The organism is Corynebacterium sp. KPL2680 (genome assembly GCF_040225675.1).
In the GTDB taxonomy this organism is placed as follows: Bacteria; Actinomycetota; Actinomycetes; order Mycobacteriales; family Mycobacteriaceae; genus Corynebacterium; species Corynebacterium rhinophilum.
This window is the reverse complement of sequence record NZ_JBEHFM010000007.1, coordinates 1-57671: the sequence shown is the minus strand read 5'-3', so window position 1 is coordinate 57671 and position 57671 is coordinate 1. Positions and strand designations below refer to the sequence as shown.

The following is a 57671-nucleotide window of genomic DNA, read 5'->3' as shown; positions in this document are numbered from 1 at the left end:
GGCGTGATCATGATCTGGGCGGCATCGCCGTTATCCGTGGTTTGGATGATTTGGGCGTTATCCACGCCCTCGGTGTCGTTGAACTTGTGGAGCAGATCCTGGAAGGCCGGCATGCGGTCTTGTTCGGAGACGTCTTCCACATTGACAAAGGCGATCATCGGGGCATTGCGGCCTGGACCAAAGGCCTCCTCGGACATCTCGTAGGCCTCGCGCTGTGGGGTGCCGGGTTTAGCGGAGCCATCGGTAGGCATGGCCAGGCGCATATTCGCAAATGGGATGGCCAGGATGGCAAGTACGATAACGCCTACGCCTAGGTGCAGCCACGGGTGAGCGCGCACGCGGCGGACCCAGCGCAGGCCCATGGTTGGCTTCTCGTCCTCGGGGTCTGGAACCTTGGGTCCGGGCACGCGCCCGGCGAAGATCTTGGTGCCCAGCAGGCCCAGCACGGCGGGGATGAAGGTATTGGCCACTAGCACGGCGATGACCACGGTGCCCGCGGCGGCGATAGCCATGGTGGATAGGAATGGGATGCCGATAATGGTCAGGGCTGCTAGGGCGATGACCACGGTGGTACCGGCGAAGACGACGGAGCCACCGGCGGTGCCCAGCGCCATGCCCATGGCGTGGGCGCGGGTTCCCTTATCCATCTTCTTCAGTTCCTTGGCCAGTTCCTTTGGCGTCAGGTTATTCAGGCCCGAGGAGGTGATGAGCTCATTGCGGAAGCGGTTGACAATGAACAGGGCGTAGTCGATGCCCACGGCAAGGCCGATCATGGAGGCCAGCGTCGGGGTCATATCGGAGACGGTATCGGTAAAGATGGTGGCCAGCTGCACGCCGAGGATGCCGATGCCCACGCCGATGACGGCGGAAATCAGCGGCATGCCGGCAGCTATGAAGGAGCCGAAGGTCACCAGCAATACGATGGCGGCAACCACCATGCCGATAAGTTCGGCGCTGCCATTCATGCCAGCCTCGGCCATCGCAAAGGCATTGCCCTGGTACTTAACGGAGAGGCCTTCGCCGTCATGCTCGTGCAGGACATCCGTTACCGCAGCCATATCGTCATCGTTGATGTCCATGACATCAGCGGCATCGAAGGCGATGGTGACGGTGCCGGTGGTCTTATCCTCGCTCAGCGGGGAAAGCTGCTGCAGGTTCTTCGCAACCTGCTCTTCGGGCATGCCTTGGGCCCGCATCTGCTCGCCCATTTGCTTTTCCATGCCAGCGGCGGCGAGGACCGGGCTGACCAACTCATCCTCGTTCTTCAGCGCACCGGTGTCCTTGAGATCTTGGAGCAGCTTGTCGATGTCCCCGGCAACGGCAGCATCGCTCAGCTCCTTGCCCGCAGGGGCCTGGATGACCACGGTGCCCTCTGGGGCGCTCATGGCATCGGTATCTTGATCGAAGTGCTCCATCATCTCTTCTTGAGTAGTGGTGGAGTCCATCTCTGGCATGGCGAAGTTGGGGTTCGGGGTTTTGGCAAAGCCGGCGGTGAGGCCGACCATCGCCACCAAGACGATGAGCCAGAAGGCGAGGAAGGGCCATACCGTTCGGTAGGACCAGCTTCCCAGCCGGTAGAGGAATCTGGACATGGTGAGCTCCTTTATGCGTGAGAGGTATGGGCACTGCTTCTAAAACCTTGCATAGTCTATGCAATCTTGCGGAAATGGTGCAAAATAAGGTGCAGGTAGGCATAGTGGCGCAATAATGTGACCTATAACCCAGCCCAGCCCAGAGTGCACAGGGTGGCGCGAAGGATCGGTAGACTATCGCGCATGATTCATGCGGTAAGTTTCGCTCTCTTGGATTCGGTCAATGCCTTGCTCATTGGCATCCTCGTGGCCATCGGCATCATGCTCCCGCGCGGGAAGTACCGCTGGATTGCCGGCCTAGTCATCCTGGGCGATTGGTTGGGAGTTCTTACCGCCGCGGCCGTGGTCATGTTCGTCCTATTGGGCGTGCGCGAACAGATAGCGGCCATTTTGGAGTCACCGATTGCCGGCGGCATCCTCATCATCGTCGGCATCGCCCTAGCCTTTGCCGCCTGGCATTCCCAGGGAAAACCCAATGCCTTGATCGGGCGCATGCTGCAACCGCTGCGCAGGCCTTCTATCACCACCGTGCTTATCGGGTTCGTGATGGGCGTGGTGCAATCGCTGACCTCCGTGCCGTTTTATTTTGGCCTCATGTTCTTAGCCACCGAGGATCTGTCGCTCGCCGCCCAATACGGCGGCCTTCTGTGGTACGCCACCCTGGCGCTTTCCCTGCCGGTGGTGTGCGGCCTTTTCTTCGCCGTGGTGCGCGCCCACCCAGACTCAGCTGCTGGTCGAGTCTTTGCAGCGGCACGCGAAAACAGCACGCGGGTAGCACTCATCAGCGGCTATGTAGTTGCCGCCTTCCTTATCATCATGGGTGTCGTGAACCTGTAGGGATGCGCTAGTCAAAGTAGACATCATCAAGCGCGAGCTCAGAGGCAGATTGCTGTTGTGCAAGGTCCACGTAGCGCGCGGCGTGTGGGATAAACGCCGCGGACTGCTCGGCGGAAAGCTCGCGACGCACGGTGGCCGGGACGCCGGCGGCCAAGGAGCGGGCCGGGATTTCCGCGCCCTCGCGCACCAGCGCGCCGGCGGCGATGAGTGAACCGGGCCCGATGGTGGAGCGAGATAGCAGGGTAGCGGACATGCCCACCAGGCTGCCAGCGCCCACATGGGTGCCGTGGAGCATGGCCATGTGGCCTACCGTGACATCGTCTTCAAGGGTGCACGGTGCCTCCCGTTCCACGTGGATAACGCTATTGTCCTGAATATTGCACCGGCTGCCAATGCGGATGGGGCCAACATCGCCGCGCAGCACGCAGCCATAAAATACGGAAGAATCTGGGCCGATTTCCACATCACCAATGATGGTGGCATTCGGCGCGATCCACGCGCTGCGGTGGATGCGCGGGCGCGCGCCTTGGAAGGGATAAATAGGCATTATTCCACCACCACCGCGAGGCTGGGGGACAGCTCGAACTCGCTGGGGGCATCGGCAAGCGATGCCCCTGCAAGCTCGGCCTGAGAAAGCGCGCTCGCCAGCGTCGGCGTGATGGGGATGATCCAGCCGTGCTTGGGGTCTTTCACCGGCAGCATATCCTTCGTCACGGCGGGGAAATGCGCCGTGGTGGTGGGGGAGATAAGGGTCGCGGACTCGCGCGAACCGGCGAGCTCAGCAAGGGCCCGCGCGCCCTGCTGGCCGGTAATAATGATGATCAGCTGGCCGGCGGTCCTAATATCTAGCCGGTCCACCTGCACGGTCGTCGCGGCGGAATCAGGCCGCGCCAAGTGCGGCGCCCCATTCCCGGTAAGTTTGGCAAGAGCGTCCAATAATCCCATAGCCTTTAAGTCTAGCCGCGCAGCCAGGAAGCGGGGTTGACCGCCGTAACATTACCGCGCGTATTATGGGAGACCATGATTGATGCCAGCAACACCGCCCTTGTTATCGAAGGCGGCGGAATGCGCAATTCCTATACCGCCGCCTGCATAGTCAAACTCATCCAAGAAAACGTCACCTTTGGATGGGTAGGCGGAGTATCTGCCGGCGCCTCCCACACGGTTAATTACCTCTCGCACGATGCCAAGCGCGCGGAGGAATCCTTCACGGATTTTGTCAATAACCCCAGCTTTGGCGGCGTGGGCTCGCTGGTGCGCGGCAATGGCTATTTCAATGCGGAATATATCTATGAGCGCTCCGCGGATAAGGATATGCCCTTTGACTGGGATGCGTACCGCAAGCACCCAGCGGATATGGTCCTCGCCGCCGCGCGGGCCGATACCGGCGAATCCGTGTATTGGACCCGCGATGATGTGAAGGAACCAGAAGATCTGTATGTGCGGGTGCGCGCCTCCTCTACGCTGCCGCTGCTTATGCCCATCCGCATCATCGATGGCTCGCCCTATGTGGACGGCGCCTTGGGCTCGTCCGGTGGAATTACCATCGAGCAAGCGGAAGAGGCCGGCTACGAGAAATTCCTCTTCATCGGCTCCAAGCCGCGCGGATATGTCCGCCCCGAGGTAGCGCGCCCGGCGATTACCCGCCGCATTTTCCGCAAGTACCCCGCTATTGCCGATGCCCTCATTGGCCGCCCACCCATCTATAACGCGGCCAAGGACCGGCTCCTCGAGCTAGAGCGCCAGGGCAAGGCGCAGCTGTTTTTCCCGGAAGATATGCAGGTGGCCTCTACCGAGCGCAATGTGGATAAGTTGCGCGCGAATTACCAGGCCGGCAAGGCGCAAACCCATGCCGAGTGGCCAAAGTGGAAAGAATTCCTACTGGATTAGCTCACCTCTGGGCGGTGGTGTGAGATCGCCCTCCTGATTCTTTGTGGCAGCAGGAGGGATAATCGCGTGCGCTGCACTAATGGCGGTATTCGGTGCAAGGTGCGAAGGTTTTTCAGCTAGCTAAATCGCGCCAAGCTCCTAAGATTGCACAGCGTGTTAGCGATTTTTGATGGCAATATTTGGCTGAGCATTTTCTTCATGATCGTGCTCGGCACGCTTTTTGGCATGATTCCCTTTGGCCCGCTGCGCTTCGGCGCGGCGGGTACCCTTTTTGTCGGCTTAGCCTTCGGGTCCTTTATTGATCTGGATGACAATATCCTTAGTTCCTTGCAGGAGCTGGGTTTGGGCCTCTTTATCTATATGCAGGGGCTCTCTGCCGGCGAGGCCTTCTTCAAGGGCTTTTCTACCCAGCTAAAGCACATGTTGCTCGCCACGGTGGCGGTAATAGCCGCGGCGGCTGCGGCGCTGGGCATAGGCAGCCTCATGGGGCTATCGCCGCTGGCGGTGACCGGCGTATTCTCCGGCGCGACGACGTCCACGGCATCGCTGGCCGTGGCCCAGCAGCAATCCGGCGAGGAGCTGCCCGCCGTGGGCTATTCCTTGGCCTATCCAGTCGGCGTGGCCGTGGCCATCCTCCTCGTGGCATTCATCCTGCGGCATAGTTGGCCCGCGCAGAAGGACCAGGACCACTCGGCGGAAAAGATTTTCCGCTCGCGGACGATTAAGGTCACCCGCGAAATTTCCTATGCCGAGCTGCGCGAGAAATTCGCGGATCATTTCATCATCGCCACCATCCGCCGCGGCCGTGACATCGACGTGCCGGGCGATAACCCAGAATTGCACCGCGGCGATGTCCTGCGCGTGCTGGTGACCAAGGCAAAGGCTAAGGAGCTTACGGGTGCCCTGGGAAAGCGCCAGCCCCAAACCCCGTTTGTGGATAAGCGCCTGGTCAATGAGACCGTGGCCATTTCCAATGAGGATATTGAGGGCCGCAAGGTCAAGGAGTTAAACCTCTTTTCGCGTTACGGCGCGCGGATTGTGCGGGTGCGCCGCGGCGATGAGGAATTCCTTGCCACCAATGAAACCCACCTTGAATCCGGCGATGATCTAGAAATCGTGGTCAAGCATGACCGCCTGGGTGATGTTCGCGATTATTTTGGCGATTCCGTGACCGCATACTCGCAGCTTAATTGGGTAGCACTCGGCGGTGGGCTGACCATCGGCTACCTGATTTCCCTCATCGTGATTCCGCTGCCTGGTGGTGCGTCCTTCGAGCTCGGGTTCGCGCTGGGCCCACTGATCACCGGCCTAGTCCTCGGCGCCCTGCACCGCACCAGCCGCATTCCGTGGCAGATCCCGTCCCCGATTAATACTGCATTTCAGCAGTGGGGGCTTGCCATCTTCTTGGCCTCAGTAGGCCTGTCCTCCGGCGAGGCCTTTGTGTCCACCGCCTTTTCTTGGATGGGGCTGAAATCCATGGTGCTGGCCGCGATCATTGCCGTTATCATCATTGGGATTTTCGCGGTGGCCAGCCGTTTTATGGGGCAATCCGAAACCCGCACCTCCGGCGGAATTTCCGGCCTCTTTGGCCAGCCCGCGGTGGTCAATTACGCCACGGGCGCCAGCTCGGATTCGCGAATACTTACCGGCTATACCTCCACCATCGTGGTGGCGCAGTTCATGAAGATCGTGGTCATCCCGGTCATGCTGCTCTGACGGGGCAGCCGCTCTATTAATCCGCGACCAAGGTCTCCATGGTCAGCTCTGGGTGTTCCTTCTCAATGAAGGCGAGCTTCCACTTATCGCCAAATAGGGCGATGAGCTCGCCGTCTTGGCGGGTGAAGATCTCCACGCCGCGCTGGCGGCCGAGTTCCGGTGCGGATTCGGCATCGGTGCGCCGCGCCACGGAGTAGGGGATGGGCTCGGTGACGGTTTCGACGTTGTACTCGAATTCCATGCGGGCCTGCATGACCTCGAACTGCATGGGGCCGACTGCCGCCATGACCGGGGAAGCATCACCGCGCGCATCGTTGCGCAGGACCTGCACTACGCCTTCGGCCGAGAGCTGTTCCAAGCCCTTGCGGAAGGCCTTGTACTTGCCCAGCGATTTCGCGCGCAAGATGCGGAAGGCCTCCGGGGCGAATTGGGGCATGGGCTTGAACTGCACCTTTTTGCCGGAATAGATGGTGTCACCGGGTGCTAGCGAGCCCGCGTTGACGAGGCCCACGATATCGCCTGGGTAAGCGGTATCCACGGTATCGCGGGTGCGGCCAAAGACCGTCAGCGCATACTTGGTGGAAAAACTGCGGCCGGATTGGGCGTGGTTGACCTGCATTCCGCGCTCGAATTCGCCGGAGACCACGCGCATAAACGCCAAGTTGTCGCGGTGTTTTTGGTCCATGCCCGCCTGCACCTTGAAGACGACGCCGGAGAAGTCATCGGCTACCTCGCGGACCTCATCGATAGCGCTGGTGGCTGCCTCCACGGCCTTGGGATCGGATTCGCGGGAATGCGGCGCCGGGGCGATGGCGCACAAGGTATCCAGGATCTGGTGGACACCGAAGTTCAGCATGGCCGAGGCGAAGATGAGCGGGGAGGTCACGCACTGCTCAAAAAGTTCTTGATCGTGCAGGGCGCCATCGGCAGCAAGCAGCTCGGCTTCCTCTACCGCGGTTTCCCACACGTCCTCTTCCTTTTCTTCTGCGGCGGCAGGATCGTAGTGCTCTTCCGGCGCGATGGTGGAACCACCGGCGGTGCGGATGAAGTGGATGTAGTTATCGGCCTCGCCGTCATCATTGATGTGGGCCAGGCCGCGGAAATCGCCCGCGATGCCCACCGGCCAGTACAGCGGGGTGGGCTGCAACTGGATTTCGTTTACGATCTCATCAACGAGCTCGAGTGGCTCGCGGCCCACGCGGTCCCACTTGTTGATCACCGTGACGATGGGCAGCCCGCGCGCCTTACAAACGCGGAAGAGCTTGAGGGTTTGTGGCTCGAGGCCCTTGGCGGCATCGATAAGCATCACTGCGGCATCTACCGCGGTGAGCACGCGGTAGGTATCCTCCGAAAAGTCCGCGTGACCTGGGGTATCAACCAGGTTGATCATATAAGGCTCGCCCTCGTGCCCCTCCGGGGCGTATTCAAACTGCAGCGCGGACGAGGCGACGGAGATGCCGCGGTTTTTCTCCATGTCCATCCAGTCAGACACGGTGGACTTGCGGTTGCCCTTGCCGTGGACCGCGCCGGCCTCATTAATCACGTGCGCATGCAACGCCAGCGCCTCCGTCAGCGTGGACTTACCGGCATCCGGGTGGGCGATAACGGCGAACGTGCGGCGGCGCGAGGCCTCAAAAGCGACAGAACTCATGCGCCATAGTCTAGTGGTTTCCCGCTACCACTCCACATTGAGGCGGCGGCCCAGATCCTCAAAGACGCGGTGTGCCACGGAGGTATTCTTCGCAATCGGGCGCTGCATGCCCAGCGTGCGTTTATTATTGTAGTATTCCCCGGACTGGAAATGGATGCCCTCGGTGCCGGTGAGGAAGTAGGCCAAGTTCTCGCCGCCGGCCTCTGCGGTGCCAAAGGCCTTGCCGATGACCCCGGAGTACACCTTGCCGGTAAGCCCTTTCGAGGACTTGCCAAACTCGGTGGCTAAAACGCCTGGGTGAAAGGACACCGCGTTGATGCCGTGGGCATCGATAAAGCGGGCGAGCAAGATATCCGCTAGCTTGGCATTGCCGTATGCGCGCTCTGGGCTGAAATGCTCCAGCGTATTGGGATCTGCCGGATCGAAATTTGAGATCAGCATATTGGCCAACGACGCCGTATTGACCACGGTGGCGCTACTATCGCGCAGCTTTTCTTGCAACAGAGATGTCAAAAGGAAAGGTACGACGACATTGACCTGCCACGTGCGCTCGAACCCATCAGCGGTCATGGTAGGGCCATCGAAGATGCCGCCGGCATTATTGCCCAAGGCATCGATGCGCTCTAGTTGTTGCAGGTCATCAGCCAGTTGGCGGACCTCAGCAAGCGATTCGAAATCGGCGAGGAAATACTGCCCGTCCACTTCCTGTGCAACGGCCTTGGTCTTGTCCGGATTGCGGCCGATGATGACGAGGTTATCCTGCGGGCGGGTGCGGTGAATCTGCTGGGCGGCTGCGGCACCAATGCCTGACGATGCCCCGGTGATCACGATGGTCCTAGCAGCGGAGTACGGCGAAGTCATAGGCTAGATTCTAGCTATGGACGCGACATCCGTCCGCGACATTCGTTCGTGATATTTGTCCGCGGCGTCGCGCCGCACAGTTCCGCGTGGGGCTGGACAGGTCTATACTTCCGGCTTGTGAAGCGCCTGCTTTTTCTGCGGCAATGGGGACCAGCGCGGCTAACCGCCACCGGGTTTCTACTGCTCATCCTGATAGGAACGGTTTTGTTATTGCTGCCGTTCGCCGAGGCGGGAGATTCCCGCGCCTCGTTTTTATCCGCCCTCTTTACCGCGACCTCCGCGGTCTCGTTGACCGGGCTGGTCGTGGTTGATACCGGCAGTTTCTGGAGTCCAGCCGGGCAAGTGGTCATCTTGGCCCTTATCCAACTGGGCGGTTTGGGGATTATGTCGCTGGCCTCGCTTTCCGGTTGGCTTTTAACCGGCCGGATTAGCTTTAAGGCGCGCAAGACCGGTGCCTATGAAAGCCGGCCCATCCTCGCCGGTGGCATCCGCCGCACCCTGATTTTTACCTTCGCCTTTACCGCGGTGGTAGAAAGCATTATCGCTGTGGCGGTCACCGCGCGCCTGATGGTGGGCTACGGGCATTCCTTCCCGCGGGCGTTATGGGAGGGCATCTTTCATGCCATTTCGGCGTTCAATAACGCTGGGTTTAGCACCAATAGCGATAACCTCGTGCCGTTTGTGGGCGATGCCTGGATACTAATGCCGCTGGCCGGAGCGGTCATCGGCGGCGGACTGGGTTTTCCAGTCTGGGCGGAATTGATGCGCCACCTGCGGCGCGGGTCGGAGGCGACGCGTCGCATCTCTATTACCGCGCGGATGACGCTGGCGGCAACCGGCGTGCTCATTGTGGCCGGCACGATATTTTTTGCCTTGACGGAGTGGAATGGCGTACTGGCACCGATGGCGTGGGGCGACAAGCTCCTCAACTCGTTCTTTGCCAGCGTATCCCCGCGCACGGCCGGTTTTAATACCTTTGACTACGGCGAGGTCCACCCGGTGACGCTCATGGGCACCGATATCTTGATGTTTATCGGCGGCGGCTCGGCCGGTACCGCCGGCGGCATTAAGGTCACCACGGCGTGCGTGCTATTGGCCGCCATGGCCGCTGAGTTCTTGGGCAAGGAAAAGACCTCCATCTACCACCGCAGCCTTCCCCATAGTGTGACCCGACAGGCGCTAGCATTGAGCTTTGCTGGCGTGCTGGTGGTGACCCTGGGCGTGGCGGCACTGCGCTTTTTCGACCCGCAATTTAGCGGTGATCAGGTCTCCTTTGAGGTCATGTCCGCCTTTGCCACCGTGGGCCTATCCACCGGGATTACCGCCAGCTTGTCCGCACCCTCACAAATCGTGCTGTGTTTCATCATGTACCTGGGCCGCGTTGGTCCAACCACCCTGGTAGCAGCGTTGGCGGCCAAGAACCTCAGTCGCCGCTATAGCTACCCCGAAGAAAGGCCCTTCATTGGCTAGCATTTTTAAGGCGTTGGGCCACTCCCGCGCCACCCTCGACATTGCCCCTGTCGTCGTCATTGGCTTGGGGCGGTTTGGTTGCTCCCTGGCTAGCGAGCTCATGGGCCATGGGGTAGAGGTCCTTGGAATCGACTCCGATGAAAAGATCGTGCGCGAACGAGCGCCGCACTTAACCGAGGCCATTTCGGCCGATACCACCGATCCGGCGGCGCTGCGCCAGCTGGGCATCGACGAGGTGGAGCGGGTCATCGTGGGCATCGGCTCGCACCTGGAGGCGTCCATCCTCACTGTCTCCAACCTGGTGGAGCTGGGGGTCAAAGATATTTGGGCCAAGGCTAATTCGGAGGCCCACGAACGCATCCTGCGCCAGATTGGCGCCCACCACGTCATCCGCCCCGAGCGCGATACCGGCCGTCGCGTAGCCTACCTCTTGGGCGGGCGCTTCCGCGACTTTGCTGAGATCGCCCCGTACTACGGCGTGACCCAGATGGCCGCGCCCTCCTCGGTCACGGGCCGCCCGCTCGATTTGGGCGAGGTTTGGCGCACCCACCACGTGCAGTTGGTGTCGGTCTGCCAGGCGGAGGGTGCTTGGGCCCCGCTTGCCGATGCCACCCAGCTCGCCCCCACCGACTTCATCGTCGCCGCCGGCAGCCCACAGGCGCTGGAGAAATTTTCCCAGTCCTAGCGCGAATGAATGCGGTTTTGCGCTTGTACGAGCCCGTGCGTGGCGATGAGCCGGGCGGCTTCGGCGGCGGACGCAATGGCGGTATCGAAGCCGGGGCCGGCATCGACAGGCGCTAAGACATAATCCGGAATCGACGAACCCTTCGGCGGGCGCGCAATGCCAATGCGCACGCGCACATAATCCCGCGTGCCCAGGTTGTGCGTCAGCGATTTCAGCCCGTTGTGCCCATTTTCATTGCCGCCTTGCTTTAGTCGAATTTTATTGGCAGGCAGATCTAGTTCATCGTGAATGACGATGATGTGGTCCGCCGCAATTCCCAAAGCTTGCGCCAGCGGGGCAATCGGATCACCGGAGAGATTCATAAACGTTGTCGTGCGCACCGCCAGGACGCGGGTATCGCCCCAGCGCAGCGGGGCTACCTCGAGGTCCATCCCGCGCACCGGCTCGAGCACGTCGCCGCCTTGGGCCAGCACATCGTCCACGGCCATGTATCCCACGTTATGGCGCGTGGCGGCGTATTTCGCCCCGGGGTTGCCCAGGCCAATGATGAGCCAGTCTGCTTCTAACTCGGCCGGATCCTGCCCCTGCTGCGCTTGCGGGGGCCCGCCGAAAAACCGGGCAATAAAATCTTTCAAAGCTGCCACGAATGCGCCTTTCTAGCTCGGTACAGTAGTTTCCTATGAGCCAGGTTATTCAATCTTTGCGCCGAACCGTAATACCAGCGCCCATGGCGGGCGGGCCTACCACCGTGGATCTGGTGCGCGCTGCGCATCAGGCCGGCTCCTTTGGCACCTTGGGGCTTGGGTCTGCCAGCGTGGATTCTGCCCGCAGCCAGATTGATGCCTGCGCCGGCATCCCCTTTGGGGTGAACCTGTTTTGCCCGCAGGATCCGTTAACTCCTGAGCAGTTGGCCGCCGCCGCGGAACTGGCCGCGGCCGAAGATGCCTCGCTACCGGATCCCGATTATTCCTTTGGCTTCCACGACAAGCTCGAGCTGGCGCTGCAGGGCGGCGCGCGCGTCGTGTGGTCCATGTTCGGCACCTTTGACTCTGAGCAGCTTGCCCGCATCCACGCCGCGGGTGCCGAGGCTTGGACCACCGTCACCACGCCAGGCGAGGCCCGCGCCGCCGCCAAGCTGGGAGTGGATGCGCTGTGCGTACAGGGCCCTTATGCCGGCGGGCACCGCGGCACGTGGGACCGCACCGCGCTTCCAGACGATCGACCCCTGCCAGATCTCATCGCCGCAGTCCACGAAGCCGTCCACGCCGTCGCACCGAGCATCCCGCTGATTGCCGCAGGTGGGCTGCGCACGGCAGTAGAGGTAACCCAGGTATTAAGCCTGCCCGGCGTGGCCGCCGCATCGTGCGGCTCTGCCTTCTTGTTGAGTAAAGAAGCCGGAACCAGTGACTACAACCGTAAGCTTCTCCGGCGCGGAGGGGCCACCGTATCCACCCGCGCCTTTTCCGGGCGGCATGCGCGCGGCTTAGAGACCGACTACACCCGCACCCACCCCGGTTTACCCCCGGTATATCCCATGCTTAATTCCGTGCTCAAGGAACGCCGAGCGCAGCACGATGCCGCCGTAGACTACTGCCTCGTAGGTGAGCCGGCGACAAAAATCCGCGGGGGGTAGTGTCGCAGACATTCTGGACTCCCTATGCCAAAACAAACACTGATACACGCTAAAATTTGGGGCGAAGATTTCTAGCCACCCCCGAAATAGAAATGGATGGAGCCTCGTGACTGCGAACGCACATATTGGACATGATGACTGGAACGAGCGCCTGGAATTGGCGCAACAGATGATTCCCCTCATCCACCAACTGCACCGCAATAACAACGTCGTCGCCACCATCTTCGGCCGCCCGTTGGTTGGGCAGACCGATATCGACATCATTAAGTCCCACCGCTACGGACGCCGCATTGCCCAGCGCCAGCTCTCTACGGCAGAAACCCTGCCCATCCTGTCCGAACTTGCGGATATGAACCTAAGCTCCGCATCCATCGACGTCGGACGCCTCCTTTTGGGCTTTGAAGAGTCGGGCGAAGATGAGCTGCGCCGCTACCTCGAAGATGAACTCACGGAAATCGTCGGTGCCGGTGAAGACATCGACCCAACCGATGTCGTGCTCTACGGCTTTGGCCGCATCGGCCGCCTCCTTGCCCGCATCCTCGTCGCCCGCGAGGCAGCTTACGGCGGCGTGCGCCTGCGTGCGATTGTGGTGCGCAATAAGGGCGAAGGGGACATCATCAAGCGCGCCAGCCTTCTGCGCCGCGATTCCGTCCACGGCGCTTTCAACGGCACTATCAGCGTGGACGAGGAAGAACAGGTTATCTGGGCCAATGGCACGAAGATCCAGATGATCTACGCCAACGATCCAGCCACGATTGATTACACCGAATACGGCATCAACAACGCCGTGCTGGTAGATAACACCGGTGTTTGGCGCGATAAGGAAGGCCTGTCCCAGCACCTTAAGGCCAAGGGAGTGGCCCGCGTGCTGCTGACCGCACCGGGCAAGGGAGATATTAAAAACATCGTCTTTGGCATCAATGATTCCGCCATTACCGATGACGATAAGATCCTCTCCGCCGCATCGTGCACCACCAACGGCATCACCCCGGTGCTCAAGGTCATCAATGACCGCTACGGCGTGGCGCACGGCCACGTGGAAACCGCGCACTCGTTTACCAATGACCAAAACCTCATTGATAACTACCACAAGGGCGAGCGCCGTGGCCGCGCCGCTGGCCTGAACATGGTGCTTGCCGCCACCGGTGCTGCCAAGGCCGTGGCCAAGGCCCTGCCTGAGTTCGAAGGCAAGCTGACCGGTAACGCCATCCGCGTTCCCACCCCGGACGTGTCCATGGCGGTGCTTAACCTGGAGCTGGAGCAAGAAGTCGACCGTGATGAGGTCAATGACTTCCTGCGCAATGTCTCCCTGCATTCGGATCTGCGCCAGCAGATTTCCTACATTGCCTCCCCAGAGGTCGTCTCTAGTGACTTCGTGGGCAATACCAATGCCGGCATCGTTGATGGCATCGCCACCATTGCCTCCGGCAAGCACTTGGTGCTCTACGTCTGGTACGACAACGAGTTCGGTTACTCCAACCAGGTCGTTCGCATCGCTGAGGAGATTGCCGGTGCTCGCCCGCGTGTTTACCCGAAGCGCAAGCACATCGACGAGCTCTAAGTCGGCGGTCCTGGGCTTGAGCTGTTGAACCCTCGAACGCCCTCTTCCCCCTCCTAAATCACGGGGGTGAGGCGATGGGGAGGGCAGGGGAGGGGGACGGAGCTTTCGGTGCGGGAGGCCGCTATCGCCTACCGCTGGTGGACCTGGTTCTGCGCGGCCCCGGGCGCTGTTGGGCCGAGGGGTCGGCCGCCACTCGGTCCCGATTCGCGTGGGGGTCCCTATGTGGATTGTCAATAGTCAGGCGAGACTTTCACGTACATCGTATGGGGGTAGCCATGACTGATCGCCGGGCCGCATCGTGCGGGCCGGCGGTGATCAGCGCAGCGGCCTACGCAGCCGTGGCGATGGTTCTAGCAGGGATTTCTCGGAAGAACTCACACCGAGTCAACAGGGCATAGATGACGTTGCAGCGGCTCCGGGCAAGCCACATCACCGCGGCATTGTGTTTCTGTCCTTCAGCCCGTTTACGCAGGTAGTAGTCGCGCGATGCGGGATGGCAGTTCGACGCGATCCACGCCGATCGAAACATCGCGTTTTTCAACTGTTTATTGTCGGCCTTGGTGGGAAACTCGCCGCGGGCCGACGTACCCGACTGCCGGGTGGTCGGCGCGATGCCGGCGTAAGCGGCCAAGTGCGCGGCGTCGGCGAAGTCCTGGCAATCGCCGATGGACAACAAGATGCTAGAGGCGGTCTCGATGCCTACGCCGGGCATCGACATCAAGACCTGGGTAAGAGAGAACGATTCGAGCATCTCCTCGACTTGTCCGGCGATCGTGTCGCGCTGTGCTAGAAGCGCTTTGATGTTCGCCGCCAGCTGGGGAATGACCAATTCTGCTGCCGCAGTGCCGGGTACCGTGACAGTTTGCTCGGCAAGGGCGGCGAAAATTGCGTCAACCAGGGAAGCAGGATCCTTCTTGGCGCGGTTGCGCATCCACTTCAGGACCCGGCCTCGACCTGCGGCGGCCAGTTCTGTCGGACCTTCGTAGTGGATGAGCGAGTCCAGCACCAGCGTGCGCGAGAGAATCTCGCCTGCAAAGACGCGCTCGAGTGCGGGGTGAATCTGTGTGAGCACGCTGCGAAGGCGGTTTTTCGTTCGGGTGGCGTCTTTGGCGATGTCGTCGTGGAATCCGGCGAGCATCTTCAGCGCTGCTAGTGTCTCGTCGTCGCGGTCGACTGCCCGCAGTGTGTGCGGAATGGTGCGGGCGGTGTCGGCGATGATGAATGCATTCCGGCGGCGGTTTTTGATCGTCCAGGGCAGAGATCGGCTGCTTTTCGCATGGCTAGGTCGGGGAGGTCTCCGACCGTGCAACCGCAGTCGCGGGCCACGGCGATGGGCAGGGCGCCGATCGTGTTGGGTTGATCGATGACCATGAGAACGCTGCCGTGGGCTTGCATGGACGCGAAGATTTCGCGCCGTGCGGCTTCGTCTTGGGGCAGTGGTTTGTCGTAAATTCTCTCGCCGGTGTTGGTCAGCGCGCAGGCATGGTGGCCGGTTTTGCCGACATTGAGGCCGATGATGATTTCGGGTGTTGTGGACGGTTCCATGGTGGTGTCCTTCTGTTGCGGCTGGTCGCCGGTGTCTTGGACATCCGTTGCAGGCACCCACGTTACGACGAGACCTCTGTTTGGTCCGTGTCCCTATTAGCTGTCAGCGGTTGTCCCCGGTGTCCGGTGGCAACACCCCCGGATTATGGAAATGTTCACGCAGATAAGCCATACCGGGCCCGGTGACCGCGCCCCGTGAGGGGCACCATCACGGTAACGGGGGGTGAGGGGGTAGGGTCAGTAAATTGAGCCTTGCGTAATGCGATAAGCATTGCCTAACCTAATACTGGTTCAGGTGGTGTTCCCGATCGGGAATCGGCAACGGAAGCGAGGCGGCGACGATGAACGGAAAACGTGGATCGACGGGAGAACCCCTCTCCGGAGGGGGAGCCGGGGACGCGGTGGCGTCGCAGACGGATGACGGGCGGTTGGTGCACGTCGCACCGGTCGCAGCGGGTGGCCGACCATCCACCCGCGACATGCTCGTCGCCGCCGCGATTGGCGTCGCGGGGTCTCTCATCATCGTGCCCCTGACTTACCTGCAGGTGTTCGCCGGCATCGCCCACGTTTATCTCGTCGCGGCGACGCTCGGGTTGTGGTTCCTGCAGTGCGTTGTTCCCCTCATCGTCGTCCGCAAGCCTGGCGCGAGCCTCATCGCATGCTTTGCCATGGGCGTCGTGTCCGCGGCGACCACCCCATTCGGCGTCGCCGCAATCGGGGCGCTGATTGTGGAAGGATTGCTCATCGAGCTTCCGTTCATGGTCACCCTGTACCGGCGGTGGACGCGTCCCCAGTTCGTGGCGTCGGCGATGTTGTTCTCCGCGCTGATGGGAACGATGGCCCCGCGCGCAGTCGGCGTCGACTCGCTGACCACGCCCATGGCCCTGATCAGCTTCGCCGTAGCCTTGGCATCGAGCCTGGTGTTTTTGGTCCTGGGCTTTGCCGTCGCAAAGGGGCTTCGCAGCCGCGGGGTCACCCGGTGACCGCCGGAGCACCCGCGTGCGCCGGTGCGACACGCGGGACGGCCCCGGCCCGGTTACGGGTTAGTGGCGCGGGCGTGCGGCATGCCGATGGGCGATGGGCACCCGACATGGTGGATCTCTCCTTCGATTTCGGCACGATCAACGCCATCACGGGACCCGTGGGATGCGGAAAGACGAGCCTGGCCCACCTTATCGCTGGACTGATCCCCTCGCACATCCCCATCGACCATGCCGGATTCGTGCACATCGTCGATGCCGACGGCACCGAACGCCCCGTGGACGGGGACCGGGTCACCTTCGTCGGGCAAGACCCGGCGACGCAGGTGCTCACGCTCCGAGTCGTCGATGACGTGTCCATGGCCCTCGAGTTTTCCCTCGTGGAAGCCGGCATCGTCGCCAAGCGATCAGCCGAGGCCCTATCGGAGCTCGGGCTGTCAGAGCTCGCGGAGAAGGATCCGTGGGCTTTGTCGGGTGGGCAACGCCAGCGGATGGCCATCGCCGGTGCGGTGGCCAGGGCGCCGGAGGTCATGATCTTCGACGAGCCCGCGGCCCACGTCGACGAGGACGGTCGCCGGTCGCTGTTCGCCGCCATCCGTGATTTGCGGGCCCCGGGTCGCGTCATCCTGCTCATCGAGCACGACCTCCGCCCGTTCGACGGGTGGGTCGATACGGTGACAATCCTCGATGCGGACGGGAGCGTCGCCGCGCACGGAGCGCCGGAGGGCATCGCGGTGAAGGGCATTGCGACGTCGGCCGCGACCGCCGGAGCGCCGGACGCCAGTACGCCGGGCACGGGGGCACCGGACCGTCTCAGTCCGGACCGGCGGCGAAGGCCCCGGGGAGCCGGGGATGGCGCCGATCCGGAATCGGAGGCGGACGCCGTTCCACTGCTGGCCTTGACCGGAGCCCATGTGGCCCGGGGCAGGGAGCGGATCCTGAATGGGGCCGATCTGACACTGGAACGGGGCGAGATCCATGCCCTGGTCGGCACCAACGGAGCCGGTAAGTCCACCTTGCTGGCGGTGCTGTCGGGCCAGATGAAGGCGGGAGCGGACCTCCGGATCGACGGCGAGCCAGCCCGGCGCGCCCCCGACGCCTTCGCGTCGTGGGCGTTCCAGAACCCCGAGCACCAGTTCACCCGCGCGACCGTCGCCGCAGAAATCGACTCCGCGCTGGCCGGCACGGACCCGCACGGGCCACTCGGCGCCGATGAGCTGCGGAAACTGCGGGAAACCCTGTGCCCCCGGGCACTTGACCCCGTCTCGCCGTTCGTCCTGTCGGGCGGACAGAAAAGACGGTTGGGCATCTTCCTGGCGGTGGCGGCCAATCGCCGTTTGCTGCTTCTCGACGAGCCGTTGGCGCACCTGGATTCGCCGAGCTCGCGCACCGTGCTGGATGCGCTGGCGGAATACGCTGGGGCCGGCGGAACCGTTGTGTTCACGTGCCACGACCGCCGTGTCGCGCGAACGTGGGCGGATCGGGCGAGCATCGTCGCCGAAGGGAAGGTCGCCTGGTCCGGTCCCGCGACCGACGTGCCGGCTGCCCCGGAGTCGTCCCGGCGGGATCGCGCACTGCCCGCGGCCGGCGCACGGACGTCCGGGGACGAAAGCCCCTGGACCGGTGAATCCGACGCTCGGAGGCGCGCGGGGTTGAACGCCATCACGATCGTCGCGGCGGTGATGCTCGTTCTCGTCGCCGGGCTGCTCTCCGGCGGAGACGCCGTTCTCGCGCTGACGGGGGTTGCGTTCCTCGCACTCGCTGCGATCGCGGAACGCGACGTTCGGGCGACGGCGGGGAAGGTCCTCCTCGTCCTGTTGATCGGGGTGTTCTTCGGCCTGCTCGGGTGGCGCTCCGAGTTCTACGGCGGTGGGGATCCGGCGGAGGCCGTCCGCCACGGCATTCATCACGGACTGCTGCTGACGGCCGTGTTCGCGGGGACGGTCCTGGTCTCCGCGTGCATGCGCGTCGAGGAGCTTTTCGACGCCATGGTGCAACGCCTCCGGGTTCCCTACACATGGTGCACCATAGCGATTTCCGGGGTGAGCATCGCGGCGTTCCTGCGCAGCGAAATCCCCCATCTGACATGGGCGATTAGATTGCGCTCGATGCGACCGGGGCAGTCTTTCCGCTCCGGCTTCATTCGCGCGACGACGCCCGCGTGCATCGCCTTTCCCTTGTTCGTCAGCGCTGTGCGCTGCGCCGAAAAGCTGTCCATGACCCTGGCGATGCGCAACTTCGGCCGTCATCCGCGGCGCACCTTCCGCACCGATCACCCCTGGCGAGTGCGTGACGGGTTCGCGGCCGCAGCGTCCGCCGCGGCCTTCGTCGCCGCCCTGGTGTCCGCAGTGACTTGACGGGCACCCGGAACCGGCGGGTCCCGGGCCCGCGAGCGTTTCCGAGCTTGTGCGGAGACGCGCCCCACCCAGTTGCTTCACCCTTTCAACCCTTCAGACACATCCTCCGGGTCACGCCATGCGGGCTCGGTCCGCCCGGCACCGGCATGGCGCCGACAACCGAAAGAGGTACCAATGAACACGATCCGGACCATCAGCGACGTGCTTCGGGACAAGGCCGATGAGACGAAAAAGGGGATCACCTTCGTCGAGAATCGGCGGGACGTCTTCGTCCCGTATGGCCGGGTCCACGCGGAGGCGGTGGCGGCTGCGACTCGGTTGGCTGAAGCCGGCATCGGCCCCGGTGATCGCGTGATCTTCCAAGTTTCGGAGAACCGCGGGCTCATCCGGGCGTTCTGGGGCTGCGTCTACGCCGGCGCGGTTCCGGCGCTTGCGCCGCCGGTGTCGGGCCCGGTTGACGTCGACAGGGTGCGGACGCTCTCGGACATGATGCCCGGGGCCCCGATCCTGGTCGACGAACGCAGTCACACGCTGCTCACCGGCGCAAACGGTGCCGTGGTCGTGGGCGAGGACCGGCTGCTCGACGTGTCCATCGTCAATGACGCTGCCGCGGACCCGGGTGCGGCGATGCCGGGTGATGCTGAATCGGACTTCTCCCAGGCGGGGGACGTGGATTCCGGGGATGGCGACGGGGCGGTCCCCGCGTTCCCGGTGCGAGGTGGGACGGCCGGCGAAGCCCTCATCCAGTTTTCGTCCGGCTCCACGGGATCGCCAAAGGGCGTCATCGTAACCAACGAGTCCGTGCTGAACGGTCTGCGCGCGACGATCCCACGCCACGCGCACCGGTACGAGAACAAGATGCTCACGTGGCTGCCTTTGACCCACAACCTTTCGCTGATCGGTTTCCACGTCTACGCCCTTTTTCGTGGGTACGACCAGGTGTTGCTGCCGGTTTCCGAGGTGGTCGCCGATCCCCCGAGGTGGTTCGAGGCCGTGACCAGGCACCAGCCGACGGTGACAGTGTGCCCGAACTTCGCGTTCAAGCATTTCCTGCGCCATCTCGAGCGCCGGCCCCTCGGGGATGACCACGGTTACGACTTCTCCAACGTCCAGAAGCTGATGAGCGGTTCTGAACCCATCGACGCTCCATTGGCCCGGAAGTTCCTCGTGGCGATGTCCGCCATGGGCCTCCGGGAGGATGCCCTGACCTCCGCCTACGGAATGTCCGAAGCTTGCCTCCTGGTTACGACCCGGGACATCTACTCGGGTCTGTCCACGGTGCGACTTGACCGGACGGGCATCGCCACGGGGCAGCGTTTCGAGGACATCGAGAGCGAGTCCGGAGCTGAGTTCGTCGCCTTGGGCAAGGCCGTCCCGGGGATCTCGTTGACCATCCGCGATGACGGGGGCGGGGTCCTCGGCGACGGCACCGTCGGTGAAATCCACATCGCCGGCGCTCCGATGACCCGAGCCGCGATCACAGCAGAGGGGATCGTGGAGCACGAGCTCACCGATGACGGGGCGTTCGCAACGGGGGACATGGGCATTCTCCGCGACGGCGAGTTGTTCGTCCTCGGCCGGAAGAAGGACATCATCTTCGTCAACGGCCGGAACTACTATTCGGCTGATTTGGAAGCCGTGCTGGAGAATGCGCTTGACCGCGATGTTGCCGTTCTCGGCCGGAGCAACCCAGCCACGGGCGAAGAGGAGATCGCCGTGTTCTTGGCCAGGCGGACCCCGACCGATCGTAAGGCCGACGATGCGACCGGTGCCGGGCGATCGGACGGGGATGAACCTCCGATCTCTGAACAGGCGGTGGCCCGGTCCGCGACGACCGAACTGATGCGCGTCGCCGGGGTGCCCGTCTCCCGGGTTCTGTGGGTCGACGAGCTGCCCGTCGCGTCGAACGGCAAGAAGCTCCGCCGCAAGCTCGAGGCTTTGCTCTGAGGAGATGACGATGACCAATGAAACGATCGCGCCGGCCGTCGCATCTACCGCCGTGGGAGGAGCTCGCACCGGGGACCGAGTCGCCCCCGAACGGCTGTCGGAGTCCATCGCCGACGCCATCGGCGTGCACCTGGATTCGGCGGACGTGAAACTCCGCGACCACATCCCGAACTCCCTGACTTTCCTCCAGATGCTGCTGGCGCTGGAGGACGAGTACGGGGTGACCATCGATTACGCGGCGATGGACCCCGGGGTCACGGTCGCTGATTTGGCGGCCGTCATCGACGCCGCCCGGGGTGGCGCTGATGCCGGATCTGCCGCAGGCGCCGCTGCCGGGGCCGACCCCGCTGTAGCGACGGGTGAGTCGGATGACGGCTGTGCCGGCAAAAATGGGGCCGGTCCCGCGGATGCGGTCCCGCTCAATCCAATTCAGACCGCCTACCTGCTCGGCGCGGACGAGGACATCGAGCTTGGCGGCCAAGCGACGTACATTTACGCGGAATCCCGGCACGACTATTCGTTGCCGCAGGTGGAGGAGGCCGTGCGGGTGGTCTTCGGGCGTCACGACGTACTGTTCCATCGGCTCGACGTCGATGCCGGGGTCTTGAGCCCGACCGGCGCGTGCCTCGCCACCGTCGAGGTAGTCGGGTCCGGCGACGATGTCGACGCGGCGGTGGGGGAGATCCGTCGGGACATGCGAACCGCGGCGCGATCGTCGAACGAGGACGGTCCCATGGTCGCCGCGAGGCTGCTCGCAGATGCGGGCGGGTGCAGGATGTTCATCTACTTCAACATGATCGTCATGGATGCGGGTTCGGTGTACCTGTTCTTCGACGAGCTCGAATCTCTGCTGGCCGGGGAGCCGCCGGCTCCGGCTTCCAAATATGGGGATGCCCTGGCGGCAATCTCTGCGCGCCGGCGCGAAGGGAAACGGGCCGAGGACCTCGCCTATTGGGAGAAGAAGGCCGCAGATCTGCCGCGGCGCCCGGAGTTCCCGGCGGCCGTGAGGGGTGACGACGATTGGTCGACCCGGCGCTTGGGCACGGTGCTCGACGCGGAGATCACCGCCAAGCTCGGCGAACGGGCCCGCCGCATTGGAGTTACCCTGTCGTCGCTGGTAATGGCCGTCAACGCCGCCGTCGTCTGCAGGTGGCTGCCCGAATCGGCGTTGACGGTCAACGTGACTGTCAGCGAACGCAGCGGCCTCGCCGCGGGCACGAGGGTGATGGGAGATTTCACTTCATCGATGCTCATCGGCGTCGACGCCGGGAGAGCTGCGACCATCGATGGGTTGGCGGAGGCGATCGACCTGGACATCCGTGAAGGGCTGTCCCACCGCGGCGTTTCCGGTGTGGAGGTGCTACAGCGATTCCTCCGGGACGCGGCCAATCAGACCCAGGCCACTGCTCCGGTGGTGTTCACCAGCTACCTCGGCGGCGAGCGGGGCAGCGGGCGCAGCCCGGTCATCGAACGCATCTACACGCAAACCGCGCAGGTGTGCCTCGACATCCAAGTGATGCCGGCATCGGGCGGGATGACGTTGTCGTGGGACGTGGTCGACGATTACTTCCCTGCGGCAGATACGATGTTCGGGGTCGTTGCGGAGGCCCTGGACGTGGTGGCGGAGGGGGGAGAGGCTCTGCCCATCCGTCATGCGGAGACGGAGGGGGCCGTCGCCCGCTACAATGACGCTGCGGGCCCGATCCACGATGACACCCTGGTTTCGCTTGTCGAAGCCGCATACGCGGCGACTCCGGACGCGCCGGCCGTGCGCCTCGCCGCCCGGGACATCTCGTACACCTACGCCGAGGTCTGGGCCCGGGCCGGACGCATCGCCCGCCATCTCTCAGATTCCGGCGTCGGGGCGGGGGACGCGGTGATCGTGCGCTACACCAAGCATCCCGACGACATCGTTAACATGGTCGGCGCATTGCGTGCGGGAGCCGCATTCGTCCCCGTCGACGCGGGCATGCCGGCCCAGCGACAGGAATACGTCGTGGAAGCCTCAGGTGCGTCGGGCCCGATTCTGGACACCGGCGTGATCGATGAACTGGACCAAAGCGGAGTGGCGGGCGTCGGCAAGCCCGCAGCCGCGGAAGTCTGCGACCGCGCGGGCAGCGCGGGTGCGCACCCTTCGCTTGGCACTGCCCCTGACGACCTTGCCTACGTAATCTTCACCTCGGGGACGACGGGCCGGCCAAAGGGTGTGCGAATCAGTCACCGCAACTGCATCAACACCATCCTCGACGTGAACCGGCGGTATGGGGTCACCTCCGCCGATCGCATCATCGGATTGTCGTCGCTGGGATTCGACCTGTCGGTCTACGACGTGTTCGGGGCGTTCGCGGCAGGCGCGACGGTGACGATGGTCAGAGACGAGCGCGACGCCGATGAAATCCTCGACGTCTTGCGGGAAGAGCGGGTCACGCTGTGGAACTCCGCGCCCGCCCTTTTGGAGCTCGCCCTGGTCCGGGCGGCGGACGACGACGTGTTCCCGGATGTGCGCACCGTATGGCTCAGCGGCGATCGCATCGCAGCGGGGCTTCCGGCGCGCGCCATGGACATGTTCCCGAACGCGTCGATCAATAGCCTCGGCGGTGCGACCGAAGGAAGCATTTGGTCCATCCACTGCCCGCTGCTACGCGACAGCCTGGAAAACCGCATTCCCTACGGGTACCCGCTGGCGAACCAGGGCATCCACGTGCTCGCGCCCGACGGGGTGCATTGCCCCGTCGGCGTGCCGGGGGAAATCCACATCAGCGGTCTCGGCGTCGCGCAGGGGTATGCGGCCGATCCGGAGCGGACCGCTGCCGCCTTCGGGGATGTCCCAGGCATCGGGCGTTGCTACCGAACCGGAGACGTGGGCATCTTCAACGCGGAGGGTTTCGTGGAATTTCTCGGCCGCCGCGATCGTCAGGTGAAAATCGCGGGCTTCCGCGTCGAACTCGGAGAAATCGAATCGGTCCTCGAGCGGTCCGGCCTGGTGACCGCGTCGATGGCGGCGGTCGTCGAATCGGGCGGTCGGGGACTCCTGGCGTGCCTTTACGTTCCGGCGGACGACATGACCGGCTCGCGGGATGCCGTCCGGGCCGAGCTCGCCCGCTGCTTGCCAGCGTACATGGTACCGACGGTCCTGCTGCCCGTGGCGCACCTGCCCGTCACCGTCAACGGGAAACTGGATCAGGAGGAAATTCGTAGGCACGTCGGTGCCGCGGGCGGCGGGGCAACGGCCGATGGCGAGGTCGCCGGGGCGGAGGCCGGAGCCGCGGGCGCGGCTGGTTCCGTCGCCGCCCCCGGGGCGATCGAGTTGGTATCCGGAGTCTTCGACGAGATCCTCGGGGAAGCCCCGTCGACGAGTGGGGCGGATCCGGCGTGCGGCGCGGGAGAGTCCTTCTTCCGCCGCGGCGGCGATTCTCTGCAATTCCAGGTTATGATGCGCGCGATCCGGCAGAAGACGGGCGTCCGGCTCCGTTTCCGCGACGTCATCGCCGACCCGACCATCGCGCACATCGCCGGCCTTGTCTCGGAGGCCATGCGGGAGTCCGGTGCCGAGTCTGAAGCCGTCGCCGAGGCAGTGTCTTCCCTCGATTGTGCCGGCGGTGCCGGTTCAGCCGCAGGAGGTGCCCGAGAATCCTCCGCGAGTGCCCACGGGAAGGATCCGGTGGAACAATTCGGGGACGACCCCCACGCGCCGTTCCCCCTGACCGACATGCAGAAGGCCTACTACGTCGGCCGGAACTCCGGGTTCGAGCTGGGCGGCGTCACCGAGCACTACTACATCGAATCCGTCACCGAACCCGGTACCGACATCGACCGCCTGGAGGACGCCCTCGACAACCTCATCCGCAGGCATCCGATGCTGCGCGTCGTGTTCACCGCACAAGCCACGCAGCGGATTCTGCCGGAGGTTCCGCGCTACCGCATTGCCGTCGCCGACTACCGGGCCGCCGATGAGGCGACCGTGGTCGAGGCGGTGCGGCGCAAGCGCGATGAGCTGAGCCACCAGGTATTCGATCTGGGCAGCTGGCCCTTGTTTCATCTGTCGGCGTTCGCGCTCCCGGACGGGAGGCACCGCCTGTTCTTCAGCGTGGACATGATCATCGGAGACGGGGCGAGCCAACGGATTTTCATCGACGACCTGGACAAGCTGTACCGGGGAACGGAGCTTCCGCCCGTCACCGGCGACTACCGCACGTACGTCTTGGAGATGAAGCGCCGGGAGGCTTCGGCGGTCGGGCGTGGCGATGAGACGTTGACTCGGACGGTGGTCGAGGACTTCCCGCCCGGCAACACCCTTCCATCAATCGGTGCGGCCGCGGACGTGGATGTGCCGCGGATGCGTCGCCTGTCGCACACGTTCACCGCTGAGGAAACCGCACTGTTGCGGGAACGGGCCAGCGCCGCCGACGGCAGCGTGTCCGCACTGCTTCTCGCCTGCTATGCGACGAGCCTGTCGCTGTGGTCGAGGGGGGATTCGGTCGGCATCAACATCACCACGTACAACCGTGATCCCGAAATCGCCGACTTCGCCGGCGTCTTCGGTGATTTCACCGGCGTCATTCTGATGCCGGTGAAAGCGGCCGCCGACTATGACCTCCGTTGGTGGACGGCGGAACTGCGCGACCGGCTGCTCGGGCACATGGCGGCCGGGTACTCCGGGGCGTCGTTGCTCGGCGCCATCGCGCGCCACCGGGGTCTGCCCGTCGGACAGGCCATCGCGCCGTTCGTGTACACCTCGTTGCTGTTCGGCGAGGGTTCCGCGGCAGGCGATGGCTCGGGTAGGGATGCCCACGTCCTGGGTGACGTCGATTACGCCATCTCCCAGACCCCGCAGGTGCTGTTGGACAACCAAGTGATGGAGGTCGGCGGGCGTATCAACGTCGCCTGGGATTTCGTCGAGCAGATCCTGGAACCGGAACTGGTGGAGGACATCTTCGACCACTACATCAGGTCGGTGTCGGGCTTCACCGGGGGCTGCCCCGAAGCGGCGCCGCTGAGCGTCGGCCAGGTTCGGCGCCTGCGCCTGGCGGTCGGGGGCACTTCTTCCAGCGGTGGGGCGATCGGCGACGGCGTCGCGGGCGCGTCATCGGCGGAGCGCGACAGGTCGGGCTCGATCTCGAGGATCGCATCCGGGGACCTGATGGGCCGAGTTCGCGAATACCTGACGGTCATCACCGGGATGGTCCGGGCCGACCTAGGCGGCGCTGAAGCCGGCGCGGACGACGACCTGTTCCTCCTCGGCTACGACTCCCTGGGATTCGTGAATCTGATGCAGCGGATCCAGGACATCACCGGGGCGTCGGTACCGCTCGCGGAAGCGCTGGCCAAGCCGACGCCACGTGGCGTGGCCGAGCTCGTCGGCCAGTCGACGGCCACGCCGACCGACCGGCGGGACGTGGATGACCCCGGCGCGTCGGCCGCGGACCATTCGCTGGTCCTATTGCGCAGCGGCGATGAGGCGCGCCCGATCTTCCTCGTCCACGGCGGATTCGGCACCGTCGACATCTACCGAGACCTGGCCCTCGCGATCCCCGGTGGCGGGCAGGTGTGGGGCGTCGGCTTCGCGGAGTTCGAGAGACCATTCCCCCACGCCATCGGCATCGGCGACATCGCGGCCCACTACTCGGGCCGGGTCCGCGAGGTGCTCGTCGACGGTGCCGCCCCGGCGATCGTCGGATGGAGCCTCGGCGGCACCATCGCGGCCGAGATGGTGCTCCGTTTGGCCGATCTTGATCCCGCGCTGGTGTTTCTCGACAGCCTGGCTCCGGGGATCGCGGTCGACGTCGGGGATTTCGGCGCGGAATCCGAAAAGGGGCTGCTGTCCCGGGTGGTGCCCTCGATTGCCGATCTCCCGCACGGAACGCCGGTTGCCCGCCTCTGGGCGGAGTTCGGCGGGGTCGACGAGACCGACGGGGAACGGGGGGCCCGTTTGCGTGCCCTGGCCGCAGCGGTCGCACCGACGCTCCTGGAGGACCTTGGGCTTTCCGGCGACCGGGTGACGGCGACGGAGTTCAACTCGCTGCGCTCGCTCATCGATGCCCGCACCCGGTACCGGCCCGGGGGGCGGGTGAGGGAGGCGCTGTTCGTTCTCCCCGATGACGGCGAGGCTCACAACCACGACCAGTGGCGGGACCACCTCGTCGATGACCTCTGCGTCGCCGGCGTCGCGGGAAACCACTATTCGTTCGTCCTCGGAGAGGATGCCGCGTTGACCGGGGCCCTCATCGGGGAGTACATCGAACGCCGGCGCCGGGCGCCGGAAACGGACGACAGGGCAGCGGACCCGTCGTCCGAAGGAATCGACCGGTCGCGGGACCGGGGAAACGAGATGGAAAATGACTGACCGACGAAACGGCGGGGAAGCACGGGACCGCGACGCGGGCGAACCCGTGAAAGTGCTGGTGGCCGGAGGTACCGGCGTCACCGGACGGCTCGTCCGGGGGATGCTCGGCGTCGTCGACGGGATTGAGCTGGCCTACACTTCCCGGCAGAAGCCAGACGATGGCCCGGGGCGGCACTTCCCGCTGAGGATCGCCGCCGGCCACAACGAGATCTGCAGGGTCTTCCGAAAACACGATTGGGTGGTCAACTGCACCGGCCCGTTCGAGGTGCACGCAGACTCACTCGCCCGTGCTTGCATCGACTCAGGTACCGGGTACATCGACGTCAACGATTCGATCGACGCCCGCCGCGCAATCATGGCTCTCGACGGGGATGCCCGGCGGGAGGGGGTTCCCGTGCTCACCGGGTTCGGCCTGTGCCCGGGCTTGTCGACGGCACTGTTGATTCTCGGGGCCCGCGCTGCGGGGGTCGAAGAGGTCCGCGATGTGCGGGTCGATCTGCGAATCGGCGCCGACCAGGAATCCGGGGCCGCGTCGGTCGAGTCGATGTTCCGGACCATTCGCGGCGGATACCGCGCAATGCTCGGCGGCGCCATTGTCGAAGTACGGCGCAACCCGGTGTCGTCGCAAAGCGGAATCGGCTATGAATGCCCGGACATCGACGTCGTACGCGAGGTGTGCCCCTCGATCCGCGGCTATTCCTACCACGTCGCCTTCGATGCTCTCCCCGATGAGTCGGTGGAGAAGAACTGCACGTCGAGACTGTACGCGATGCCCGTTGTCTCCGGTCTGCTCGCCCGTCTCGGGGCGGCCGTGACATCGCGGAAGGCGCGGGTGAAGGGCACTCCGCAACCCGCCGAGCTGGTCGTCGCACTGTTGTCCGCCGGCGCGGGCGATGCGGGGCCGACGGCCGAGACGACCGTCGTCCGGGCGACCGGCCCGGGTTCCTACAAAATGACCGCGGCGATTGCTGCCGCCACCGTTGTGGCGGTCGCGGGGAAGCCGGTCGCGCCGGGGTGCCGGGATCTCGTCGGCCACCCCCGGCTCCTCGAACCGGTCCTCGCCTTCGCCCGCGATGCGGGCATCCATATCGAGGTGCCGCATGACAACCCGACCACGGGGCCGCTGCCGACAGCGGCCCACTGCGATACCAAAGAAAAGGGGAAACGATGACGGATCAAGCTGAACGAGGTGCGGCGATCGTCGTCCGCGACCTCACGAAGAGCTACCCGATTGCGGGCAATGCGGGCAATGCGGGCACCCCGCCCGAAGGCGGGGCAGGTGCCCCGCCGGACGGCGGGCGCAAGGGAAAGCGCGGCGCCCGGATGCGCAAGCATGTGCTCGACGGCGTGAGTTTTACCGTGCCCGCCGGGGCGATCGTGTCGTTCCTCGGCCACAACGGTGCAGGCAAGACCACCCTCATCCGAATCCTGTCGACGCTCATCACCGCCGACTCCGGCGAGGTGAGCATCTTCTCGCGCGATGTGAAAGAGGACCCGGCGGGCGTGCGCGCCGACATTGCCACCACCGGCCAATTCGCGGCGATCGACGAGAACCTCACCGGCCGGGAGAACCTGGAGTTCTTCGGGCGGCTGCGCGGGCTCGACCGCGCCGCCGCGGCCGCCCGCGCGACGGAACTGCTCGCGCAATTCTCGCTCGCGGACAGTGCCTCGACGCTGGCGTCGGCCTATTCGGGTGGCATGCGGCGCCGTCTCGACATCGCCGCGTCGCTGTGCGTCGTGCCCAGGCTGCTGTTCCTCGACGAACCCACAACGGGGCTGGACCCTGTCAGCCGCGAAGAGCTGTGGGGCTTCATCCGGCAACTGCGCGACGACGGAATGACCCTGGTGCTGACCACCCAGTACCTGGAAGAGGCGGAGGCGCTGGCCGACCACGTCCATCTGCTCAAGGATCGCCGCATCGTCGCCAGCGGAACGCCGGAGGAATTGCGCCGCGACTTCGGGTCGCACGTGCTCCGCGTGTCCTTCGCCACCGCCGCCGAGGCGGAGGCGTTCGCCTGCTGCCTCGGGGGAACGTGCCTAGACGGCGCCCGCGTCGCGGGGAAGTTGGTGTCCCTCGACGTCGACCCCGGACCGCGGGTCCTCGAGGCGGCGGCGCAGGCGATGGAGGCCTCGGAAGCGTCGCCGGATTCGCTGAGCGTGTCGTCACCCACCCTCAACGAGGTGTTCATATCGATGAACGCGGGGGGTGCGGCGCGATGAGTGCGACGTCGGTCGCGGCGTTTCTCCGTCGGGATCTGCTGCTGTTGCGACGCAACACCGCGTCGCTGATCTCCATGTTCGTAGTTCCGCCCCTCTTCCTGCTGTGCCTGTACGCGGTGTTTGGATACTCGGCGGGGCAATCCGGCTTCGGGTACCTGCGTTTCGTGCTCGGCGGCTGCCTGTTCCAGGCGGCGATGTTCACCGCCGCGGCGTCGGCGATGGCGGTGGGACAGGACGTCGAATCCGGGCTCGTTGACCGCGTGCGCGTGTTGCCCGGGGCCACAGGCGGCTATGTCGCCGGCAGGCTCGCCACCGATGTGCTGCGGATGTCCGCGTCGATCGCGGCGCTGCTGGTCGTCGCGTGGGCCTGCGGCCTCGACATGGCTGTCGGTGACGTCGCGTGGACTGTCCTGTGGTCGCTGCTCGCCGCGGCGGTCCTGTCCCTGGTCACGGACGGGGTGATCCTGATGGTGCCCGCCCCGGTGTCGACGGCCTCATCGATCCAGGCGCTGGAAATGCTGCTGCTCATGTTCTCTACCGCGTTCATTCCGGCGACCGCTTTGGACGGCTCCCTGCGCGACGTCGTACGTCACATGCCGTTTTCGCCGATGATCGAGGTGATCAGGGCGGCGTCCCCGGACGCCTTCCCGGATAGCGCCGGGGAAGAGGCAGCCCTGTGGCTCGGTGTCGCGGTGGTCGCCGGAATCGTCCTGTTCATCCGCCGGTTCACCTCGAGGAGCGAATCATGATCGGCGCCATCTTCGTGCATCTGCGGCGCATCGCCCACATTTGGCTGCGGCGCCCCGACTTCTGGTTCATGACGTTCATTGCTCCGCTCGTGTACCTGTTCATCGTCAACCGCATGTTCGGTGGCCTGGTCAGGCAGCTCACCGGAGAGTTCGAACTCCGGAACGCGGTCATCCTGGTCGTGACGGCGTGGGCGTTCATCCTGGCCATCACGGGATCGTCCACCGTGTTCGTTGAACGCAGCAATGGCTTCCACGAGCGGTTAATCACCATGCCGTCACCGTACGCGGCCGTGTCGGCCGCACGGATCATTGCCGAGTTCATCCGGATCATGGCGATGACGGCCGTCGTCGCGGCGGTGGCCGCCTTGCTTTCCGACGGCCCCCCGGAGGTGTCCTGGTGGTGGAGGATCGCGGTGACCGGGGCGATGGTTGCCGCGGCGGCCGCATGCACCGGCACGTACATCGCGTTCTCCATCACCAGCCCCCAGGGGTCCGTGGCCCTCATCCCGTTAATCATCGTTGCGATGTTCGTCAACACGGTGCTCATGCCCGCCGACCACTTCCGTCCCCTCCTGCGCGGAATCGCCGGGCACACCCCCGTATCCGCGGCAGGCGAGGCCGTCAACGGCACCGGGGCTGCGGGTCTGGTGGTCTGCGCGGCCTGGTTCTTAGGCATCGCCGTGCTCGCGGCGTGGGGCATCGCCGTGAAAACGAGGCCGGGGGAGTCTGCATGACGGGCACGTCCACGGGGGCGGCGCCGCCGACGACGGCCCGCGAACCCGAGCACCTAACCCGAAACCGCCGCGTGGACGCGGCCCACACACCCCGGAGACAGAACCAGATGAAGTCGATTGCCCAGATCGTCCAGAACAACCGCAGACTCCTCGCGGCCTACGAGGACAAGGTCCAGCCGAGGTTCCTCAGCCGCTATGCGCGTGAACCGATGGACGCCGCCGCCGTGTATCGGAAGCTCCGTGCGCTGGATCCCGGGCCGGATGCGCCGGCCCGGGTTCTCGACCTCGGTTGCGGAACCGGGTGGCTCGCCCGCATGCTCGCCGCCGAGCCTCGCTATCGCAGGGCGAACATCGTCGGCTACGACCTGTCGCCCAATGCGATCCGCATCGCCCGCGAACGCGCCGCCGTCGAAAGGCTCGGGGCCCGGACGGAATTCCACGTCGCCGATGTCCTCGCGCCGCTCGCGGGAGAGCCCGGCAGGACCGATGAAATCTGGGTGTGCGGCGCGCTCCACCAAATGAAGGATGCGGGTGCCGCGCTCGGCAGGGTCGCCGGTCTGCTCGCCGACGGCGGCATCGCTTACGTGCAGACGTTCGCCGAGGATCCCGACGTGAACGAGCGGGTCGACATGGCCGTCATGGCGAAGATGGGCCACCGGGTGTTCCGGGGCAGCGAGCTCGAGGACCTCGCCGAAGCCAACGGGCTGAAGCTGGGCGGAGCCTCACACGCCGGCATGGTGTACTTCTGCACTCTCACGAAGAAAAGCGCGATCGGGGAGGCGGGCAAGTGAGCGCCGTGGACGGGACCGTAGGCCCGTGGTCGCTGCTCGCCCCGATCCGGACGCGGATGCGTGCGGTGGTCGCGTTATCCGTCCTGTCGTCGGTGGCTACCGTCGCTTCGCTGGTCGGCATCATCGACATCGCGATGACGTACCCGGAGGCCCCGGAGCATCGGACGTGGTTGGCCGTGGCTGTCATCGTCGTCGCCGCAACGGTGCGCATGGCCGCGGACGGCGCCGCCGGCATGCTCTCGCACCGGGCGGATAACGACCTGCAGCTCCACCTCCGGCGCCGGCTGGTCGCCCAAATCCGGAAGTTGCCGCTGGGCTGGCTGGACGCCCGGCGCTCGTCGGGAATCATCGGGTCGGTTGAGAAGGACGTCGCGGCTGTCCACCAGCTCATGGGCCACACCGTCGGTGAGACCGTGGTGGCGGTGCTGGTTCCCCTGCTTTCCCTCATCGCGCTCGTCGCGGTGGATTGGCGGATCGCGGCGGTGGCGATCGTCCCGGTGCTGGTCACCTTCGCCCTGATGGGCGTGATGATTTCGCGCGGAGCCGGTCTTCAGCGCGACTACGAGCGAGCCTCCGAAGGAGTGACGGCCGCGGTCATCGAGTTGGTGCGCGGTATCCCGGTGATGAAGTCCTTCGGACGCGCCAACCAGGGCGCGGGTCGCTACGATGCCGCGGCGTTGTCGTTCGTCCGCGCGTGGTCCGCCTGGTCCCGGCAATCGAACATCTATCTCGGGTTCATCGACGTGGTGACGTCCCCGATCACAGTCCTCGCAGTGGTGTGCTGGGCCGGCCTCGCTCTGAGGGACGCCGCGGGCGGCATACCGGAGGGTCTCGTCGCCGGGCTGGTTCTCAGCCTTGGACTCTCCGCGGCGATCGTGCGGGTGGCCATGAACTCCGAACCCATCATCGCGGGGATTGCCGCCCTGAAGTCCATCGCGGAGGTGCTGGGCACGCCGCCAATCGCCGAGCCCGCCGATCCGGTGCCCGTGCGCGGAGGCGCGCTCGAGGTCCGGAACCTGGTCTTCTCCTACGGCGATGGGCCGCGGGTCCTCGACGGGATGTCCGCGACGTTCGAACCGGGGACCCTCACTGCGCTGGTGGGGACCTCCGGTTCCGGAAAGTCCACCGTCGCCCGGCTGTTGGCGCGTTTCCACGACCCCGTTGAAGGCTCGGTGCTGCTGGGCGGCGCCGATCTTCGCGACATCGCCGTGCGCGACGTGCACCGCTCGGTGTCGGTGGTGTTCCAAGATCCGCAGTTGCTCACGCTGCCGTTGCGGGAGAACATCCGGCTGGCCAGGAGAGACGCCACCGACGGCGAAATCATGGCGGCCGCGAAGCTCGCGAACCTCGATGCGGTCATCGCGGCGCTGCCGAAGCGTCTGGATTCGGTGGTCAACGTCGACGTGACCTTTTCCGGCGGTGAGGCGCAGCGCGTGGCCATCGCGAGGTCGATCGTCACGGACGCGCCGGTGCTCATCTTCGATGAGGCAACCGCTTATGCGGATCCGGCTTCCGAGGCCCTCATCCAGTCCGCAATCGAGCGTTTGGCCCGTTCGCGGACGGTGATTGTGATCGCGCACAGGTTGAGCACGATCCGCAACGCCGACCGCATCCTCGTTCTCGATGGGGGAGCGGTCGCGGAGGCGGGTACCCACGACGAGTTGCTTGCGCGCGGTGGCCGCTACCGGGATTTGTGGCGCGCGTTCGCGCTCGACGACGAACCATCCGCTCCGCGGGGCACTGAATCAGACGATGAAAAGGCGGGGAACCGATGATTCGGGACTTGTGGTCGATGACGGATCGGCGCTCGAGAATGACGCTGGCGTGGCTCATTGCGTTGGCCGCGCTTGCCTCGCTGGCCCAGGGAGCGGCGTTCGTCGCGCTGCTGCCGCTGCTGTCGGCTCTGGCCGAGGGAGATGATGCGACGGCGTGGCGTTTCACCGGCGTCATCGCCGGCCTCGCGGTCGCCCATGCGGTGCTGTCCCTCGCCGCGGGGACGGTCGGCAGGGCGAATTCCGCAGCGGTGCTGTCGTCCCTGCTGCGTTCCCTGGGCAAACGCGTGCTGACGTTGCCACTCGGGTACGTCACCAAGTCCACGGCCGGCCGCTTTTCGGAGATGGCGTCGTCGGGTATCGCGTTCGCGGCGTCCGTGCCGCACGTGATCCTGCGGCCCGTCATCGCCGCGGTGGTTGCGCCGACCGTCATCGCCTTCGGAATTCTGGCGGTGGATTGGCGCGTCGGTTTGGTTCTCGTCGCGTCGGCGCCGGTGCTCTTCTTCGCCTACCGGGCCATTGGCCGGGTCGGCGGGGAGTCGGACGAAGCGCATGCTGACGCCGTCGCTGCCGTCTCCGGCAGGCTGATCGAGTTCACCCGCTGCCAGCAGGCGATTCGCGCCGCGAGCGACGGTTCGGCGGCGGACGCGATGGTGGATGAGGCGATCCGGGCCCAACACGATACGTTCGCGAAGGCGACGTCGACGCAGGGGGCGGCCATCGGACGGTTGAGTTCGGTCGTCCATGCGGTGTTCACGGCGGCGGTAATCGTCGCCGTAGCAGTCGCCGCGACGGGCGGGATGGCGCCGGCGCAGTTGGCGCCAATGCTCATCGTGGTCGTCCAGTTCACCGGACCGATCACCACGGCGGGAGCGTTGTCCGGCGGTTTCGGTGCGGGCCGCAACACGTTGGCTGCGTTGCGTGACCTTCGGGCGATCCCCGCCCTTCCCGAACCGACCGCACCGGAGCTGCCCAACGGGCATGACGTGGAGTTCCGCGGCGTGAGCTTCGGGTACGGGGATAAGAAGGTTCTCGACGGCGTCAGCTTCCGTGCACCTCAGGGAGCGCTGGTTGCTGTAGTGGGACCGTCGGGGGCGGGCAAGACGACGGTCATGCGGCTGCTGTCGCGTTTTCATGATCCGGACTCGGGGGAGATCCTCATCGGCGGGGTGCCCTTGCCTCGGATCGGCACCGACGGCGTGAACTCGCTGGTGACCCCGGTGTTCCAGGAGACGTTCCTTTTCGACGCGTCCGTGCGGGACAACGTGGTCTTCGCCGACCCCGAATTCGGTTCCGGGCCCGGTGACGGGGACCGCTTGCGCGAGGCCGCTCGGCGTTCCGGGGTGGACCGCATCGTGGAGCTGCTGCCTTCCGGGTGGGATACCCCGGTGGGGGAGGAGGGGACGCTGCTGTCGGGAGGCGAGCGGCAGCGCCTCGCCATCGCCCGGGCGCTTCTGAAGGATTCCCCGGTGGTGCTTCTCGACGAGCCGACGTCCTCGCTGGATGCGGCCACTGAGCGGGCGATCGTCGGCACGATGGAGGCGTTGCGCGGCGATCGCACCGTGATCGTCGTCGCCCATCGCCTGCACACCGTCCGCGATGCCGACCTCATCGTCGTGCTTTCGGAGGACGGGACGGTCGCAGAACGGGGCACGCACGATGAATTGCTGGCGAAGGGCGGCCGCTACGCCGAGTCGTGGGCGTGTCGGACGGGGAGCTCCTCGGGCGCCTGATCCTCATCACCTGGTCGATGCCCTCACGGGCCGCCCTGCCGCAGCTTCCCGAATCCCACCGCCAGGCGCTCGGTGGGCAGAGCGAAACCGCCGACGAAAACGCCGAGCAGCACGAACACCGACGAGCTGTAAGGCTGAAGCTTCCTAGAAAGCGAAAATAGCCCTCTTCCTCATTCCCGTGAAAGCTGGGAGGGAAGGGGGCTCTTTGCTGCCTTGCCGCTAGCTACTACCGCCCGTGCACCTGGTTTTGAGCAATTTCCAGCCCGTGGCTGGCGATTAGCTCCACTGCCTCCGCCGCGGTGGGCAGGGTGAAAGCGAGTTCCTCGCGCTCCTTGGCATTGAAGTTGCGCAGCACATAATCAGCTGGATCCTGGCGGCCCGGAGGACGACCAATGCCAATGCGCACGCGCATGTAGTCCTTCGTGCCCAATGACTTCGATGTCGAACGCAGGCCATTGTGGCCATTCTCGCTCCCGCCGCGCTTAAGGCGCACCACACCCGGGTCTAGGTCCAGCTCATCGTGGACCACCACGACGTCGCTAGGTGCGACATTGAAGAACTTCGCCAGCGCCGCGACCGGCCCACCCGACAGATTTATGTACGTCCGGGGCTTAGCCAGAATCACCTGTCGCTCGCCACCATCGGAGATTTTAAACCGAGTCTGCACAATCTCAGCATTCGATTTCTTGTGCACGCTAAACGACGAAGGCATCGGAGAAGTCCGGCTGGCTAGTTCATCTAGCACCAGATGTCCGACGTTATGGCGGGTGAGTTCATATTTGGGCCCAGGGTTGCCGAGCCCCACGACAAGCAGAGGCGTGGTGGAGGCGTTCATGAGTTCAATCTTGGCACACCGTGCACGGTCTTATGATTTTTCTGCGGGTGACTCTTCACGTTGATTGACTTTGAAAACGCCCCGTACTCGTCAAACAAAACTACAAGGAGCCGCGGCTCGTACACCTCGCCCGAGATAGCTGCGGCTTTCTGCTGCGCGTAGCGGTGTTCCATCTCCGCATGCACCCACTGGATAAGGCGGACATGCTCCGCGTCGGTTGACGTGTACATCACCACATTGGGTAGGTGCTGCACCAGGGGAACGTAGTCCGAGCTACCTTTACCGTCGGCAATCATTGCATCGGCACCCGCGAGCACGCAGCTAGTCAGCAGCCATGAGGCCCAAAACGACTTACCGCTACCAGTGCCGCCGCCGACCAGTGCGTGCGGTGAGCGCGCCATAGCAGCCGACAGCACTTCGCCGTCCGCCGTGCGGCCCTGCACCCACGCCAGGCGCGGATACGCGGCAACAGATGACGCGCAAAACTCTTCCAACGAGTCGGTGCCAGTTACATGGAGTTGCTCGTCTGCGCCAGGCACCCAGGGGTCATGCGGGCAGCCCTCGGCGGGGTGACGATTGCCACTCGGTCAGCGGCCAAACGGCGCAGTTCAACGTCGCATTTCACGACACCGCGCAGCTTTTCAACAGTCCGGTTCCAAACGTCGAACCCAACAGTCGGCGGGGTTTCACTGACAGGTAACCGCGACCGTCACCTGTCACACCCCACCCCTGCGGAGTAGGGCAGAGGTAGGAGGTCACCCCGTCCGCGCGTTTAGTGACGTAGGCGAGACCCAGCTTGTGCATGGTGTGGTTCCAGTGTGCCAGCGTCGTGGACTGCACCAGCTCCCAGAGGCCGCGCGCGTCGCGCTTGACGAGCTGATAGCCGCGGGTGGCTTGCATGTCGTGACCCGCGACCTGCGCCGTGAGGCCATTGCCGGTTACGTCGTAGAGACCGGCGGAGCGCAGGGCTTCCACCGCGTCGCCGGTGTCGAGTTCCAGTGTCAGGCCTACGCTGTCCGGCTCAAACCGCACCACGTGCTCGTGCCACGGCTGCGGGGAAAACACCGCGCCGTAGATACGCAGCAGCTCGTGCACAGAGTCAGCGGGCAGCTTGCCGACCCCCGGCTCATGGAACGAGCCGCCCTTTACGTGCTGGGCAAGCTGTGAGTAGCGTTCGCGGTAGCTGGCGAGGTCAGCGACTGCCTCGTTGATAAGTGCGGGGCCGCAAAAACCCTCGTCCACGGTGTCCGTCTCTGCTACTTGCTCCGTGTCACCGGGAACCTGCGGCAGGGTGTCGTCGCCGAGTCCGGCGAAAAAATCTTTAGCCATTTTCTTACTCCTAAACGTTTGTCCATGACTCCGTTGCGACCTCCGCGTCCGGCCGGTCAGCGGTCGTCATGGTGAACACAAAATTGCCGTTTGACTGGTCGATATGAAATCAAAAAGGTTTTTCACATTGAGGCGGCGACGAATGCGCTCCTCATTCTTTTCCAAGTCAGCGAGGCGGTACTGCGACGGCGCGGACACTCGCGCCTCCACGTTGCCAGTTTCCGCTAGTGGGGTCAGCGACACGGTGCAGCAGGCCGTGTGGAAAGCCTTGCCATTCTCGTCGTAGGTGGTCTTCGCCAGGCCGCCAGCCTCTAAAGCGTCGTCCAAATCAGCGAAGCGCCCGCGCCCTGTCTTCTGGTCGAACACGACCGTCACGGCACTGCGTGGCGGTACCCGCACCTCGTACCGGCGACCCCTGAACCATGCGGCGAGCCACAGGGCAATGGCGGCGACCGCCGTGTACCCGGCAGCAGCATTGTGCAGCACCACCGAGACCAGATACAGCGCGGCGAGCACGGCGAGCCAGCGGAGCCACCGCCTGCGCCAGGTGGGCTGCCACAGCCACCGCGGAGTGTCGATGGGCAGGCTCCACTGCGGGCGGGGAAGCCCCAGCCTGTCGAGCAGCCCGGCGCGGTTGTCCGTCTCCTGTGGCGGGGCGAAGTCAATGTCGGGGTCGCCGAGCGGCTGCATGATGGTCGTCTCGTCGTTATCTACTGGGTAGAAGGCGCGGGTTTCGTCATTCATCGTTACCTCCGCAAATCATGGTGTAGGCGAGGAGATAGGTGGCATAGGGCTGCTTCACGCGCCCCTCGTCCAGTGCCTCGTTGTATATCGAGTACCGCTTGGAGGCGCTGGCCTCGCCGCATACCCACGCTTCCTGTGGCAGCTCCTCGCGCCAGCCGGAGTCACAGCCGTCGGGCACCAGGTAGGTGTCCGCGTCCGAGTCAGAGTTCACTTGGAAAGCGGGCGGGGTGCCAGTGCCGACCCACTGGAAGCAGGCCTTTAATATGTCGGGACGGTAGGGGCGGACTTGGCCGAGGTGGTCCACAATCTGCTGCCCGCGCTCGTACGGCGACGATGTAGTGGACGGCGTAGGCGACGGAGTAGAGGTGGCTGTCGAGGTCGGACTAGCTGTCACCGTCTCACCACTGCCACTGGTGCCGTGCGGCAGCCACAGCCACACGGTCAGCAGTGCCAGTGTAGTGCAGGCTGCATACGCTAGACGCGACACATCACGCGGGTGCGGGCGGCCGCCGCCATATTTCGCGGTAATTAGCTCCGGGCCGGGAAGTGTGGAAGAAAATTCTTCGAACTCTCTTTGCGCGCCGTCGCTGTGAAACGGCGGCACGTCGAGGATTACCGATTTCATGCCGCTACCTCCAATCTAAGCGTCACTGTGACGTTTTCCCGTGTACTCACAGCAGACCTCCTAATAGGTGGAGTAGCTGGCTGGGGTCGATTTCCGCAGCGGCTCCGCCGCCACCGGCCAGCAGGAAGCCGAGGCCGACGTAGCCCAATTTCTTTTTCATGCTCCTGCTCATTTCCCGGTCACCAGCCCCAGCGCCTCGCGCAGCGGGCGGGCAGGCCACCGCAGCACACGACCCACCTGGACGGCAACAATTTCCTGGTCTCCCACGACGACATCGTCAAGCGTGCTTCGCTGCTGCGCCGTGACTCTGTCCCCGGTGCATTCGACGGCACTATCTCGGTTGACCGCGAAAACAACATTATTTGGGCAAACGGCACCCCGATCCAGGTCATCTACTCCAATGACCCGGCTACTGTTGACTACACCGCGTACGACCTCAACGATGCGATTGTCATCGACAACACCGGCCGCTGGCGTGACCGTGAGGGGCTGTCACAGCACCTGCAGTCCAAGGGCGTTTCCAAGGTTCTGCTCACCGCGCCGGGCAAGGGCGGTGTGAAGAACATCGTCTACGGAATTAACCACAGCATTATCGAGGAGTCTGACAGCATTTTGTCGGCAGCCTCCTGTACTACCAACGGCATCACCCCGGTGCTCAAGGTCATCAATGACCGCTACGGCGTGGCGCACGGCCACGTGGAAACCGCGCACTCGTTTACCAATGACCAAAACCTCATTGATAACTACCACAAGGGCGAGCGCCGCGGCCGCGCCGCTGGCCTGAACATGGTGCTTGCCGCCACCGGTGCCGCCAAGGCCGTGGCCAAGGCCCTGCCTGAGTTCGAAGGCAAGCTGACCGGCAACGCCATCCGCGTTCCCACCCCAGATGTATCCATGGCGGTGCTCAACTTGGAGCTGGAGCAAGAAGTCGACCGCGATGAGGTCAATGACTTCCTGCGCAATGTCTCCCTGCATTCGGATCTGCGCCAGCAGATTTCCTACATTGCCTCCCCAGAGGTCGTCTCTAGTGACTTCGTGGGCAATACCAATGCCGGCATCGTTGATGGCATCGCCACCATTGCCTCCGGCAAGCACCTGGTACTCTACGTCTGGTACGACAACGAGTTTGGCTACTCCAACCAGGTCATCCGCGTGGTGGAAGGGCTTTCTAATGCCCGCCCGGTGGTCCTGCCCAAGCGCGTATCTCCCTCTGAGCTTTAAGCTCGCATAATTTAAGGCCCGCGGTAATCCCCGCGGGCCTTAATTATTTAAGCGGTGGGGCGAAGTGCCCGTGTCCGCAACAACCGCCTGGCGGCCCACGAAGTAATGGCGGCGAAAAGCAGGGTCATCATCGCCGCAGCGGCGTAGCGGACAGGAGAATCCGCATTCATCGGCCAGGCGGGGAAGGCAATGAGCCAGAGCACAGTCTTCGCGAGGACATCGCCGCCTACCGTCACGGAGACAATGATGCCGACGATTGTCAGAGCAAGTGAGCTCCAGATACCAAAGCGGATGACGACGATGAGCGATATCACCGTGAGCACGTATCCCACGCCGACCGCTAGGGGCAGTTGCGCTAGTACGGTTAGGGCAGCACCACCGGCGAAGATAACCGCGACTGAAGCACACGTGCACACCACTGCGATGATGCCCAGTAACCACAGGAGAAGGGCAGTAGAACAGTGGCGAGATTCTATATAAACAATTGGCCACGCGCCCGAGAACCCCGGCCAGACCAGCACAGAAAGTACACCGGCACCCACGGGGAGAAGCAACAACGTGAAGAATCCCTGTACATAACTTGGTGGGTAGATAAGGGCAATAAAGATCAGCGCTAAGGCGCTTAATGCCAAACAAGTGATGACCGCTGGCGTCATGATGACCCGGTAAAAGCCACGCAGCGCATCTGCAAGGCGCGAGTAGGCAGCGGCACGAGAGACAGTCGCAGGGCGCCACCCCTGAGCAGGAGTGGCGGTGGTACTGGTCGTGGGAGCCGTCACGCCCCGGGGTCGGGAGCGCGGCCGTACTCGGCGCGGTGTCATGGTCGCGGTGAAAACGCTTGCTACAGCGAGGGTGAGGCATAACGCCAGTGCAGGAAGGGGGCTTTCCTGCAGGAGCGGATCGCCAGGCTCGAGCGGAACCGAATTCTGGTGGATGCGCAGCGCAGGCAAGAGTAACCGTAGCGGCCACGCGGGTGGGAAGGCCCACCATAGCGGCCCTTCGACAACGCGAGGAAGCACACTAATGACCTGCCAGATAGCCGCGAGAATTAGCGTGACGGCAAGGCCCAGCCTGCGGGCGCCTGCGGTCGCAAGCCCCGCGATGCCGATCGCTCCAAGGAAAGAATAAGCTCCAGCGATGATAAGCAGCTGGTGTTCTGCACGAGCTTGTATTGCAACCGCCGCCCAGGACAGACCGAAATTAAGTAGGTGAAATACTGCGAGGCTTGCCACGACGATGAGGAACCGGGAGGCATGCTCATAGCGAGGGTTAAGCCGGCGCCATAGGGTGCCGCCGCTACGGTTGAGTGCCTCGCGGCGTTCTGGAATGCCAGCAAAAAGTGCAATGAGCGGAGCGTACATGCCAGTGATGAACATGGATTGCCAGCCAAGAACCCCTGTAGCGTCTTCGGCAGAGGAGGCAAAGGCAGAAAAGAATACCGTCATTAACACCAGTGGCAGGGCGAGTAAGGGTAGCCACTGCACGGCGCTGCCGCGGCACCGCAGTAGTTCTGCAGAAAGATACCGTCGATACTGCTTAACCATCGGTCTCACCATCTGCAGAAGTCAGGCGGAAGAATTCGGCTTCCAATTCACCGCTCGGGGCGAGCTCTTGCAGGGATCCGGAGTACCGGATGGTGCCTTGGGACAAAATAGTGATGTCGTGGGCTAGGTGAAGGACCTCACCGAGTTGATGGGAGCTGACCACGACGGTGTGCCCAGCGGCGGCGAGCTGCTGGAGGAGCTTGCGCAGCTCCGCGATGCCCTGTGGATCGAGTCCATTTTGCGGCTCATCGAGCAATAAGATTTCTGGATCCCCGAGTAGGGTCTGGGCTAATGCCAAACGGGCTTTCATCCCGGTGGAAAAAGATTTTGCCTTCTTAGCACCAACCCTGGCTAGACCGGCAATGTGCAAGACACGGTCGATTTCAGAATCGGGCAATCCAAGCAGGCGGGTATGTACGCGGAGGTTATCTGTGGCTGACAGGTGCCCGTAGAAGGCTGGCCCATTGACCGAGGCGCCAACGTGGTCAAGGACTTCGCGCGACCATGGTTCGCCAGCCACACGCACCGTTCCCGAATCGGCGGGCAACAGGCCAAGGAAAATGGAAAACAGGGTGGACTTGCCGACGCCATTTCTCCCGAGCACTGCATGTACGCGGCCAGGTGAAATATGAAAACTTATATCCCGCAGCACTGCCTGGGAACCGAAAGACTTTGTGATGTGTTCGAAGGAAACCTCATAGCTCATATGAAAAGTATGAGCCGCGCGACTACCAAAATCTTCCGCCCCCGAGGCGGTCTTCGCGCCGGGTCAGTCCTACCACGGTAGGAGGCTAGGCGATGCCAGCTTTGTGCGCCAGTAGCACCAAAGCCACGCGGTCGCGTGCAGCTAGTTTGGACATCAGCGCGGAGACATGCGTTTTTACCGTGGTATCTGCGATAGACATGTGGCCGGCAATCTCGCCATTGGTAGCTCCGCGCGCAATGAGTGTGAGCACCTCCATCTCGCGTCGTGTGACTAGGCTAAGTCCTTGGCGTTGGTGTGGACTAAGCTGGCTGTGCGTTAGTGCCCGGCGGTAGCCCTCCAGAACAGGGCCCGTTACTTGGGAGGCGAGGACAGACTCGCCCTTGGCAACGTCTCGTACTGCTTCTACCAGCACCTCAGGATCCGCATCTTTTAGCAAGAATCCATGCGCACCGGCGGCAATAGATTGGGATACCAGATCTTCTTCATTGAACGTGGTAAGCATGATAATTCGGCAGTCAGGGGTGCGGGAGAGAATAGCTTGAGCCGCGGCAATTCCATCCATGCCAGGCATTCGTATATCCAAAATGGCCACATCAATGCGGTATTGAAGAGCTAATGAGACGGCGTCGGCTCCGGAGGCTGCGGTAGCCACCACCTCAATATCTTCCTGCGCGTTCAAGATGGTCGATAAGGCAGCGACGAGCATTGCTTGATCGTCTGCAAGCATGACGCGAATCTTAGGCATGGTTGTCCTTGTGTAATGGGAGTTCCGCATCCAGTGTAAATTTCTGGGCATCGCCACTGTTTATTAAGCTTCCGCCCAACGCTTGGGCGCGTTCCTTTACTCCCACCAAACCCACGCCGCTGCCGGATACTTCACTGGGAGTCGGGGACGTAGCGGTGGAGGTGAGGGTGACTCGTGCGGCATCGGAAAGCGTAAGTTTTAGCTGCACATGCGTGCCGGGGCCTTGATGACGCAAGGCATTGGTCAGCCCTTCAGAAATGATGCGCACCAGGGCTAGCTGAGTCAGCGCGGAAACCTCGTAGGAGGATGGCAATTTCGCGTCAATCTTCAGGCCAGCGGTGCGAAAGCCGTCGATGATGCCCTGTACATGCTCGAGCTGCTGAGCGGGTTCCAAAGCCGTAGGCCCCGTACTGCGTAACGCCGTGACGATGGCGCGCACTTCCTCCAGCGCGGAATCCGCACCATCGCGAATACTCTTCAAGGTGTCCTGTGCAGCGGTCGTATCCATTCGAGCGGCGATAATCCCGGCATTGGCCTGAACCTTGATCAAGGTGAGGGAATGGGCCAAGACATCGTGCAATTCTCGGGCGATGAGTAAGCGCTCTTCCTCCTGCGCTTGGTGGAACCGTTCTTGAGCTAAGCGCTCGCGTTGCCTATCCAGATCAAAATAGCGTGCGGCGATGAAATAGGCGCTGCCGAGCACCGCCCAATGCACCACCAGCAAGGTAATGTAGCGGCGATCTAGCTGGAAAGATAAGAGAAAGGACTCAGGGTCAATGCGCCACATAGCAGGCGATATAAGAGAACCCATAAACGCAGCGGTAAGCACCGCGCGGGGAATTGAGCGGCGTTCCACGTAGCGGGAAGTAGCGTAGACGGCCATCGGCGCGGTCAATGCCCATGGGGTGACCCCGAGGTTTGCTGGTAGCTGGCTTATCCACGCCGCGGCCCACGCACCAAGGAGGACGATAAAGCCAGCTGCGCTGAGTACCGGTTTGGTACGCCAGACCCAGATGAAGGGTAAAAATAAAAGCGATAGCGCTGCTTGGATGAGTTCGATAGCACCGGGATTCGCCCATGCACTAATGAGATAAAACACCGCGATGAGCGCTGCCACCGCGGTGAGGATTTTATCCCCCAAGCGTGTTCTGGCGACGGTGTCAGTGCTCATAGTCGGACATAGTAGTACGCCTTCGGGGGGGGGACTACTTCTTTTTGTCCTTCTTCTTGCTTTTCTTCTTACCCTTCTTTTTAGACGAGTCCTCTAGCTTGGCGGCTACATCCGGCACATAGCGGAACTCTTCGCGGTCTGGGCGCTCGTAGGTCTTGCCATCGGAATCGGGACGGTGTGGGATTTCCGGCAGCTCGCGCTCGATCTTTTCGTAAGGGATGGTATTGAGCAGGTGCGAAATGACGTTGATGCGCGAGCGCTTTTTATCCTCAGACTCCACGGTGTACCACGGCGCGGTCGGGGTATCGGTGTGGATGAACATGGCATCCTTGGCGCGGGAATAGTCTTCCCAGCGGGTAATGGATTGGAGATCCATGGGGGAGAGCTTCCAGCGGCGCAGCGGATCATTGCGGCGGGATTCAAAGCGCTTAATCTGCTCTTCATCAGAGACAGAGAACCAGTACTTGCGCAGGATGATGCCGTCTTCCACAAGCATCTGCTCAAAGGTGGGAGCCTGGTGCAAGAAGCGGACGTATTCTTGGTCGGTGCAAAAGCCCATGACGCGCTCAACGCCGGCGCGGTTGTACCAAGAGCGGTCAAAGATGACGATTTCGCCCTTGGTCGGCAGCTTTTCCACGTAGCGCTGGAAATACCACTGGCCCTGTTCGCGCGAGTTCGGGGCCGGAAGAGCCTCGATCCGGCAGGTGCGGGGGTTGAGATACTGCGTGATGCGCTTGATGGCAGAACCCTTGCCGGCGGCGTCGCGGCCTTCCATGATGATGACCACGCGGGCGCCGGTTTCAACGACCCACTGCTGCATATCAACGAGCTCTGCTTGCAACCGCTCGAGCTCTTTTTCGTAGGCCTTCTTATTCAGCTTCTTAGGGGATTTGCTGCTTTTGGTGCTCATTCTTCCAGCTTAACGGCTTGGTGGCCCTATCTAGAAAACTGGTGTGCCCTCGTTGGAGTGAGAACCCAACCACAGCTTGTGCGGGGTATGTGCAGCAGGCTTAGAGGCCGGGCTCGCCGTAGCGAGTGGTATTAGAAATATGACCGAGCCCTTCGACGTCTATGGCGACGGTATCGCCGTTCTGGAGGAATTGCTGCGGGTCGCGGGCAAAACCAACGCCTTCGGGCGTACCGGTCACGATGACATCACCGGGGTTGAGGGGATAGAGCTGCGAGCAAAATTCGATGAGCTCAGCGATGGAAAAGATGAGGTCATCAGTATTGTCCTGCTGGCGCACCTCGCCATTAACCGTGGTGGTCAGTCGCGCGCTTTTGCCCGGCGCCCATTCATCAGGGGTGGTCAGCCAAGGCCCAAAGCCTGCGGTGCGATAAAAAGACTTGCCCGCGTGGAATTGGCTGGTCTGACGCTGAAAATCGCGCAGGGTGTAGTCATTCATGATGGAATACCCCGCCGCGTAATCTAATGCGTCTGCGCGGGTTACGCGGTGCGCGCGCTCGCCGATGACCACCGCTAGCTCACCCTCATAGTCCAGCTTCTGGGTTGCGTACTCGGGGATATAGACGTCATCGTAGGGGCCAGTCAGAGCATCGGCGAACTTGATAAATAGCGTGGGGTGCTCGGGAAAGTCGCGGCCCATTTCCCGGATATGCTTGGCGTAATTAAGGCCTACGCAGATGATCTTTCCTGGCGTTGGGACGACTGCTTCTAAATCATGCTGCTCAAAGACTATCGGCTCGCCGGATAGTTGTGCGGCCTTGCGCCAATCTTCGCTGCGCAGCAGCGCGCCTACGTCCTCGTAGTCCAGCTCCACTCCCACATTATCGCCTTCAATGCGGATTGCAGAGGTGCCGAACGCGGTGCGAAGAGTAGCCAATTTCATGCCAGCTAGTCTAGCGCACTCCTTATTTCTGCTACTGCGTCAGCGCAGAGGATGGGGATCTCCACCTTTTCTTGTTTGGACCACGGCTTGAGCACAAACGATGCCGGATCCATCCGGCCTGGCGGCCTTCCGATGCCGATAGAAAGGCGCTGATAGTCCTTAGTACCGAGCGACTTCGTAGTAGAGCGCAGACCGTTGTGCCCGTGATCGCCACCGCCTTGGCGCAATTTCACGGTCCCGAAGTCGAGTTCTAATTCATCGTGCATCACCACAATATCTGCGGGTGCCAGATGGAAGTACTGGGCGAGTGCCTTGATCGGCCCGCCAGACATGTTCATAAAGGACCGCGGTTTAGCGCAGATTACCTTGCGTCCGGATAGCATTCCTTCCGCGACCTCGGTATTAGTCTTCTTATGCACCGAAAAGCTGCTCATTAATTCACCGGCGAGCTCATCGGCAACGTCGAAGCCGATATTGTGCCGCGTGCCGGAATATTTCGGGCCAGGATTGCCAAGGCCTACTACGAGTAGTGGAGTCACTGCATTATTGTCGCATAGATTGAAATTCTATTGGAAATACAAGTCTATGCTCCATAGAATATGCCGCCGAGTATCACTGCTGCTTGGGTGCTAAAAATACCTCTTACAGCGGTGGACTTGGGGAAGTATCGTAGTGATTAAGGAGGTGCGCCCCATGCCCGAAAAATCACCTGAAGTTGATCGCGAAACCGAAAATGTTCCTAGTGGCAAAGTTGCTGCTGCGCGGCTCATTATCAAGCGCGCTAAGGAAGGCAAGGGCAAGATCGAAATCACGCCTAGAATTCGTGAACTTGCCGGACAAGATTTATAAAACCATCTATAAAACTGCGATATCGCCGTGAGCATTGCTGCTCACGGCGATATGCGTTTGGGGGAGTGGGAAATTACTCCTCGGAGTCGTCGGACTCGGAGGACTCGCCTTCGGCCTCTTCGTCGACGGAGTCGGCACCAGCGTCGGCGCCGCCTTCCTCAGCAGCCTCAGCGGCCTCTTCGAGCTCCTCGTCAACCTCAGGCAGGGAGATGGAGAGGATAACGGTCTCTGGGTCTGCCACCAGGGTGGTGCCTTCCGGCATGGTGATGTCGGCGGCGGTGATGACCTCGCCGTCCTCGAGGCCCTCGATGGACAGCTCGATCTCTTCCGGAATGCTTAGTACGTCAGCCTCAACCATGAGGACGTCTGCATCCTGAATGTGCATGGTGCCCGGTGCGGACTCGCCGGTCAGGGTAATCGGAACCTCAACCTCGACCTTCTCGCCGCGCTTAATCAGCAGCAAGTCAACGTGGTCGATGTCCATGGTGAGCACGTTCTGGTCAACGTTCTTGACCATGGTCAGGTACTGCTCGCCCTCAAGCTCAAGCTCCAGAACGGCGTTGACACCGTTGTTGCGAACGAGGGACTGGATGTCCAGCAGTGGCACTGCGAAGTGTACGGGCTCCTGGTCGCTACCGTAGATTACGCCGGGAACCTTCCAGTCGCGGCGCAGGCGGCGGGCGTAGCCCTTGCCAAAGACGGTACGTGGTTCTGCTTTAATAATTGGGCGCTCTGCCATGATGCAATCTCCTTTGTCGGTGTAGTGCGGCGAGGCTATCGAAGGTATAAAAACGACGAAAGCCTGCCGATGAACGTCTTGGACGAGTCATCGCAGGCGTCAATAAAAGCAACATGCTCTAACTTCAATCGCGTCGATAACGGCTTCCCAATTTTTGAGTCGCCCTCGCCGAGACTGAGTTAGATTAGCATCTTTCGGCCGATGAAACCAAAACTCACCCCGTTAATCTTCCTTCGCGCCCTCTCCTCTGATTACGCCCTTCGCGCTCACCGGTAGCGCGTATGTCTGTAGCTCGGGTTACGCGGTGAGCGCGAAGGGAGGAGTGGGGCGAACGGCAGGCGGTAGTGCGGTAGTGCTTGCGTGTACCTGCGACGCCTTTGGCGCTCACGGGGATGGAAAACACCGACACCCCGCCGTTCACGGTGAGCGCGAAGGGCGGGGTGTGAGTTGTAGTGCGACCGGCGAAACGCTTATGCGCGGTCGAAAAGGGTAGTCACGGAACCGTTTTCGAAGATCTCATGGATGGTCCGAGCCAGCAGTGGGGCAATGGACAGGACCTTGAGGTTGGACCAGCCTTCGGTGGACTGCGGAAGGGTATCGGTGGTGATGACTTCCTCGGCACCGCACTCGGAGAGGCGCTCGCGGGCAGGGTCGGAGAAGACGCCGTGGGTGCAGGCGATGATGACCTTCTTTGCACCCGCTTCCTTGAGTACGCGCACGGCGCCGGCGATGGTGCCGCCGGTGTCAATCATGTCATCGAGAAGCACGCAGTCCTTGCCCTCAACTTCACCCACCACGCGGTTGGAGACCGTCTTATTGGCCTCGGTATTGGAACGGGTCTTGTGGACGAAGGCCAGCGGGGCATCGCCCAGGTCGTGGGCCCACTTTTCGGCGACCTTCACGCGGCCGGCATCGGGGGAGACTACGGCGATGTTATCGGTGGCGTACTTGGACTTGATGTAGTCGGTCAAGATGGGCTGGGCGTGCATGTGGTCCACCGGGCCGTCGAAGAAGCCTTGAATCTGGTCCGTGTGCAGGTCTACCGAGACGATACGGTCCGCGCCGGCTGCCTGCAGGAGGTCTGCGACCAAGCGGGCGGAGATGGGCTCGCGGCCCAAGTGCTTTTTATCCTGACGCGCATATGGGTAGAACGGCAAAATTGCGGTGATGCGCTTGGCGGAACCACGCTTTAGTGCATCGATCATGATGAGCTGTTCCATCAACCACTTATTGAGCGGTTGGGAATGCGATTGCATAACGAAGCAGTCAGCGCCGCGCACGGACTCTTCGAAGCGGATGAAGATTTCGCCATTGGCGAAGTCCCGGGCGGTGGTAGGAACCAGATCGGTGTTGAGTTCCTTTGCCACTGCCTCTGCCAATTCTGGGTGTGCGCGCCCAGAAAAGAGCTTCATGTTCTTGCTACTACCAGTTACTTTGCCAGTCATAGGAGAATATGCCCCTTTACTTTTCGTTGTCCTGTGCACGGGCTGCGGCTTCTGCCGCTGGGGTGCCCGGACGCTTCTTTTCAACCCAGCCTTCGATATTGCGCTGTTTGCCACCGGAGACTACGAGTGCTCCCGCGGGAACATCGTCTTTAATTACTGTACCCGCACCGGAGTACGCGCCATCACCGACATTGACTGGAGCGATAAACATCGTATCTGAGCCGGTGCGCACGTGGCTGCCAATGGTGGTGTGGTGCTTGTTCACACCGTCGTAATTGACGAAAACGGAGGACGCACCGATATTGGATTCCTCGCCCACGGTGGCATCACCAATATAGGTAAGGTGCGGCACCTTGGTACCGCGGCCGAGCTCGGCATTCTTCGCCTCGACGAAGCCGCCGAGCTTGCCGTCTTCGCCCACGATGGTATTCGGGCGAATAAAGGTAAAAGGCCCGATCTTGGCGTTGACGCCGATGACGGAATCGCTGCCGTGCGTGCGGACCACGGATGCGCCGGTACCAATCTGCATATTCGTCAACGTGGAATCCGGTCCGACCTCGGCATTATCGGCGATGCTCGTTGCACCCCACAGCTGGGTGCCGGGGTGGATGGTGACATCGGTGCCGATGGTGACATTGACACCAATCCAGGTGGTTTCCGGATCGATGATGGTGGCGCCGCCGCGCATGGCTTTTTCCACCATGCGGCGATTGAGCTCGCGGCCGGCGGCGGCCAGCTGCACGCGGTCATTGACCCCGGCGAGTTCCTGCGGATCCCCGGCGACGTGAGCTCCCACGCCATGTCCGGCGGTGCGGGCGATTTCGAGGACATCGGTAATGTAGAGCTCGCCCTGCGCATTATTGGTATCAAGCTTGGTTAGGGCATCGCGCAATGCTGCCGCATCGAAAGCGAAAACACCGGAGTTGACCTCATTAACCAGGCGCTGTTCTTCGGTGGCATCCTTGTGCTCCACGATGGCGGACACAGACCCGTCTGTGTCGCGAATGATGCGGCCATAACCGGTGGCATCTGCAAGGCGCATGGATAATACCGTGACCGCATTGCCTTGAGCGGTATGGGTATCGCGCAACCCCTCGATGGTTTCTGGGGTCAAAAGCGGCACGTCACCGTTGGTGACGATGATGGTGCCTTCGAAATCAGAAATTGGGGAAATCCCGCAGGACACGGCATGGCCGGTACCGCGCTGTTCTTCCTGCACGGCCTGCACGACCTCGCGGTCCAGCTCATTCGCAATTTTTTCCACGACGGGTGAGACCTGATCGCGCTGGTGGCCCACGACGGTTACGAGGTGATCCGGGTTAATACCCGCCGCGGCGTGCAGCGCGTGTCCAAGCAGCGTGCGACCGCCAATTTCGTGCAAAGTCTTTTGCTTTGTGGATTTCATGCGCGTGCCGGCGCCCGCCGCAAGGACGACGACGGCACTTGGGGTAGTTGCTTCCACGGTCAACAAAACTCCTGGGGGTTGAGTTTGATTAGTTCTTCGGGCTTTATCTTATAGTCCATATTTAAACTATGTGCGAGAAACCTCCTTAAGGCTGCCCGCGCGCCACACTCCAATAAAGCCGACGAGCGCCAAGAAAATCAACGCTGCCTCTGGCCCCGCGAGAGCGATAACGGAAGAAATACCACCCACGATGAGCAAAATAATGCCCATCATGGTGTTAGCCGCACCCACGTACTGCGTCCTTTTATCCCCACCGGCCATATCCACTACGTAGGTCTTTCGCGCCACGCGAACAGACGTATGCGCGAGATTGACGGCAAAGAAGCCGAGCGGCATGACCCAAGCATTCATAGCGTCTGGGGCCCAGTGGGAACTAGCCACGATGAGCAGGATGATAACGGAGGAGGCGGCAGCACCAGCAGCCATGGTGTTTTTGGAGGATTTATCCGAAAATACGCCAGAAACTCGCCCACCGATAAGTGAGGCCAAACCAGAGGCAATCACGAAGCCGAAGACACCAGATAGGTCATCGTGCAGCAGCACGATAAAAGCGGTAGAAAGCGCCGAGACCAGCAGTAGTGCGCGAACGATGACGAAGTTGCGGAACTGGGCATCGTCAGTGAAAAGCTTCCACGTATCTGACCACCAGCTCTTATCGATGCCCTCTTGTTCCCCCTCCGGCACCGGCTCTTCCACGTGCGAAAATACCCACGTGGCAATGGCCCAGGTAGAAGCGCCGACCAATAAAACGATGCCCATAGTAGAGATCGTGAGATCCCCCAAGAGGAATAAGCTGACACCGGCAAGCAGGGTGGCCCCGCCGCCCAAGGCCGTTGCGGATCCGGTGACTTGACCGCGCTGGCCCTTGGAAATCGTGCGCGCTTGGACGTCTTTGCCAGCGATGGAACACAACGCGCGGAACAGGGAAAGCGCCGCCAACGCAAGAAGTACGATCACGCCCAACCATGCGCCGCGTATAAAGAAAGCTGCAAGGGCAATCACGGCGGCGGAGAGAGCTTGGCCGGTCGAGCCGATCATCCACAAGCGCTTGCGGGCGCGGTGAGTGGTCACCCAGGGGGTAAGAGCGGCCTGCGGCAGCATGGAGCCAGATTCCCGGATAGGGGTAAGCAAGCCGGTGAAGAAGGCGGGGACGCCTGCCGCATTAAAGAGCGCCGGCAGCACCGTTTTGGAGGCAACGATCTGGTCGCCTAAATTTTGCAGGCCATTGGACCAGATGAAGTACCTGGCATTTGAGTTAGACATGAAAGAACTTTCGAGATAACCGAGACAAAGCGGGATAACACTGTAATCCGGTCAGAAGAGACCGTCTATCAACTTTACTCACTTCCTACCCCTAGAAAGGGCGAAACCGCTGCGATCGGCTATGTTCAGTAGTTGTTATGCACGACGTGGATCCCCTCATCAACACGATGTACCAGGCCTTCGATCTGATCGGAGTGGCCTTGAACGGCATCATCGGTGGCACGATTGCCCGCCGCCGCGAATTCGACATCGTCGGATTTATTTTCCTCGCCTTATTTTCCGGCCTGGCTGGCGGCATGATCCGCGACATGCTTATCGATGACGGCCCCGCCGCCGCCATTTCAGATCCCTGGTACCTGGGCCTTGCCTGCGCCGGGGCGCTGACCGCCTTTCTCATGGAGCTGAAGGGAAAAGCGTGGGAGATTTTTCGCGAGCACGGCGATGCCATCATTTTGGGTATGTGGTCTACCACCGGTTGCGTGAAGGCACTGGCTGCGGGCATGCCTATGATCCCGTGCGTGTTTTTAGGTGTCTTAACCGCCGTCGGCGGGGGAATGGTCCGCGATGTCGCCTCCGGTCAGATCCCGTCCATTTTCGGCGGCAGCCCCCTCTATGCAGTGCCGTCTATCGTGACCGGCATCGTCATGGTGACCTTTGCATCCTATGACCAATTCGCCTTGGGCATGGTGGTTTCCCCAATCGTCGGCAGCGGCATGGCCATTATTTCTTACTGGCGGGGATGGGTCTTGCCCCGCGCCGGGGTTGCGCCAGTGAACTACACCGCGGCACAGGTGGCCGCGATTGCCAAGAAGGCGGAGGTAAAAGGATTTCGTCGCGGCCGGCGCAAGCGCTAGCGGCTTAGACGGGTCATCGGCCTACAGCGTCGCCAGCTTTAAGGCAGGTTGGTGACGATGGCGATGATGGTAAGGATAATCAGGACAAGAACGCTCCACCTGAGGAATGGATCCTTGGTCAGGGGCAACGACTCCTGCGAGTCGTCATCATCAGGTTCTGGGGAAGACGTGGAGTGTGGAGCGTTCATGGCAGGAATCCTTTCGAGTGCAATGGTGCCTCAATGCTAGTGAGGGTGACTACAGATTATCCACTGCGTACTGTGCTTCTTCAGCGGTGAACTTTTCGCCGTATTCGCTCACGAGTTGGTCATAGATGGCGTTGGGTGACATGCTCATCGTTTCTTCGTAGGTGCGGGCCGTTTGAAGAGCATTATCGTGATAGTCCGCTTCCAAATTATCAATGGCGTACTGGGCGGCTTCCGGGCTGAATTGTTCGCCGTACTCGCTGCTGAGCTGGTCGTACAATCCCTGCTTGGACATGTGCATGGTATCTGAGTACACTTTGGCACTCTTTAACGCATTTTTGAATTCGCGCGGGACGTTCTGGTCATCCTGCGTGGCGTGGGAATCTTCGCCTGCATCAGCTTCCTGGGCTTCTTCCTCCGGGGTGGCCTCCACCGCGTCTTGCTGGGTGGTTTGGTCCGTGGAGTCTGTGCTGCTGCTGTTTTCATCATCGCTGCCGCCTAAACCGGCAATGATGGCGATAACGATGAGGACGCCAATGATGATTGCGCCCCATTTGAGGCACCCGCCCTTTTTCTTCTGCGGCGCGTCAGCTGGTGGTTGACCAGCCTGTGGTTGGCCCGCGGGTTGAGAGTTATTGGAATACGGAGAGGGAGAAGGGGAGGGAGTACTCATGGTGAGCGTTCCTTTCAATGTGGGTGAGGGATATGGAAGAAAGTTTTCCGACATTGGCCACATTGTCGTGACTGTGGTCGAGAGAGATTAGCGAAGTGGATCTTTAGCAACATGGACAGTGGAATCTTGCACATCACCCAGATCAACGACGATGGTGCAGGAATAGAACTCCCGGACTGGGGTGCCAAAGCCATTGGGGAAATCAACTTGGCCAAAGGCGTGGTACGTCCGTGGCGAATCGGTTATAGAATCTGGCGACTGAATATCAATCTCTTCTGGAAAACTGACTCCGCCGGGATACTTGGCCCGGTTGGTTACTTGCTCGCGATATTTATCCAAAGCAGCCTCAGTATCTTGGGCTTCGCTTATCTTTAGTACAGCAAAAATAAAGATCACGAACACCACGAAGGTGGCCCCGACGAGTAATAGCCAGAACCGCCACCGCCTAAAAAGCGGCTTTTTCGGCTTTGTTGTGGGGACTGGGGCCGGTTGTGCGGGATAGGGGGTCTGATATGGAGAGTTGTCCAACGCTAGGGTCTTTCGGAAGAGGAGTAACGAGTGATTGTTGCCGGTACGCACCCCGGCATCGGGCTAGGGTGTGAAGCAGCAACGGCTTTTATTAAATCAACCGGTCTGGACATAAGTATGGTGGCGAGTAAGAGAAATCGCCTATGTGTACGAATGGTGCGTATTGCCTCAACGTATCTGTTAACTCGTGGGATTCTCGATTAATGCAGCCGCAGCCATTTGGCCTCTGCTCCCTAATTCGCTTTGTCTTAAGATGGGATTAGGAAAACTCGGTTATCAATGACTAAGCAGTTGAAAAGGGAAAGGATTTCTATGAGGGCGGACGTAGTAATTATTGGTGGCGGTTTTGCGGGCACTTCTGCGGCTATTACTTTGGCTCGCGCGAACCGGTCTGTAGTCTTAGTGGACTCACATCAGCCACGGAATAGGTTTAGCGAGAATTCCCACGGAGTTTTAGGTTTTGAGTCAGCTTCGCCTATTCAACTGCTGGAAAGTGGCCACCGTGAATTTCAATCGTTCGGAGGAGAGATTATCTCTGAAAAGGCAAAGTTGCTCTCTCCTTTTGAGGATGACTCAGCTGGGTGGAAAGCCGAATTGGAAAGCGGTGAGGTAATCTACTCGCGTCATGTAATCGTTGCTACAGGTATCACTGACGAATTGCCAGATGTTCCCGGACTAGAGCGGCTGTGGGGCTCACGAGTTTTTCACTGCCCTTACTGTCATGGCTATGAGGTCAAAAATAAGAAACTAGCCGTCATTGGTGGAAAGAACCCTCCCTTTACTTTCCGCATAGCAAAGTTGCTCACTAAGTGGACGGATCGAGTGACTTTCTATCCAAATGGATTGGAGCTTCCGCAAGAGGAACAGCGGCGTATGGAATCGCTAGGAATCACGATCGAACTTAATTTAGTGCAAGGGATTACAGAATCTGAACGATTTGATGGTGGCGTATTTCTTGACGTAGGGCAGGAAAAGAGAGAATACAAAGCTTGCTTTACTGGGCCTGAATTTGTTCCCAATGATTCGATTCTCAGGAAAGCTGGATGCGCTGTAGAAAACGGTTGGGTTAAAGCGGACTCTGGGATGACTTCATGCGAGGGCATTTGGGCCGCCGGAAATGTCATCAGCTCTCCAGACCAGATGCCTCAAGCCATGGGAGCTGGAGCCGCCGTTGCCATCAAGGTGGATCAGAAGATGTTTGATGAGGATGTCTCCTGCTAGGAGGCTTATGTCTTTGTAGGGTATAAAAAGCTTAGGATAGAGGTGTTTTCTCAATGAAGGACCAACACGATGTGCCGCGAGGCGTGTTGAAAATCAAGCCTGCCTTTTTCAAGGGGCTATCGTGTACGGTCCCTTTTCGCTAGCATGTGATGATGCGCTTTTCCTACCTGACTGTCCCCGCCGTGACAGCGTGTTTATTGTTAGCAGCCTGCTCGAATCCCGATAGTGGTGACACGAATCAGGCTCCGAGTGGTTCTGAATCTGCGTCGTCCTCCAGTGCTGCCGCGCAGTCAAAGGCGGCGAGCGCTCAGCGCACGGAAATTCCGACCGCAGATGGTGATGCGTCGCAGCTTCTGGCTGGGATGACGATGAGCAATCTCGTTGATAATCAATCGCAAGAAGTAGCCCGCACCGCGCTTGCCGATGCCGGAGTGCCACAAGAAAGCATCGACGGCTTTTTTGAATTGGTAGACGAATACAACACTGCCGTACCGACGGAGAGCATGGTGGCCGAAGGCTTCGTGGATTACGGGACGCAAGACCCAGAATACGACGTGGAGGCCATTTCAAAGGCCTGGAATGACCATCATGCGGACTATGTGGGTACCAATTGTCGCATCAATACCTTCACCTTGGCGGATTCGCTCTTTTCCGTTGACGACCAGGACAACCCCAATGACTCCTTGCTGTTCTTAGATCAACAGTCCCTAGATAATGCGCCGGATCAAATCTTTGATGAAGCCGAGCGCGCCAAGTTCGAGGCTTTCTATGGGAATGTGGAAACCACCATGGAACAAGATCCAGGACAGCACATCGCCGATATCAAGGCTTATTTTAAGGACCGTGGCATCGAGTTCGCGGATACGGACGCCCGAGTGGTCTCGGTATTCTCGCACGATACTTTGACGGAACCGGCCACACTTTTCATCGGGCATACCGGCGTTGCCGTGCCATATGAGGATGGCTACCTATTCTTGGAGAAGCTTGCCTTCGATATGCCATATCAAGCGGTGACGGTGAAGGATATGCAGCAGCTTAATGATTACCTGATGCATAAATACGATGACGGTCCTGATCTGGAGTACGGCCAACCCGTCATCTTTGACAATGATGACGTCATAGAAGGTATGCGCTACGCCAAGAAATAAAAGGGCAGGGCTGGAAATAGGCCATCAACCAAATGGCCGTGGTCTGCTCCGACGGTTTTGACAAATATCTATAATCGCGACCTCTCACAAAGCCACTTGTCACGCTCACGGCCCATTTGGTGGAGATTGCCGGTCCTGAAGGGGCGGCTAAGTGTTTTAAGGCAAGCATAACCACGGTCACGCTGTGTGCTACTGTGATATATGCCTCACATTTCAGGATTGCGATAGTTGATTGATATGTCCCTATAGGTATACTCACTAATCGTGTCGAGCTGGAGTTCTCAGAGGCTAGACACCGCCTCCCCAGCAAACGTTGGGAAAACTCACAAGACTCACAAGAAGGGTTGAAGACATGAAAATGAAGAATTACCGCCGCGTTTCCATCGCAGCTGCAACCGCCGCTCTGGGCCTGACTCTCGTAGCCTGCAGCGATAACGGCAGCTCCGCCCCAGCGACCGTCACCGAGACCGTTGCATCGACTGATCAGGGCAACCAGAGCAACCAGAATGGTGGCAAAGAAACCGTCACCGTCACCTCTGGTGCTGACGCTAACGCGAACGGCGGCAACGCTGGTCAGGGTGGCCAGGCTGGTGGCAACACAGCTACCAACGACCTGCCAACCGAAATCACCGGTTACTCCGGTGAGGCAGAGCGTGACCTGACCGAAGAGCGCCTGACTAAGGATGAAGTGACCCAGGTTCTGCAGCGTGCCCACAATGGCGAAGGCAAGGTCAAGTGGGACAACGACGGCTACTGGGAGGTCGAAGTTGGTGGCGTTGACGTCGACATCGACAAGAACGGCCTAGTCCTTGACGTCGACCGCTAAATAGGTCATCCCGCTTCTGTATGGGCTTTGTGACTATACAGAGCACTCAATAATTGGTTCTTTTTTGGGACCCAGCGGAACCGTCCGATGTGCACGTAGCGCACCGGACGGTTTTTTATTGGCGGACCAACTGGTAGCAAGCGAGATGATTTCGTTTACCGTCGAGCGTTGCCAAAGCAAGGCGGATTCTAGTGGTCGTGGAAACACGATTTTAGATTTCGGTGGCATAGCTTAGCAGTTCGGCCATTTTTTCGGCTGGTTTGGCGAAGCCTAGGGTTGCGCGTGGTCTGTCGTTGAGTTGTAGGGCAACGAACTCGAGGTCTTCTTTGGTGTGGACGGATAGGTCAGTGCCTTTGGGGAAATACTGGCGCAGAAGTGCGTTGGTGTTTTCGTTACTTCCTTGCTGCCAGGGTGATCCTGGATCGCAGAAGTACACCGGATATTCGGTGGCAATGGTAAATGATTTATGGTCGGCCATTTCACTTCCTTGATCCCACGTCAGCGAACCACGCAGGTGTGCTGGTAGCTGTTGGATAGTCTCGACGAGCGCGTTGGGCCCGACCCCGGAAAGTGGACACATCGGGGGTTAGCTATGCTGCTTTGGTCAGTGTAGCTGAAGTCTCGGCTTCAAAGACATC

General features: G+C 61.9%; 48 protein-coding genes and 3 pseudogenes (1 of these 51 running past the window's edge). 24 read left to right on the top strand and 27 right to left on the bottom strand.

The window, feature by feature from the left end:
- On the bottom strand, positions 1 to 1592 hold the 5' portion of the coding sequence (locus tag ABRP66_RS05095; RefSeq protein ID WP_284783373.1) for an MMPL family transporter. Its footprint begins 787 nt before the window's first position; only the first 1592 of its 2379 coding nucleotides appear in the window; its start codon is at positions 1590 to 1592; its stop codon lies beyond the left edge, outside the window.
- A gap of 183 nt (positions 1593 to 1775) precedes the next feature.
- Between ABRP66_RS05095 and ABRP66_RS05090 the strand changes: the two genes are divergently transcribed.
- The gene (locus ABRP66_RS05090; protein ID WP_349838411.1) at positions 1776 to 2429 is read left to right on the top strand and encodes a hypothetical protein; all 654 of its coding nucleotides are present in this window, start codon (positions 1776 to 1778) and stop codon (positions 2427 to 2429) included.
- Positions 2430 to 2436: 7 nt separating this feature from the next.
- Here ABRP66_RS05090 and ABRP66_RS05085 read toward each other — a convergent pair whose 3' ends face one another.
- Positions 2437 to 2976 carry a gamma carbonic anhydrase family protein gene (locus ABRP66_RS05085; protein WP_284783377.1) on the bottom strand — a complete coding sequence of 180 codons (540 nt, stop codon included), beginning with the start codon at positions 2974 to 2976 and terminating at the stop codon, positions 2437 to 2439.
- Positions 2976 to 3374, bottom strand: a complete 399-nt coding sequence (locus ABRP66_RS05080) for a hypothetical protein (RefSeq protein WP_284783379.1) — start codon at positions 3372 to 3374, stop codon at positions 2976 to 2978. The genes ABRP66_RS05085 and ABRP66_RS05080 overlap by 1 nt, the downstream gene beginning before the upstream one ends.
- A 75-nt stretch (positions 3375 to 3449) precedes the next feature.
- On the opposite strand from ABRP66_RS05080, the gene ABRP66_RS05075 reads away from it, so the two are divergent.
- Both ABRP66_RS05075 and ABRP66_RS05070 read left to right on the top strand, forming a co-directional pair.
- Positions 3450 to 4319 (top strand): patatin-like phospholipase family protein, encoded by an 870-nt coding sequence (locus ABRP66_RS05075; protein WP_284852446.1) that lies wholly within the window; start codon positions 3450 to 3452, stop codon positions 4317 to 4319.
- A 153-nt stretch (positions 4320 to 4472) separates the two neighbouring features.
- Positions 4473 to 6035, top strand: a complete 1563-nt coding sequence (locus ABRP66_RS05070) for an aspartate-alanine antiporter-like transporter (RefSeq protein WP_284851813.1) — start codon at positions 4473 to 4475, stop codon at positions 6033 to 6035.
- Between the two features lie 16 nt (positions 6036 to 6051).
- Here the strand turns inward: ABRP66_RS05070 and ABRP66_RS05065 are convergent, their stop codons facing one another.
- Both ABRP66_RS05065 and ABRP66_RS05060 read right to left on the bottom strand, forming a co-directional pair.
- Entirely contained in the window at positions 6052 to 7686 is a 1635-nt protein-coding gene (locus ABRP66_RS05065; protein ID WP_284771081.1) for a peptide chain release factor 3, read from the bottom strand.
- Between the two features lie 24 nt (positions 7687 to 7710).
- Positions 7711 to 8547, bottom strand: a complete 837-nt coding sequence (locus tag ABRP66_RS05060; protein ID WP_284783387.1) for an SDR family NAD(P)-dependent oxidoreductase — start codon at positions 8545 to 8547, stop codon at positions 7711 to 7713.
- A 117-nt stretch (positions 8548 to 8664) separates the two neighbouring features.
- Between ABRP66_RS05060 and ABRP66_RS05055 the strand changes: the two genes are divergently transcribed.
- Both ABRP66_RS05055 and ABRP66_RS05050 read left to right on the top strand, forming a co-directional pair.
- Positions 8665 to 10017: a TrkH family potassium uptake protein gene (locus tag ABRP66_RS05055; RefSeq protein WP_284783389.1), complete on the top strand. Its 1353-nt coding sequence runs from the start codon at positions 8665 to 8667 to the stop codon at positions 10015 to 10017.
- Positions 10010 to 10702 carry a potassium channel family protein gene (locus tag ABRP66_RS05050; RefSeq protein ID WP_005279976.1) on the top strand — a complete coding sequence of 231 codons (693 nt, stop codon included), beginning with the start codon at positions 10010 to 10012 and terminating at the stop codon, positions 10700 to 10702. The genes ABRP66_RS05055 and ABRP66_RS05050 overlap by 8 nt, the downstream gene beginning before the upstream one ends.
- Here ABRP66_RS05050 and pth (ABRP66_RS05045) read toward each other — a convergent pair.
- Positions 10699 to 11346, bottom strand: a complete 648-nt coding sequence (pth, locus tag ABRP66_RS05045; protein WP_284783391.1) for an aminoacyl-tRNA hydrolase — start codon at positions 11344 to 11346, stop codon at positions 10699 to 10701. The two genes, ABRP66_RS05050 and pth (ABRP66_RS05045), sit on opposite strands and share 4 nt — an antisense overlap.
- 83 nt (positions 11347 to 11429) lie before the next feature.
- Between pth (ABRP66_RS05045) and ABRP66_RS05040 the strand changes: the two are divergent.
- Both ABRP66_RS05040 and ABRP66_RS05035 read left to right on the top strand, forming a co-directional pair.
- Positions 11430 to 12378 (top strand): annotated as a pseudogene (locus ABRP66_RS05040) (NAD(P)H-dependent flavin oxidoreductase).
- Positions 12379 to 12441: 63 nt separating this feature from the next.
- Positions 12442 to 13896 carry a glyceraldehyde-3-phosphate dehydrogenase gene (locus tag ABRP66_RS05035; protein WP_284783395.1) on the top strand — a complete coding sequence of 485 codons (1455 nt, stop codon included), beginning with the start codon at positions 12442 to 12444 and terminating at the stop codon, positions 13894 to 13896.
- Between the two features lie 328 nt (positions 13897 to 14224).
- Here ABRP66_RS05035 and ABRP66_RS05030 read toward each other — a convergent pair.
- Positions 14225 to 15441 (bottom strand): annotated as a pseudogene (locus ABRP66_RS05030) (IS110 family RNA-guided transposase).
- Between the two features lie 341 nt (positions 15442 to 15782).
- Between ABRP66_RS05030 and ABRP66_RS05025 the strand changes: the two are divergent.
- From ABRP66_RS05025 to ABRP66_RS04975, 11 genes are all read left to right on the top strand, one after another.
- Positions 15783 to 16424 (top strand): ECF transporter S component, encoded by a 642-nt coding sequence (locus tag ABRP66_RS05025; RefSeq protein ID WP_284785430.1) that lies wholly within the window; start codon positions 15783 to 15785, stop codon positions 16422 to 16424.
- 107 nt (positions 16425 to 16531) lie between these two features.
- Entirely contained in the window at positions 16532 to 18778 is a 2247-nt protein-coding gene (locus ABRP66_RS11695) for an ATP-binding cassette domain-containing protein (RefSeq protein ID WP_284783400.1), read from the top strand.
- A gap of 174 nt (positions 18779 to 18952) precedes the next feature.
- The gene (locus ABRP66_RS05015) at positions 18953 to 20725 is read left to right on the top strand and encodes an AMP-binding protein (protein ID WP_284783401.1); all 1773 of its coding nucleotides are present in this window, start codon (positions 18953 to 18955) and stop codon (positions 20723 to 20725) included.
- Between the two features lie 10 nt (positions 20726 to 20735).
- A complete protein-coding gene (locus ABRP66_RS05010; RefSeq protein WP_349838410.1) occupies positions 20736 to 27068 on the top strand; it encodes a non-ribosomal peptide synthetase in 6333 nt (2110 codons plus the stop codon).
- Positions 27061 to 28239: a saccharopine dehydrogenase family protein gene (locus ABRP66_RS05005; protein WP_349838409.1), complete on the top strand. Its 1179-nt coding sequence runs from the start codon at positions 27061 to 27063 to the stop codon at positions 28237 to 28239. Before ABRP66_RS05010 ends, ABRP66_RS05005 begins: the two co-directional genes overlap by 8 nt.
- Positions 28236 to 29288: an ABC transporter ATP-binding protein gene (locus ABRP66_RS05000; protein WP_284771092.1), complete on the top strand. Its 1053-nt coding sequence runs from the start codon at positions 28236 to 28238 to the stop codon at positions 29286 to 29288. Before ABRP66_RS05005 ends, ABRP66_RS05000 begins: the two co-directional genes overlap by 4 nt.
- Positions 29285 to 30037 carry an ABC transporter permease gene (locus ABRP66_RS04995; protein WP_005510617.1) on the top strand — a complete coding sequence of 251 codons (753 nt, stop codon included), beginning with the start codon at positions 29285 to 29287 and terminating at the stop codon, positions 30035 to 30037. Before ABRP66_RS05000 ends, ABRP66_RS04995 begins: the two co-directional genes overlap by 4 nt.
- Positions 30034 to 30771, top strand: coding sequence for an ABC transporter permease (locus ABRP66_RS04990; RefSeq protein WP_284771093.1), 738 nt, complete (start codon positions 30034 to 30036; stop codon positions 30769 to 30771). The genes ABRP66_RS04995 and ABRP66_RS04990 overlap by 4 nt, the downstream gene beginning before the upstream one ends.
- A gap of 107 nt (positions 30772 to 30878) precedes the next feature.
- Positions 30879 to 31562: a class I SAM-dependent methyltransferase gene (locus ABRP66_RS04985; RefSeq protein WP_284771094.1), complete on the top strand. Its 684-nt coding sequence runs from the start codon at positions 30879 to 30881 to the stop codon at positions 31560 to 31562.
- On the top strand, positions 31559 to 33337 hold the full coding sequence (locus ABRP66_RS04980) for an ABC transporter ATP-binding protein (protein WP_284850392.1): 1779 nt from the start codon (positions 31559 to 31561) through the stop codon (positions 33335 to 33337). The genes ABRP66_RS04985 and ABRP66_RS04980 overlap by 4 nt, the downstream gene beginning before the upstream one ends.
- Entirely contained in the window at positions 33334 to 35067 is a 1734-nt protein-coding gene (locus ABRP66_RS04975; RefSeq protein ID WP_284771096.1) for an ABC transporter ATP-binding protein, read from the top strand. Before ABRP66_RS04980 ends, ABRP66_RS04975 begins: the two co-directional genes overlap by 4 nt.
- 226 nt (positions 35068 to 35293) lie before the next feature.
- Here the strand turns inward: ABRP66_RS04975 and pth (ABRP66_RS04970) are convergent, their stop codons facing one another.
- The 5 genes from pth (ABRP66_RS04970) to ABRP66_RS04950 all read right to left on the bottom strand — a co-directional run bounded on the left by pth (ABRP66_RS04970) (position 35294) and on the right by ABRP66_RS04950 (position 38600).
- A complete protein-coding gene (gene pth, locus ABRP66_RS04970; RefSeq protein ID WP_284819573.1) occupies positions 35294 to 35902 on the bottom strand; it encodes an aminoacyl-tRNA hydrolase in 609 nt (202 codons plus the stop codon).
- The gene (locus tag ABRP66_RS04965) at positions 35899 to 36396 is read right to left on the bottom strand and encodes an FtsK/SpoIIIE domain-containing protein (protein WP_284819574.1); all 498 of its coding nucleotides are present in this window, start codon (positions 36394 to 36396) and stop codon (positions 35899 to 35901) included. The genes pth (ABRP66_RS04970) and ABRP66_RS04965 overlap by 4 nt, the downstream gene beginning before the upstream one ends.
- A gap of 127 nt (positions 36397 to 36523) precedes the next feature.
- Complete coding sequence (locus ABRP66_RS04960; protein WP_284819575.1) at positions 36524 to 37231, bottom strand: hypothetical protein; 708 nt, start codon at positions 37229 to 37231, stop codon at positions 36524 to 36526.
- Positions 37232 to 37297: 66 nt separating this feature from the next.
- Positions 37298 to 37975 (bottom strand): hypothetical protein, encoded by a 678-nt coding sequence (locus ABRP66_RS04955; RefSeq protein ID WP_284819576.1) that lies wholly within the window; start codon positions 37973 to 37975, stop codon positions 37298 to 37300.
- A complete protein-coding gene (locus ABRP66_RS04950; RefSeq protein ID WP_284819577.1) occupies positions 37968 to 38600 on the bottom strand; it encodes a hypothetical protein in 633 nt (210 codons plus the stop codon). The genes ABRP66_RS04955 and ABRP66_RS04950 overlap by 8 nt, the downstream gene beginning before the upstream one ends.
- Before the next feature lie 27 nt (positions 38601 to 38627).
- Between ABRP66_RS04950 and ABRP66_RS04945 the strand changes: the two genes are divergently transcribed.
- The gene (locus ABRP66_RS04945) at positions 38628 to 39821 is read left to right on the top strand and encodes a glyceraldehyde-3-phosphate dehydrogenase (RefSeq protein ID WP_284819578.1); all 1194 of its coding nucleotides are present in this window, start codon (positions 38628 to 38630) and stop codon (positions 39819 to 39821) included.
- Between the two features lie 47 nt (positions 39822 to 39868).
- On the opposite strand, the gene ABRP66_RS04940 is transcribed toward ABRP66_RS04945, so the two are convergent.
- From ABRP66_RS04940 to pth (ABRP66_RS04910), 7 genes are all read right to left on the bottom strand, one after another.
- On the bottom strand, positions 39869 to 41365 hold the full coding sequence (locus tag ABRP66_RS04940) for an ABC-2 family transporter permease (protein ID WP_349838408.1): 1497 nt from the start codon (positions 41363 to 41365) through the stop codon (positions 39869 to 39871).
- Positions 41358 to 42071 carry an ATP-binding cassette domain-containing protein gene (locus tag ABRP66_RS04935; protein WP_284796767.1) on the bottom strand — a complete coding sequence of 238 codons (714 nt, stop codon included), beginning with the start codon at positions 42069 to 42071 and terminating at the stop codon, positions 41358 to 41360. Before ABRP66_RS04935 ends, ABRP66_RS04940 begins: the two co-directional genes overlap by 8 nt.
- Before the next feature lie 85 nt (positions 42072 to 42156).
- Positions 42157 to 42816, bottom strand: coding sequence for a response regulator transcription factor (locus tag ABRP66_RS04930; RefSeq protein WP_284796766.1), 660 nt, complete (start codon positions 42814 to 42816; stop codon positions 42157 to 42159).
- Entirely contained in the window at positions 42809 to 43987 is a 1179-nt protein-coding gene (locus ABRP66_RS04925) for a sensor histidine kinase (RefSeq protein ID WP_284850385.1), read from the bottom strand. The genes ABRP66_RS04930 and ABRP66_RS04925 overlap by 8 nt, the downstream gene beginning before the upstream one ends.
- Positions 43988 to 44021: 34 nt before the next feature.
- Positions 44022 to 44897: a polyphosphate kinase 2 gene (gene ppk2, locus ABRP66_RS04920; protein WP_284611046.1), complete on the bottom strand. Its 876-nt coding sequence runs from the start codon at positions 44895 to 44897 to the stop codon at positions 44022 to 44024.
- Between the two features lie 100 nt (positions 44898 to 44997).
- Positions 44998 to 45837 carry a fumarylacetoacetate hydrolase family protein gene (locus tag ABRP66_RS04915; protein WP_284771306.1) on the bottom strand — a complete coding sequence of 280 codons (840 nt, stop codon included), beginning with the start codon at positions 45835 to 45837 and terminating at the stop codon, positions 44998 to 45000.
- A 5-nt stretch (positions 45838 to 45842) separates the two neighbouring features.
- A complete protein-coding gene (pth, locus tag ABRP66_RS04910; RefSeq protein WP_284771307.1) occupies positions 45843 to 46376 on the bottom strand; it encodes an aminoacyl-tRNA hydrolase in 534 nt (177 codons plus the stop codon).
- A 154-nt stretch (positions 46377 to 46530) separates the two neighbouring features.
- Here pth (ABRP66_RS04910) and ABRP66_RS04905 point away from each other — a divergent pair, with 154 nt between their 5' ends.
- Positions 46531 to 46686, top strand: coding sequence for an RNA helicase (locus ABRP66_RS04905; RefSeq protein WP_284771308.1), 156 nt, complete (start codon positions 46531 to 46533; stop codon positions 46684 to 46686).
- Between the two features lie 73 nt (positions 46687 to 46759).
- Here the strand turns inward: ABRP66_RS04905 and ABRP66_RS04900 are convergent, their stop codons facing one another.
- The 4 genes from ABRP66_RS04900 to ABRP66_RS04885 form a co-directional block, all read right to left on the bottom strand.
- The gene (locus ABRP66_RS04900; RefSeq protein WP_284771309.1) at positions 46760 to 47425 is read right to left on the bottom strand and encodes a 50S ribosomal protein L25/general stress protein Ctc; all 666 of its coding nucleotides are present in this window, start codon (positions 47423 to 47425) and stop codon (positions 46760 to 46762) included.
- Between the two features lie 470 nt (positions 47426 to 47895).
- Positions 47896 to 48870 carry a ribose-phosphate diphosphokinase gene (locus ABRP66_RS04895; RefSeq protein WP_005279993.1) on the bottom strand — a complete coding sequence of 325 codons (975 nt, stop codon included), beginning with the start codon at positions 48868 to 48870 and terminating at the stop codon, positions 47896 to 47898.
- Positions 48871 to 48886: 16 nt separating this feature from the next.
- Positions 48887 to 50332, bottom strand: a complete 1446-nt coding sequence (gene glmU / locus ABRP66_RS04890) for a bifunctional UDP-N-acetylglucosamine diphosphorylase/glucosamine-1-phosphate N-acetyltransferase GlmU (RefSeq protein ID WP_284783696.1) — start codon at positions 50330 to 50332, stop codon at positions 48887 to 48889.
- A gap of 69 nt (positions 50333 to 50401) precedes the next feature.
- Positions 50402 to 51598: an MFS transporter gene (locus ABRP66_RS04885; protein WP_284850384.1), complete on the bottom strand. Its 1197-nt coding sequence runs from the start codon at positions 51596 to 51598 to the stop codon at positions 50402 to 50404.
- Positions 51599 to 51735: 137 nt separating this feature from the next.
- Between ABRP66_RS04885 and ABRP66_RS04880 the strand changes: the two genes are divergently transcribed.
- Positions 51736 to 52452: a trimeric intracellular cation channel family protein gene (locus tag ABRP66_RS04880; protein WP_284783699.1), complete on the top strand. Its 717-nt coding sequence runs from the start codon at positions 51736 to 51738 to the stop codon at positions 52450 to 52452.
- A 38-nt stretch (positions 52453 to 52490) separates the two neighbouring features.
- On the opposite strand, the gene ABRP66_RS04875 is transcribed toward ABRP66_RS04880, so the two are convergent.
- The 3 genes from ABRP66_RS04875 to ABRP66_RS04865 all read right to left on the bottom strand — a co-directional run bounded on the left by ABRP66_RS04875 (position 52491) and on the right by ABRP66_RS04865 (position 53706).
- Positions 52491 to 52640 (bottom strand): hypothetical protein, encoded by a 150-nt coding sequence (locus tag ABRP66_RS04875; RefSeq protein WP_284783700.1) that lies wholly within the window; start codon positions 52638 to 52640, stop codon positions 52491 to 52493.
- 49 nt (positions 52641 to 52689) lie between these two features.
- Complete coding sequence (locus tag ABRP66_RS04870) at positions 52690 to 53310, bottom strand: Ltp family lipoprotein (protein WP_284850383.1); 621 nt, start codon at positions 53308 to 53310, stop codon at positions 52690 to 52692.
- Positions 53311 to 53397: 87 nt separating this feature from the next.
- Positions 53398 to 53706: a hypothetical protein gene (locus tag ABRP66_RS04865; RefSeq protein WP_284783703.1), complete on the bottom strand. Its 309-nt coding sequence runs from the start codon at positions 53704 to 53706 to the stop codon at positions 53398 to 53400.
- A gap of 411 nt (positions 53707 to 54117) precedes the next feature.
- On the opposite strand from ABRP66_RS04865, the gene ABRP66_RS04860 reads away from it, so the two are divergent.
- The 3 genes from ABRP66_RS04860 to ABRP66_RS04850 all read left to right on the top strand — a co-directional run bounded on the left by ABRP66_RS04860 (position 54118) and on the right by ABRP66_RS04850 (position 57033).
- Positions 54118 to 55059, top strand: a complete 942-nt coding sequence (locus ABRP66_RS04860; RefSeq protein ID WP_284783705.1) for an NAD(P)/FAD-dependent oxidoreductase — start codon at positions 54118 to 54120, stop codon at positions 55057 to 55059.
- A gap of 368 nt (positions 55060 to 55427) precedes the next feature.
- A complete protein-coding gene (locus ABRP66_RS04855) occupies positions 55428 to 56207 on the top strand; it encodes a DUF4300 family protein (protein WP_284850382.1) in 780 nt (259 codons plus the stop codon).
- A 352-nt stretch (positions 56208 to 56559) separates the two neighbouring features.
- Positions 56560 to 57033, top strand: coding sequence for a hypothetical protein (locus ABRP66_RS04850; RefSeq protein WP_284850381.1), 474 nt, complete (start codon positions 56560 to 56562; stop codon positions 57031 to 57033).
- Between the two features lie 211 nt (positions 57034 to 57244).
- Here ABRP66_RS04850 and ABRP66_RS04845 read toward each other — a convergent pair.
- Positions 57245 to 57583: pseudogene (locus ABRP66_RS04845) on the bottom strand (IS30 family transposase); the annotation flags it as partial.
- Between the last annotated feature and the right edge of the window lie 88 nt (positions 57584 to 57671).

What these genes read in the sequence shown, in the direction of transcription:
- ABRP66_RS05090 (WP_349838411.1), top strand. Translation starts at nt 1,776, where the DNA reads ATGATTCATGCGGTAAGTTTCGCTCTCTTGGATTCGGTCAATGCCTTG.
- ABRP66_RS05085 (WP_284783377.1), bottom strand. Translation starts at nt 2,976, where the DNA reads ATGCCTATTTATCCCTTCCAAGGCGCGCGCCCGCGCATCCACCGCAGC.
- ABRP66_RS05080 (WP_284783379.1), bottom strand. Translation starts at nt 3,374, where the DNA reads ATGGGATTATTGGACGCTCTTGCCAAACTTACCGGGAATGGGGCGCCG.
- ABRP66_RS05075 (WP_284852446.1), top strand. Translation starts at nt 3,450, where the DNA reads ATGATTGATGCCAGCAACACCGCCCTTGTTATCGAAGGCGGCGGAATG.
- ABRP66_RS05065 (WP_284771081.1), bottom strand. Translation starts at nt 7,686, where the DNA reads ATGAGTTCTGTCGCTTTTGAGGCCTCGCGCCGCCGCACGTTCGCCGTT.
- ABRP66_RS05060 (WP_284783387.1), bottom strand. Translation starts at nt 8,547, where the DNA reads ATGACTTCGCCGTACTCCGCTGCTAGGACCATCGTGATCACCGGGGCA.
- ABRP66_RS05025 (WP_284785430.1), top strand. Translation starts at nt 15,783, where the DNA reads ATGAACGGAAAACGTGGATCGACGGGAGAACCCCTCTCCGGAGGGGGA.
- ABRP66_RS11695 (WP_284783400.1), top strand. Translation starts at nt 16,532, where the DNA reads ATGGTGGATCTCTCCTTCGATTTCGGCACGATCAACGCCATCACGGGA.
- ABRP66_RS05015 (WP_284783401.1), top strand. Translation starts at nt 18,953, where the DNA reads ATGAACACGATCCGGACCATCAGCGACGTGCTTCGGGACAAGGCCGAT.
- ABRP66_RS05010 (WP_349838410.1), top strand. Translation starts at nt 20,736, where the DNA reads ATGACCAATGAAACGATCGCGCCGGCCGTCGCATCTACCGCCGTGGGA.
- ABRP66_RS05005 (WP_349838409.1), top strand. Translation starts at nt 27,061, where the DNA reads ATGACTGACCGACGAAACGGCGGGGAAGCACGGGACCGCGACGCGGGC.
- ABRP66_RS05000 (WP_284771092.1), top strand. Translation starts at nt 28,236, where the DNA reads ATGACGGATCAAGCTGAACGAGGTGCGGCGATCGTCGTCCGCGACCTC.
- ABRP66_RS04995 (WP_005510617.1), top strand. Translation starts at nt 29,285, where the DNA reads ATGAGTGCGACGTCGGTCGCGGCGTTTCTCCGTCGGGATCTGCTGCTG.
- ABRP66_RS04990 (WP_284771093.1), top strand. Translation starts at nt 30,034, where the DNA reads ATGATCGGCGCCATCTTCGTGCATCTGCGGCGCATCGCCCACATTTGG.
- ABRP66_RS04985 (WP_284771094.1), top strand. Translation starts at nt 30,879, where the DNA reads ATGAAGTCGATTGCCCAGATCGTCCAGAACAACCGCAGACTCCTCGCG.
- ABRP66_RS04975 (WP_284771096.1), top strand. Translation starts at nt 33,334, where the DNA reads ATGATTCGGGACTTGTGGTCGATGACGGATCGGCGCTCGAGAATGACG.
- pth (WP_284819573.1), bottom strand. Translation starts at nt 35,902, where the DNA reads ATGAACGCCTCCACCACGCCTCTGCTTGTCGTGGGGCTCGGCAACCCT.
- ABRP66_RS04960 (WP_284819575.1), bottom strand. Translation starts at nt 37,231, where the DNA reads ATGGCTAAAGATTTTTTCGCCGGACTCGGCGACGACACCCTGCCGCAG.
- ABRP66_RS04955 (WP_284819576.1), bottom strand. Translation starts at nt 37,975, where the DNA reads ATGAATGACGAAACCCGCGCCTTCTACCCAGTAGATAACGACGAGACG.
- ABRP66_RS04950 (WP_284819577.1), bottom strand. Translation starts at nt 38,600, where the DNA reads ATGAAATCGGTAATCCTCGACGTGCCGCCGTTTCACAGCGACGGCGCG.
- ABRP66_RS04940 (WP_349838408.1), bottom strand. Translation starts at nt 41,365, where the DNA reads ATGGTTAAGCAGTATCGACGGTATCTTTCTGCAGAACTACTGCGGTGC.
- ABRP66_RS04935 (WP_284796767.1), bottom strand. Translation starts at nt 42,071, where the DNA reads ATGAGCTATGAGGTTTCCTTCGAACACATCACAAAGTCTTTCGGTTCC.
- ABRP66_RS04930 (WP_284796766.1), bottom strand. Translation starts at nt 42,816, where the DNA reads ATGCCTAAGATTCGCGTCATGCTTGCAGACGATCAAGCAATGCTCGTC.
- ABRP66_RS04925 (WP_284850385.1), bottom strand. Translation starts at nt 43,987, where the DNA reads ATGAGCACTGACACCGTCGCCAGAACACGCTTGGGGGATAAAATCCTC.
- ppk2 (WP_284611046.1), bottom strand. Translation starts at nt 44,897, where the DNA reads ATGAGCACCAAAAGCAGCAAATCCCCTAAGAAGCTGAATAAGAAGGCC.
- ABRP66_RS04915 (WP_284771306.1), bottom strand. Translation starts at nt 45,837, where the DNA reads ATGAAATTGGCTACTCTTCGCACCGCGTTCGGCACCTCTGCAATCCGC.
- ABRP66_RS04905 (WP_284771308.1), top strand. Translation starts at nt 46,531, where the DNA reads ATGCCCGAAAAATCACCTGAAGTTGATCGCGAAACCGAAAATGTTCCT.
- ABRP66_RS04900 (WP_284771309.1), bottom strand. Translation starts at nt 47,425, where the DNA reads ATGGCAGAGCGCCCAATTATTAAAGCAGAACCACGTACCGTCTTTGGC.
- ABRP66_RS04895 (WP_005279993.1), bottom strand. Translation starts at nt 48,870, where the DNA reads ATGACTGGCAAAGTAACTGGTAGTAGCAAGAACATGAAGCTCTTTTCT.
- ABRP66_RS04885 (WP_284850384.1), bottom strand. Translation starts at nt 51,598, where the DNA reads ATGTCTAACTCAAATGCCAGGTACTTCATCTGGTCCAATGGCCTGCAA.
- ABRP66_RS04880 (WP_284783699.1), top strand. Translation starts at nt 51,736, where the DNA reads ATGCACGACGTGGATCCCCTCATCAACACGATGTACCAGGCCTTCGAT.
- ABRP66_RS04875 (WP_284783700.1), bottom strand. Translation starts at nt 52,640, where the DNA reads ATGAACGCTCCACACTCCACGTCTTCCCCAGAACCTGATGATGACGAC.
- ABRP66_RS04870 (WP_284850383.1), bottom strand. Translation starts at nt 53,310, where the DNA reads ATGAGTACTCCCTCCCCTTCTCCCTCTCCGTATTCCAATAACTCTCAA.
- ABRP66_RS04860 (WP_284783705.1), top strand. Translation starts at nt 54,118, where the DNA reads ATGACTAAGCAGTTGAAAAGGGAAAGGATTTCTATGAGGGCGGACGTA.
- ABRP66_RS04855 (WP_284850382.1), top strand. Translation starts at nt 55,428, where the DNA reads ATGAGCAATCTCGTTGATAATCAATCGCAAGAAGTAGCCCGCACCGCG.
- ABRP66_RS04850 (WP_284850381.1), top strand. Translation starts at nt 56,560, where the DNA reads ATGAAAATGAAGAATTACCGCCGCGTTTCCATCGCAGCTGCAACCGCC.